The sequence below is a fragment of the Micromonospora sp. AMSO31t genome, assembly GCF_008868175.1.
Classification (GTDB): Bacteria; Actinomycetota; Actinomycetes; order Mycobacteriales; family Micromonosporaceae; genus Micromonospora.
On the sequence record NZ_WBKT01000033.1, the window covers coordinates 1 to 45,336 of the forward strand.

50 protein-coding genes and 1 pseudogene are annotated in these 45,336 nt (G+C 75.3%); 26 read left to right on the forward strand and 25 right to left on the reverse strand.

Annotated elements, in window-relative coordinates:
- The coding region (locus F8274_RS10555) for an ATP-binding protein (protein WP_151462110.1) at positions 1-486 on the forward strand (486 nt) is incomplete at its 5' end.
- Here F8274_RS10555 and F8274_RS10560 read toward each other — a convergent pair.
- From F8274_RS10560 to F8274_RS10570, 3 genes are all read right to left on the reverse strand, one after another.
- Entirely contained in the window at positions 436-1,731 is a 1,296-nt protein-coding gene (locus F8274_RS10560; protein WP_151462111.1) for a sodium:proton antiporter, read from the reverse strand. The genes F8274_RS10555 and F8274_RS10560 overlap by 51 nt on opposite strands.
- A 65-nt stretch (positions 1,732-1,796) precedes the next feature.
- The gene (locus F8274_RS10565; protein ID WP_151462112.1) at positions 1,797-2,558 is read right to left on the reverse strand and encodes an HAD family hydrolase; all 762 of its coding nucleotides are present in this window, start codon (positions 2,556-2,558) and stop codon (positions 1,797-1,799) included.
- A gap of 40 nt (positions 2,559-2,598) precedes the next feature.
- Complete coding sequence (locus F8274_RS10570) at positions 2,599-4,737, reverse strand: SpoIIE family protein phosphatase (protein WP_151462113.1); 2,139 nt, start codon at positions 4,735-4,737, stop codon at positions 2,599-2,601.
- Positions 4,738-4,937: 200 nt separating this feature from the next.
- Between F8274_RS10570 and F8274_RS10575 the strand changes: the two genes are divergently transcribed.
- Positions 4,938-5,801 (forward strand): hypothetical protein, encoded by an 864-nt coding sequence (locus F8274_RS10575; protein ID WP_151462114.1) that lies wholly within the window; start codon positions 4,938-4,940, stop codon positions 5,799-5,801.
- 58 nt (positions 5,802-5,859) lie between these two features.
- Here the strand turns inward: F8274_RS10575 and F8274_RS10580 are convergent, their stop codons facing one another.
- The gene (locus F8274_RS10580; protein WP_151462115.1) at positions 5,860-6,222 is read right to left on the reverse strand and encodes a DUF6401 family natural product biosynthesis protein; all 363 of its coding nucleotides are present in this window, start codon (positions 6,220-6,222) and stop codon (positions 5,860-5,862) included.
- Positions 6,223-6,386: 164 nt separating this feature from the next.
- Between F8274_RS10580 and F8274_RS10585 the strand changes: the two genes are divergently transcribed.
- A complete protein-coding gene (locus tag F8274_RS10585; protein ID WP_151462116.1) occupies positions 6,387-6,833 on the forward strand; it encodes a hypothetical protein in 447 nt (148 codons plus the stop codon).
- Here F8274_RS10585 and F8274_RS10590 read toward each other — a convergent pair whose 3' ends face one another.
- Positions 6,834-7,043 (reverse strand): hypothetical protein, encoded by a 210-nt coding sequence (locus F8274_RS10590; protein WP_151462117.1) that lies wholly within the window; start codon positions 7,041-7,043, stop codon positions 6,834-6,836.
- A gap of 178 nt (positions 7,044-7,221) precedes the next feature.
- Between F8274_RS10590 and F8274_RS31880 the strand changes: the two are divergent.
- Both F8274_RS31880 and F8274_RS31885 read left to right on the forward strand, forming a co-directional pair.
- Positions 7,222-8,010, forward strand: a pseudogene (locus tag F8274_RS31880) (sugar MFS transporter); the annotation flags it as partial.
- Positions 8,011-8,077: 67 nt separating this feature from the next.
- Complete coding sequence (locus F8274_RS31885; protein ID WP_225853716.1) at positions 8,078-8,464, forward strand: hypothetical protein; 387 nt, start codon at positions 8,078-8,080, stop codon at positions 8,462-8,464.
- Positions 8,465-8,499: 35 nt separating this feature from the next.
- Here the strand turns inward: F8274_RS31885 and F8274_RS10600 are convergent, their stop codons facing one another.
- From F8274_RS10600 to F8274_RS10615, 4 genes are all read right to left on the reverse strand, one after another.
- Positions 8,500-8,763: a hypothetical protein gene (locus tag F8274_RS10600; RefSeq protein WP_151462118.1), complete on the reverse strand. Its 264-nt coding sequence runs from the start codon at positions 8,761-8,763 to the stop codon at positions 8,500-8,502.
- Between the two features lie 99 nt (positions 8,764-8,862).
- A complete protein-coding gene (locus F8274_RS10605; protein ID WP_151462119.1) occupies positions 8,863-9,324 on the reverse strand; it encodes an SRPBCC family protein in 462 nt (153 codons plus the stop codon).
- 55 nt (positions 9,325-9,379) lie between these two features.
- Positions 9,380-9,796: a DUF2795 domain-containing protein gene (locus F8274_RS10610; RefSeq protein ID WP_151462120.1), complete on the reverse strand. Its 417-nt coding sequence runs from the start codon at positions 9,794-9,796 to the stop codon at positions 9,380-9,382.
- Between the two features lie 86 nt (positions 9,797-9,882).
- Positions 9,883-10,860 carry a YihY/virulence factor BrkB family protein gene (locus F8274_RS10615; protein ID WP_151462121.1) on the reverse strand — a complete coding sequence of 326 codons (978 nt, stop codon included), beginning with the start codon at positions 10,858-10,860 and terminating at the stop codon, positions 9,883-9,885.
- Between the two features lie 142 nt (positions 10,861-11,002).
- Here F8274_RS10615 and F8274_RS10620 point away from each other — a divergent pair, with 142 nt between their 5' ends.
- Positions 11,003-11,407 carry a ChaB family protein gene (locus F8274_RS10620; protein ID WP_151462122.1) on the forward strand — a complete coding sequence of 135 codons (405 nt, stop codon included), beginning with the start codon at positions 11,003-11,005 and terminating at the stop codon, positions 11,405-11,407.
- A gap of 58 nt (positions 11,408-11,465) precedes the next feature.
- Here F8274_RS10620 and F8274_RS10625 read toward each other — a convergent pair whose 3' ends face one another.
- A complete protein-coding gene (locus tag F8274_RS10625; protein WP_151462123.1) occupies positions 11,466-12,899 on the reverse strand; it encodes an aldehyde dehydrogenase in 1,434 nt (477 codons plus the stop codon).
- Positions 12,900-12,971: 72 nt separating this feature from the next.
- On the opposite strand from F8274_RS10625, the gene F8274_RS10630 reads away from it, so the two are divergent.
- Positions 12,972-14,564: an NAD(P)/FAD-dependent oxidoreductase gene (locus tag F8274_RS10630; RefSeq protein ID WP_151462124.1), complete on the forward strand. Its 1,593-nt coding sequence runs from the start codon at positions 12,972-12,974 to the stop codon at positions 14,562-14,564.
- Positions 14,565-14,853: 289 nt separating this feature from the next.
- Here F8274_RS10630 and F8274_RS10635 read toward each other — a convergent pair whose 3' ends face one another.
- The 3 genes from F8274_RS10635 to F8274_RS10645 all read right to left on the reverse strand — a co-directional run bounded on the left by F8274_RS10635 (position 14,854) and on the right by F8274_RS10645 (position 17,171).
- Positions 14,854-15,621: a polyprenol monophosphomannose synthase gene (locus tag F8274_RS10635; protein WP_151462125.1), complete on the reverse strand. Its 768-nt coding sequence runs from the start codon at positions 15,619-15,621 to the stop codon at positions 14,854-14,856.
- A gap of 114 nt (positions 15,622-15,735) precedes the next feature.
- Positions 15,736-16,737 (reverse strand): SDR family oxidoreductase, encoded by a 1,002-nt coding sequence (locus F8274_RS10640; protein ID WP_151462126.1) that lies wholly within the window; start codon positions 16,735-16,737, stop codon positions 15,736-15,738.
- Positions 16,734-17,171 (reverse strand): SRPBCC family protein, encoded by a 438-nt coding sequence (locus tag F8274_RS10645; RefSeq protein WP_370518218.1) that lies wholly within the window; start codon positions 17,169-17,171, stop codon positions 16,734-16,736. Before F8274_RS10645 ends, F8274_RS10640 begins: the two co-directional genes overlap by 4 nt.
- Before the next feature lie 154 nt (positions 17,172-17,325).
- Here F8274_RS10645 and F8274_RS10650 point away from each other — a divergent pair, with 154 nt between their 5' ends.
- From F8274_RS10650 to F8274_RS10685, 8 genes are read left to right on the forward strand one after another with little or no spacing between them, the layout of a single operon-like run.
- Positions 17,326-19,038: an HAD-IIIA family hydrolase gene (locus tag F8274_RS10650; protein WP_192579782.1), complete on the forward strand. Its 1,713-nt coding sequence runs from the start codon at positions 17,326-17,328 to the stop codon at positions 19,036-19,038.
- Positions 19,035-20,009, forward strand: a complete 975-nt coding sequence (locus F8274_RS10655; RefSeq protein WP_151462129.1) for a glycosyltransferase — start codon at positions 19,035-19,037, stop codon at positions 20,007-20,009. Before F8274_RS10650 ends, F8274_RS10655 begins: the two co-directional genes overlap by 4 nt.
- Positions 19,994-21,211: a glycosyltransferase gene (locus F8274_RS10660; protein WP_151462130.1), complete on the forward strand. Its 1,218-nt coding sequence runs from the start codon at positions 19,994-19,996 to the stop codon at positions 21,209-21,211. The genes F8274_RS10655 and F8274_RS10660 overlap by 16 nt, the downstream gene beginning before the upstream one ends.
- The gene (locus F8274_RS10665) at positions 21,211-21,903 is read left to right on the forward strand and encodes an SIS domain-containing protein (RefSeq protein ID WP_151462131.1); all 693 of its coding nucleotides are present in this window, start codon (positions 21,211-21,213) and stop codon (positions 21,901-21,903) included. The genes F8274_RS10660 and F8274_RS10665 overlap by 1 nt, the downstream gene beginning before the upstream one ends.
- 11 nt (positions 21,904-21,914) lie before the next feature.
- Positions 21,915-23,390: a PfkB family carbohydrate kinase gene (locus F8274_RS10670; RefSeq protein ID WP_151462132.1), complete on the forward strand. Its 1,476-nt coding sequence runs from the start codon at positions 21,915-21,917 to the stop codon at positions 23,388-23,390.
- Positions 23,387-24,088 (forward strand): SDR family oxidoreductase, encoded by a 702-nt coding sequence (locus tag F8274_RS10675; RefSeq protein ID WP_151462133.1) that lies wholly within the window; start codon positions 23,387-23,389, stop codon positions 24,086-24,088. The genes F8274_RS10670 and F8274_RS10675 overlap by 4 nt, the downstream gene beginning before the upstream one ends.
- On the forward strand, positions 24,085-25,056 hold the full coding sequence (locus F8274_RS10680) for a glycosyltransferase family 9 protein (RefSeq protein ID WP_151462134.1): 972 nt from the start codon (positions 24,085-24,087) through the stop codon (positions 25,054-25,056). The genes F8274_RS10675 and F8274_RS10680 overlap by 4 nt, the downstream gene beginning before the upstream one ends.
- Entirely contained in the window at positions 25,040-26,029 is a 990-nt protein-coding gene (locus tag F8274_RS10685; RefSeq protein ID WP_151462135.1) for a DNA topoisomerase IB, read from the forward strand. Before F8274_RS10680 ends, F8274_RS10685 begins: the two co-directional genes overlap by 17 nt.
- Positions 26,030-26,191: 162 nt before the next feature.
- Here F8274_RS10685 and F8274_RS10690 read toward each other — a convergent pair whose 3' ends face one another.
- The 5 genes from F8274_RS10690 to F8274_RS32345 form a co-directional block, all read right to left on the reverse strand.
- On the reverse strand, positions 26,192-27,232 hold the full coding sequence (locus F8274_RS10690; protein ID WP_151462136.1) for a helix-turn-helix domain-containing protein: 1,041 nt from the start codon (positions 27,230-27,232) through the stop codon (positions 26,192-26,194).
- A gap of 124 nt (positions 27,233-27,356) precedes the next feature.
- The gene (locus F8274_RS10695) at positions 27,357-27,860 is read right to left on the reverse strand and encodes a hypothetical protein (RefSeq protein WP_151462137.1); all 504 of its coding nucleotides are present in this window, start codon (positions 27,858-27,860) and stop codon (positions 27,357-27,359) included.
- A gap of 65 nt (positions 27,861-27,925) precedes the next feature.
- Entirely contained in the window at positions 27,926-29,557 is a 1,632-nt protein-coding gene (locus F8274_RS10700; RefSeq protein WP_151462138.1) for an ATP-dependent DNA helicase RecQ, read from the reverse strand.
- A gap of 126 nt (positions 29,558-29,683) precedes the next feature.
- Complete coding sequence (locus F8274_RS10705; RefSeq protein WP_151462139.1) at positions 29,684-30,634, reverse strand: TIGR03557 family F420-dependent LLM class oxidoreductase; 951 nt, start codon at positions 30,632-30,634, stop codon at positions 29,684-29,686.
- Between the two features lie 85 nt (positions 30,635-30,719).
- On the reverse strand, positions 30,720-30,842 hold the full coding sequence (locus F8274_RS32345; protein ID WP_255474570.1) for a hypothetical protein: 123 nt from the start codon (positions 30,840-30,842) through the stop codon (positions 30,720-30,722).
- A 135-nt stretch (positions 30,843-30,977) separates the two neighbouring features.
- Here F8274_RS32345 and F8274_RS10710 point away from each other — a divergent pair, with 135 nt between their 5' ends.
- Positions 30,978-32,480, forward strand: a complete 1,503-nt coding sequence (locus F8274_RS10710; RefSeq protein WP_151462140.1) for a glycoside hydrolase family 3 protein — start codon at positions 30,978-30,980, stop codon at positions 32,478-32,480.
- 32 nt (positions 32,481-32,512) lie between these two features.
- On the opposite strand, the gene F8274_RS10715 is transcribed toward F8274_RS10710, so the two are convergent.
- Together F8274_RS10715 and F8274_RS10720 are read right to left on the reverse strand one after the other, a co-directional pair.
- The gene (locus F8274_RS10715; RefSeq protein ID WP_151462141.1) at positions 32,513-32,800 is read right to left on the reverse strand and encodes a GNAT family N-acetyltransferase; all 288 of its coding nucleotides are present in this window, start codon (positions 32,798-32,800) and stop codon (positions 32,513-32,515) included.
- Positions 32,797-34,023, reverse strand: a complete 1,227-nt coding sequence (locus F8274_RS10720; protein ID WP_151462142.1) for a cysteine desulfurase-like protein — start codon at positions 34,021-34,023, stop codon at positions 32,797-32,799. The genes F8274_RS10715 and F8274_RS10720 overlap by 4 nt, the downstream gene beginning before the upstream one ends.
- 74 nt (positions 34,024-34,097) lie before the next feature.
- Between F8274_RS10720 and F8274_RS10725 the strand changes: the two genes are divergently transcribed.
- From F8274_RS10725 to F8274_RS10755, 7 genes are all read left to right on the forward strand, one after another.
- Positions 34,098-34,463, forward strand: a complete 366-nt coding sequence (locus F8274_RS10725) for a hypothetical protein (RefSeq protein WP_151462143.1) — start codon at positions 34,098-34,100, stop codon at positions 34,461-34,463.
- Between the two features lie 65 nt (positions 34,464-34,528).
- Positions 34,529-35,350, forward strand: coding sequence for a DUF1206 domain-containing protein (locus F8274_RS10730; RefSeq protein ID WP_151462144.1), 822 nt, complete (start codon positions 34,529-34,531; stop codon positions 35,348-35,350).
- 76 nt (positions 35,351-35,426) lie between these two features.
- Entirely contained in the window at positions 35,427-36,623 is a 1,197-nt protein-coding gene (locus F8274_RS10735) for a mechanosensitive ion channel family protein (protein ID WP_151462145.1), read from the forward strand.
- Positions 36,624-36,934: 311 nt separating this feature from the next.
- Positions 36,935-37,369: a phage holin family protein gene (locus F8274_RS10740; protein WP_151462146.1), complete on the forward strand. Its 435-nt coding sequence runs from the start codon at positions 36,935-36,937 to the stop codon at positions 37,367-37,369.
- On the forward strand, positions 37,366-37,707 hold the full coding sequence (locus F8274_RS10745; RefSeq protein WP_151462147.1) for a DUF3618 domain-containing protein: 342 nt from the start codon (positions 37,366-37,368) through the stop codon (positions 37,705-37,707). Before F8274_RS10740 ends, F8274_RS10745 begins: the two co-directional genes overlap by 4 nt.
- Positions 37,704-37,976: a DUF4235 domain-containing protein gene (locus F8274_RS10750; RefSeq protein ID WP_151462148.1), complete on the forward strand. Its 273-nt coding sequence runs from the start codon at positions 37,704-37,706 to the stop codon at positions 37,974-37,976. The genes F8274_RS10745 and F8274_RS10750 overlap by 4 nt, the downstream gene beginning before the upstream one ends.
- A gap of 289 nt (positions 37,977-38,265) precedes the next feature.
- A complete protein-coding gene (locus F8274_RS10755; protein ID WP_091424054.1) occupies positions 38,266-38,469 on the forward strand; it encodes a cold-shock protein in 204 nt (67 codons plus the stop codon).
- Positions 38,470-38,561: 92 nt separating this feature from the next.
- On the opposite strand, the gene F8274_RS10760 is transcribed toward F8274_RS10755, so the two are convergent.
- Together F8274_RS10760 and F8274_RS10765 are read right to left on the reverse strand one after the other, a co-directional pair.
- On the reverse strand, positions 38,562-38,759 hold the full coding sequence (locus F8274_RS10760) for a hypothetical protein (protein ID WP_151462149.1): 198 nt from the start codon (positions 38,757-38,759) through the stop codon (positions 38,562-38,564).
- An 88-nt stretch (positions 38,760-38,847) separates the two neighbouring features.
- The gene (locus F8274_RS10765; protein ID WP_151462150.1) at positions 38,848-39,831 is read right to left on the reverse strand and encodes an aldo/keto reductase; all 984 of its coding nucleotides are present in this window, start codon (positions 39,829-39,831) and stop codon (positions 38,848-38,850) included.
- Between the two features lie 84 nt (positions 39,832-39,915).
- Here F8274_RS10765 and F8274_RS10770 point away from each other — a divergent pair, with 84 nt between their 5' ends.
- Complete coding sequence (locus F8274_RS10770) at positions 39,916-40,743, forward strand: trans-aconitate 2-methyltransferase (protein ID WP_151462151.1); 828 nt, start codon at positions 39,916-39,918, stop codon at positions 40,741-40,743.
- Complete coding sequence (locus F8274_RS10775) at positions 40,740-41,765, forward strand: adenosine deaminase (RefSeq protein ID WP_151462152.1); 1,026 nt, start codon at positions 40,740-40,742, stop codon at positions 41,763-41,765. Before F8274_RS10770 ends, F8274_RS10775 begins: the two co-directional genes overlap by 4 nt.
- Here the strand turns inward: F8274_RS10775 and F8274_RS10780 are convergent.
- From F8274_RS10780 to F8274_RS10790, 3 genes are all read right to left on the reverse strand, one after another.
- Positions 41,722-41,997, reverse strand: coding sequence for a hypothetical protein (locus F8274_RS10780; RefSeq protein ID WP_151462153.1), 276 nt, complete (start codon positions 41,995-41,997; stop codon positions 41,722-41,724). The two genes, F8274_RS10775 and F8274_RS10780, sit on opposite strands and share 44 nt — an antisense overlap.
- Before the next feature lie 239 nt (positions 41,998-42,236).
- On the reverse strand, positions 42,237-43,625 hold the full coding sequence (locus tag F8274_RS10785) for a HAMP domain-containing sensor histidine kinase (protein WP_192579783.1): 1,389 nt from the start codon (positions 43,623-43,625) through the stop codon (positions 42,237-42,239).
- Between the two features lie 29 nt (positions 43,626-43,654).
- Entirely contained in the window at positions 43,655-44,344 is a 690-nt protein-coding gene (locus F8274_RS10790; RefSeq protein WP_089155714.1) for a response regulator transcription factor, read from the reverse strand.
- A 73-nt stretch (positions 44,345-44,417) separates the two neighbouring features.
- On the opposite strand from F8274_RS10790, the gene F8274_RS10795 reads away from it, so the two are divergent.
- On the forward strand, positions 44,418-45,336 hold a 919-nt coding region (locus F8274_RS10795; protein WP_151462154.1), incomplete at its 3' end, for an ADP-ribosylglycohydrolase family protein.

Here is a 45,336-nt window from a genome sequence, read left to right on the forward strand (position 1 = left end):
GATGCGCAGGTCGTCGACCCGCTCCGCGGCGAGCCCGGCGTGCGCGTCGAGCCGGTCCGGCCGGAGGGCCTCGGGGCGCTGCGCGCGGCGGTGGCCACGGTCGCCGAGGCCGCCGGGCTCGCCGCGGAACGGGTCGACGACCTGCGCATCGCCGTCACCGAGCTGGCCTCCAACGCGCTCACCCACGGCGCCGGGCCGGCCATCGCGCGGTGCTGGGCCGCCGCCGGCGACCTCGTCTGCGAGGTGAGCGGCCCGGGCGAGCTGGCCGATCCGCTGGCCGGCCGGATCCCGCCGCCGGTGACCGGCGTGCGCGGCCGGGGGCTGCTGCTCGTGCACCGGCTCTGCGACCTGGTGGACGTGCACGTCGCCGACGGGGTGACCACCGTGCGGCTGCACCTGGAGCTGCCGGCCCCCCGGCCGGTGCCGGCGCCCCGGTCAGCCCCGGACGCCGTCCAGGGCGGGTTCGTCCGCCCGGCCCCCATCTGAGGCGTCCCGGGTCCGCTCGCCGGCCCGGTCCAGCAGCTGCATGACCGGCGTGGCCGCGATCCCGTGCACCACGACGGAGACCACCACCACCAGGCCGACCGTGGCCCAGACCAGCTCGGCCTGCGGAAACTCCGTCTTGCTGGTGGCGTACGCCAGGTAGTAGAACGAGCCCACACCGCGGATGCCGAACAGCGAGATCACCCAGTGCTCCGCCGGGCGGCCCGGCGCGCCGCGCAGCGACAGCCAGCCGGCCAGCGGCCGGATCACGAACACGAGGGCCAGCCCGACCAGGGCCGCCGGCCAGGTCAGCGGGGCGAGCAGCCCGCCGATCACCGCGCCGCCGAAGAGCAGCAGCAACAGCACGGTGAGCAGCCGCTCGACCTGCTCGGCGAAGTCGTGCAGCACGGAGTGGAACTCGTGGGTGCGTTCCGCCGCGCGGATCGCCCGGGCGGCCACGAAGACGGCCAGGAAGCCGTACCCGCCGACCACCTCGACCAGCCCGTACGCCAGGAAGGTCGCGGCGAGGGCGAGGAAACCCTCGGCGTGCCGGGCCAGCCGCAGGTGGCTCGGGGCCCGGAAGAAGAGCTTGCCGAGCAGCCAGCCGACGAGCAGCCCGCCGCCCACCCCGACGGCGAGCTTGTAGAGCACGTCGACGGCGAGCCAGTGGGCCAGCCAGTCCGCCGGGGCGAGGCTGGTGGTGGCGATCGCGATGGCCGCGTAGACGAAGGGGAAGGCCAGGCCGTCGTTCAGCCCCGCCTCCGAGGTGAGCGCGAAGCGCACCTCGTCCTCCGAGTCCTCCACGTCGGTCGGCTCGCCCACCTGCACGTCGGAGGCGAGCACCGGGTCGGTCGGGGCGAGCGCGGCCCCCAGCAGCAGCGCCGCGGCCGGCACCAGGCCGGCCCACCACCAGCCGAGCACCGCCACGGCGGCGATGCACAGCGGCATGGCGACGGCCAGCAGCCGCCAGGTCGACGACCAGCGCGCCCAGCTCAACGGCCGGTCGATCTTGAGGCCGGCGCCCATCAGCGCGACGATCACGCCGACCTCGGTGAGGTGCGTCGTCAGCTCCGGCCAGCGCAGCGGGTCCGGGGTCGGCAGCCCGGTGGGCAGCACGAAGACCAGCATGCCGAGGCCGAGGAACGCGATCGGCATCGACAGCGGCCGGCGCTCCAGCACCCGGGGCAGGATTCCTGCCAGCAGCGCACCGACGCCCAGCAGGGCGAACGCGACATCGACCGGTTCCACGGCATCCACCCTTCCGCCGCCCACGGTGCGGGCAGGTGGTCACCAGTGCCCCGAAGCGGTCCCCGCTATACCTCCGTGTCCGTCTTCTCACCGGTGGGCCCGGTCACCGTGTCACCGGCGCGGCGCGGGGCGCGAACCGACCTCGCCGGATCGGTGAGGGCGGCGATCGCGCTGTCGGCGAGGCCGTCCAGCAGCGCGGCCGGGTCGTCGTAGACGGCTACCGCGCCCGAGCCCGCCAGCTCGCCGCGGCTGGTGCCCCCGCAGGTCAGACCGATGCAGGGCACGTCCAGCTTGCCGGCGGCGGCGACGTCCCAGACCGAGTCGCCGACGAACACGACCCGCTCGGCGGCCAGCCCCGACTGGGCCAGTGCGGCCTCCAGGATGTCCGGCGCCGGCTTGCTCTCCTGCGCGTCCGCCGAGGAGGTCACCGCGTCGATCACGTCGTCGGCGTCGAGGGCGGCCCGCAGGGCGGCCACCTCGTGCTCGGCCGCCGAGGTGGCCAGCACCACCCGCAGCCCGCGGGCCGCGCAGGCACGCAGCAGGTCCACCGCCCGGGGCAGCGGCACGAGCCGCTCCCAGTACTCGGCGTACAGGGCGTCGTGCGTGTCGCGCAGCTTGCCGTCCGCGTCCCGGTCCCGCTCCGCGCCGAGCAGGTGGTCGAGGAGCTTGTCCGAACCCATCCCGATGGCCCGGTGGATCCGCGCCATCGGCACCCGGTGATCGCCCTGGCGGAGTGCCTCCCACCAGCTCACCGTGTGCAGGTACGTGGTGTCGACCAGGGTGCCGTCCACGTCGAAGAGGACGCCGCAGCGGTTGTCGTCAGGCATGGCACTCTCCTACCCGTCCGGGTCGCCCCCGACGCGCGACTCACCCGGCCGGGATGAGGATTTCGAACCAGACCGTCGAACCGCGCACCGTGGGGTCGGTGCCCCAGGCGTCGCTCAGCTCCTCGATCAGCCCCAGGCCGCGGCCCCGGCTGCTCAGCGTGTCGGTCTGCGCCCGGGTCACCTGCCCGCGGGTGCCCGAGTCGGCGACCGAGACCAGCAGGCGCTCCGGGCTCAGGTCGATCTCGACCCGGGCGGCGGTGCCGGCGTGCAGCAGGGCGTTGGTGGTCAGCTCGCTGGTGCAGAGCACCGCCGCGCCGACCACCGCCTCGGGCACCTGCCAGTCGGTGAGCTGGGCGGTCAGCCAGTGCCGGACCCGGCTCGGCGCGGTCGGCTCGGCCGGCACCTCCATGCCGGCCGACCGGCTCGGCTTGACCGCGTGCTCCACGGCCAGCACGGCCACGTCGTCCTCGGTGGCACCCGGAACGGCGGCGGTCGCCACCGCGCAGAGCGCCCGCGGGTCGCCGCTGCTCGCGGCGGTCACCGCGGCGCCCAGCCCGGTCAGGCCGGCGGTGAGGTCCTGCCAGCGCCGCTCGACCACCCCGTCGCTGAACAGCAGCAGGGTGTCGCCGGGGCGGAACGGCACGGTGACCGTCCGCGGCCGGCCGCCCAGACCCAGCGGCGGCGCGGGCGGCACCTCGACGTACTCGGCGACCGGGTCGCCCTCAGCGGGGCAGCGCCGGATCAGCGGCGCGGGATGGCCCGCGCTGGCCAGGGTGACCCGCTCGCGATCGGCCTCGATGACCCCGAACACCACGGTCACGAAGAGCTCGTGGGTGCCCCCCTCGGTGCCCAGGCTGGCGACCAGCCGGTCCAGGCCGCCGAGCACCGCGTCCGGCCGGGGATCGGAGAGGGCCAGCGCGCGCAGCGCCGCGCGGACCTGGCCCATCCGGGCGGCGGCCTGCACGTCGTGCCCGGCCACGTCACCCAGCACCACACCCAGCGCGCCGGTGGGCAGCACGAACGCGTCGTAGAAGTCGCCACCGGCGGCGTTGCCGTCGACGCCCGGGTCGTAGCGGGCGGCGATCCGCAGCCGGGGCAGGTCGGGCAGCTGCTCCGGAAGCATGCTGCGCTGCAGCAGCTGGGCGGTGCCGTGCTGGGTCTCGAAGCGGCGGGCCCGCTCGGCGGCCTGGCCGACCAGCTCCGCCGAGGCGGCGAGCAGCGCCCGTTCCGCCGGCGACCAGGGGTGCGTGGCCTGGTAGCCGACGGTCAGCGCGCCGCGGATGACGGTCGAACGCAGCGGCAGCGAGGCGATCGCCCGAATCTTCTGGTCGTGCCGGTCCGCCGCGCTGTCCCGCAGCGGCTGGCCGTCGGTGACGAAGGACGACACGCCGCTGCGCGCGGTCACCGCGATCGGGACGGCCGAGTCGGCGGGGAGCCGCCGCCACAGCGGCGGCAGCCGCTCGTCGGCCTCGTCCAGCAGCTCGCCCCGGACCCGGCGGACCATCCGCCAGGCGGGGCCCTCGTCGACCACGAACGAGACCCGGTCGGCGTCGAAGGAGTGCAGGCAGTAGCGCAGCGTGACCCGGGCGACGTCGTCCAGCGTGAGGGTCCCGGAGAGCGCCGCCGCGAAGTCGCTCAGGCTCTGCAACTGCTGGGTCACCTGGGTCGTCTGGGCCGCCACGGTGAGCACGCCGATGATCCGCCCGGTGGAGTCGCGGACCGGGGAGTAGCCGCGGGTGAACACCGCCGGCTCGGCGGGACCGGCATGGTGCCGGTCGACCGGCAGCACCGCCTCCCGCTCCAGGTAGGGCTCGCCCCGCCGGTAGACCCGGGTGATTACCTCCCCGGCGCCGGGGTCGTGCCAGAGGTCGGCGAACACCTCCGCCGCCGGCCGGCCGAGCGCCGCCGGGTGCCGGTCGCCGATCAGCTCCGCGTACCCGTCGTTGTAGAGCAGGACCAGGTCCTCGCCGTAGAGCAGGGCCATCGGCACCGGGGAGGCCAGCACCAGGTCGACCACGGCGCGGACGGCCGGATCCCAGCCGTCCGGCGGGCCGAGTGGCGTGTCCGCCCACGGGTGGGCCAGGGCGGTGGCCGCGCCGGATCCGGTCGCGCCCGGTCCGGCGCCCGCTCCCGGGGTGGGGGCTGATGGCGTGGGGACCCGCCCGACGGTGCCTGGCATGACCGCAGCCTAACCGGAGCCTGGCGGTCAGGTTTCGATCACGCGCGCGCGTCGGCCGCCGACTGGCCCGATCCCGGGTGTTAGTGCAGGTCAGGGATGGTTCGGCCGGTCATGTCGGGAAATTGCCCCGGGTTGGCCCGGCGTGCTGCCGACGCGACCGGGTATGCGGGCGGCGCAGTTCACGCGACAGGAGGGACAACATGCCGAAAACCCTCGCGGTCGGGCAGGCCGACATCGGTGACGCCCTGACCGATTTCTGGAGGTCGGTGCTGCTCTTCATCCCGAGGGCCATCGCGTTCATCGCGATCCTCGTGGTGGGCTGGCTCATCGCCCGAGCCGTCCTCAAAATCGTGGACGCGGCACTGGAACGGGTGGGATTCGACCGAGCCGTCGAACGCGGCGGCATCAAACGCGCGCTCGAACGCACGAGGTACGACGCCAGCGACATCCTGGCCAAACTGGCCTACTACGCGGTCCTGCTGTTCACCCTGCAGTTCGCCTTCGGGGTGTGGGGACCCAACGCGATCAGTGACCTGATCCGCGGCGTGGTCTCGTGGCTGCCACGGGCCTTCGTGGCGATCGTCATCGTGGTCATCGCCGCCGCCATCGCCAACGCGGTGCGGGACCTGGTCTCGGGCGCCCTTGGTGGGCTCTCGTACGGCCGGGTGCTGGCCGACCTGACGGCGGTCTTCATCCTGGCGCTCGGCGTGATCGCCGCGCTGAACCAGGTGGGCATCGCCACGACGGTCACCACGCCGGTGCTCATCGCGTTCCTCGGCACCATCGCCGGCATCCTGATCATCGGCGTGGGCGGTGGTCTGGTGAAGCCCATGCAGAACCGCTGGGAGGGGTGGCTCAACCGGGCCGCCGAGGAGTCCCGGGCGTTCCAGCAGCAGCGCCAGGCGCAGGGCGCCGGTCGCAGCGACTACGAGCGGCAGATGGCCGACCGGGGCGGCCAGCCCAGCCCGGCCACGCCGCAGTCGTCGATGTCCGGGGCGCAGGGCACGTACCAGTCCGGCAACGTGGGTGACGAGACCCAGCAGTTCCGCCGGCCGAACGGCTGAGCGACAACGGGGCGACGAGGGTGTCCGCGGGGCGATCGCGGGCACCCTCCGCCGTGTCTCAGGCCAGGTCGCGGGGGTCCAGCGCGCGGGTCAGCAGGCAGACCGCGAGCAGGCGGGTGAGCAGCCAGTCCGGCTCGGACCAGTCGACCGGCTCGACCGGCGGCTCCCAGCCGTGCTCCCGGGCCGCGTCCCGCACACCCTCGGCGTACCCGGCGAGCGTCGCCACGGTCAGCGGGCGGCGGTCGCCGTGCAGGCTGTCGCGGACGGCGGCGGCGTGCTGGTCGACCGCGGCGAGCAGGCCGGGGTTGGCGGCGGCCGCGGCGAGGCCGGCGGTGCCGACGGCAGCGGTGAGCGTGGTGAGGCTGGACCTGGCGGCCACCGCCGCGGAACGGGTCGCCACCCGCTTGTTCGGCACACGCATGGTGACCGAGGCTAGCCCCGCCGGGAGCGGGGCGGCCTCGGCTGACCGGCCGATGCCCGGGTCGTCCGGGCGATGGGCGGCCTCGCCCGGCGGGATTGAGCCGCGCGCCGCGGGGCAGAAGGGATACCGCGCAGACCGCGCAGGGGACCCCGCGGAGGAACGGAATGGGACAGCAGGTGGACGGACCGGACCAGGCGCACCGCCGGCCGGCCGGCGTGAGCGACGCCACGGTCGAGGCCCTGGGCAAGCTCAGCGAGGCCCTGGAGTGCGTCGAGCGGGCCCGGGGGCACCTCTACTCGCTGCACCAGCTCATCGGGCACGCCGACCTGATGCTCGACGACGCCGTGGAGCTGTTCCGCTCCGCCGGGCACCCTGAGCTGGCCGCGCGGGTCGAGGAGGACCTGCTGGGCCGCAACGTCATCGCGGGACGCTGGACCTTCCAGATCGTCGAGGACTTCGACGACGGGTACTACGCGCTCTTCCGGGAGCTGGACCGGCAGGCCCGCGACGAGTTGGTCGGCGGCCGGCGGCACCTCTACGAGGCGGAGATGAAGGAACGCCGCCGCAGCCCGGGGCGGCCGGGGCACGAGGCGCGCCCCGCCGAGGGCTGATCAGTCGGAGGAGCGGGCCTGCGCCGTGCGGCGTACGCCGTCGTCGGCGACGATCACGGTCGCCACCATGAGCGCCACCACGAGGCTGAACAGCCAGGAGCTGTCGTCGACCAGCTTGGCGGCGACGGGAGCCTGGATCGCGGCGAGCAGGAAGCCGAGCCACGCCAGGCGGCGCTGACGCTGGGAGAGGAAACCGGAGCCCTGTTGCATCCCGAAAGTCTTACGCGGGGCAGGGGCATCGCCGTCAGCCGTTCGGCCGATTCTGGATGGGCTGTCCGTTTTCCCGACCGTCCGTATCTTACTTTTTGTCGTTTCGGGTGAGCGTGACGTCACGGGCGGCCCGCCCCGGTGGGCCGGGGCCGGCGTCGGCTGGGCAGGATGGGCCCTCGTGTCCCAGGCCCCCGCTCCGCCCCGCCCGGCCCTGCTGCTCCTGGCCTACCTGGCCTTCGTCAGCCTCGGGCTGCCCGACGGTCTGATCGGGGTCGGCTGGCCCTCCATCCGGCTGGACCTGGGCGTGCCAACCGAGGCGGTCGGGGTCGTGCTCACCGCCGGCACGGTGGCCTACCTGACCTCCAGCGTGCTCGCCGGCTTCACCCTGGCCCGGCTCGGCGTCGGCTGGCTGCTCGCCGGCAGCACCCTGCTGGCCGGCGTCGCCCTGACCGGGTACGCGTCCACGCCCGCGCTCGCCGTCATGGTCGGCTTCGCGCTGGTGCTCGGGCTCGGCTCCGGGGCGATCGACGCCGGGCTCAACGCGTACGCGGCCGCCGCCTTCGGACCCCGGCACATGAACTGGATGCACGCGTTCTTCGGGCTCGGCGTGGCGATCGGGCCGCTGATCATGACCGCGGTGCTCGGCGCCGGCCTGAGCTGGCGCTGGGGGTACGCCCTGGTGGCCGCCGCCCAGCTCGCCCTGGCCGCGGCCTTCGCGCTCACGGTGCGGCTCTGGCGCGCCGGCCCGCCGGCCGGCGCGGCCCTGCCGCCGGACCCCATCGCACCGCAGGTGGTGCCCGGGGAGCCCACCGGCGCCGGACCGGCGCGGCGGACCTCGATCGGCGCGACCCTGCGGCTGCCGGCCGTGTGGCTCGGCGGCGCCGCCTTCGCCGTCTACGTGGCCATCGAGGTGTCCACGGGGCTGTGGGCGTTCCTGCTGCTCACCGAGGGGCGAGGGCTCTCCGCGGCGGTGGCCGGGCTCTGCGTCTCCGGCTACTGGGGAAGCCTCTTCGTGGGGCGGGTGGTGCAGGGTGGTGGCGGAGCGGCTGGGCAGCGCCCGGGTGCTGCGCGGCAGCCTGCTCGGCATGGCCGGGGGAGCGGTGCTCGTCGCGCTGCCCGCCCCGGGCTGGGTGGCCGTCGCCGGCCTGCTGGTGGTGGGCTTCGCGGCGGCTCCGGTGTTCCCGCTGCTCACCCTGAGCACGCCGGAACGGGTGGGCCGCGACCACGCGGACCGGGCCATCGGCCTGCAGATCGGCGCGGCCGGCCTCGGCGCCGCCCTGGTGCCGGCGGCGGTGGGGGTGCTGCTGGCCCGGGTCTCGGTCGAGGCGCTCGGGCCGACGATGGTGGCGCTCGCGGTGGCGCTCGTCGGCCTGCACGCCGCTGGCGCCCGCCAGGCCGTCCCGGGGTCCCGGGCCGGCTGAACCCCGGGGCGCACACTCCGGCGCCCCGGGGCGGGTCACATGGTGTCCGGGCCGGTCCGACCGGTGGTCGACGGCCGGTACGCCCGGTCTGCGTCGGTCATCTCCCGCCGCTCGGCCTCCGGGCCGGCGCCCCGGTCCACCGCCTCCGGCCCGTGGCCGAACGCGGACTCCTCGCCGGCGTCGTTGCCCGTGACGTCGTCCGCCTGCCCGTCGAGGCTCGACCCGGCGAGCGCGCGGTCCAGCTCGCGCAGGGGAGTGCGTTCCTCGTCGCGCCACACGTGGCTGTCGTTGTCGGTCATTCCCCTGCGGTACCCGGGCCGGATGATCGCAAACGGCACCGGACGCGGCGATGGCCGCCGGAGCACCGGCGGCCATCGGGGTTCGCGTACGGGGGGCGATCAGGGGGTCGGCCGGTCGACCGAGCCGCGCCAGGCGCCGGTCTCCTGACCGCGCCGCTCGATGAACTGCTTGAACCGCGCCAGGTCGCCCTTGGTCCGGCGGTCGACCACGCCCAGCTTGTCGCCGGCCTTCTCGACCACGCCGTGCGGCTCGAACTCCATCTGCAGCGTGACCCGGGTGTGCCCCTCGTCCAGGCGGTGGAAGGTCACCACACCGGCCTGCTGGGTGCCCTCGGTGGAGCGCCAGGCCACCCGCTCGTCGGGCAACTGCTCGGTGATCTCGGCGTCGAACTCGCGCTTCACGCCGGCGATCTCCACGGTCCAGTGGGTCATCGTGTCGGAGACCTGTCGGACCTCCTGCACACCCTCCATGAAGTGCGGAAACTCCTCGAACTGCGTCCACTGGTCGTAGGCGGTGCGGATCGGGACGGACACGTCCACATGTTCCATGACGCCGCTCATGTCAGTGTTCCTCCTGTCCCGCCGGTGTCTGCTCGCGGACCGTGGGCCGGTCCGCTCACCAGCGCGTCGTCTCGTTCTTGTTCCCGAGGGCGGCCCACACCTCGGACACCGTCTGGTACCGGGTGCCCTCGGGCAGGCCCTGCAGCGCCGCCACGATGTCGTCCGGCGCATCGTTCTCCCGGGCGTTGGCCACCAGCGCCTCCCGGTCGCCCGGGAGGGCGGACATCGTGATGAAGCGGCCGAGGCGGCTGCGGGCCTCCACGTCCTCCGAACTCATCCCCTTCGGGGCGCCGGTGCGCAGCTCGCCCGCCGGGGCCGTGGTGGCCTCGGGCTGGTCCTCCCCGGCCGGTTCCGGCACGCGGTGCTCCTCCACCCGGGAGCCGCCGGTGCCCGGCCCCTGGACGAGGCCGTTCACCTCGCTGCTCATCTGCTCGTCGAGCCTGGGTGAGTGCTTGCTGCTGCCACGTTCCATGCCGACAGACATGCCCGAGGGGGCCGCCGGTAAACCGGCGGCGGCCGGTGGAGCCGGTCACCGGCCCCCGAACCAGGCGAAGCCGGTCAGGAGTCGGCCGGGGCGCGCGGCGGCAGGACCGGCTCGCTCGGGTCCTCGACGCCGGCCTGCATCACCCGGCCCCGCTGGAGCTCGGCGTTGACCTGGACGCCGAGCATGAGCGCGCAGTTGGACAGGTAGAGCCACACCAGGAAGGCGATGACCGCGCCCAGGCTGCCGTAGGTCACGTCGTACGAGCCGAAGTTGGCCACGTAGAGGCCGAAGCCGAACGAGGCCAGCACCCACGCCAGCAGGGCCAGCGCGCCGCCCGGGGTGAGCCAGCGGAACCGGGGCTGCCGCACGTTCGGGGCGATCCAGAACAGCAGGGACAGCAGGGTCATCGCCACCAGCGCGAGGACCGGCCACTTCGCCACCGTCCACACCTGGCGGGTGAGCCCGCCGGCGTGCAGCCGGTCACCCACGAAGTCGGTGACCGGGCCGCTGACGATCAGCGCCAGGGCCACCACGGCGAACAGCACCAGCGTCACCGCGGCGAGCCCGATCTGCATCGGCCGCAGCCGGTAGAAGGGCCGCCCCTCCTCGACGCCGTAGATCGCGTTGGAGGCCCGGGTGAACGCGCCGATGAAGCCGGAGGCCGACCAGAGGGCGCCGAGCAGACCGAAGCTGAGCAGCACCTTCGCCGGGCCCTGCTGCTCCACGACGCCGCGCACCACGCTGACGAACGCGTCGTTGCCGACCACCGAGCCGGCGCCGATCTCCCGGGCCAGGTCGATCACGGTGTCCACGGTGCGCGGCCCGTCCGAGACCAGCCCGACCAGGGCGACCACCACGATGGTGGAGGGGAACAGCGCCAGCACCCCGTAGTAGGTGAGCGCGGCGGCCCAGTCGGCGCAGTTGTCCTTGACGAAGTTGCGCCCGGCGCGGAACAGCACCCCGCGCCAGGTGGCCCAGCTCAACTGGCGCACGCGGCGGGGGATCCGGGCCCGCTGCCGGCCACCGGCCGCCGCATCCGTCGTCGCCGTCATGACCGCCTCCTCCACCGCCGGGCGCACCTCCGGCAGGTGGCCCGGGCGGTACCCGGTGGGCGAACTCGAGAAACCGGCGCCGGTTTGCCCCGGACGGGTGGGGGAATCGGTAGAGGATCCCACGGAGACGGAGGAGGACGAGATGCCCGGGCGCGAGGTACTGCCCAGCACGCTGAAGCGCTCTCCGGACAAGGCGCAGCGGACCTGGGAGAAGACACACGACTCGGCGGTCGACACGTACGGCGAGGGGGAGCGGGCGCACCGCACCGCCTTCGCCGCCGTGAAGCACGAGTTCGAGAAGGTCGGCGACCACTGGGAGCCGAAGGGGCGCAAGGGCCCGAGCGACCGGCAGGCGGCCGGTGGCGGCCCGGCCCGGCGGGCCCCCACGGCCGGCGGGGTGGACGCCAACGCCAAGAAGGAGCACCTCATGGAGGTGGCGAAGAAGCTCGACGTGCCGGGCCGGTCCCGGATGACCAAGCCGGAGCTGGTCAAGGCGATCGAGAAGAGCAACAACAACGCCACCCGCAAGGCCCGCGGCGGCCGCTGACCGGCCGCCCACGACACGGGAGCCCGGGACCGGCAGGTCCCGGGCTCCCGTCGTGGGCTCACCAGTGGCCGCCGCCCGGCGCCTCGATGTGCACCGCCTTCACGGTGCTGAACTCGTCGAGCAGCTCCGGGCCGTACCCGAAGCCCTGGCCGCTGCCGCGGCGCGGCTGCGCGGCGCCGCCCGGCGCGCCCCCGAACACCGCGTTGACCTTGACGGTGCCCACCGGCAGCTCCCGCCAGGCCCGGTGGGCGTGGCTCATCGAGCCGGTCAGCACCGTGGCGGCCAGCCCGTACGGGGAGTCGGCCGCGCAGCGCAGCCCCTCGCTGAACGAGTCGACCACGACCACCGGGGCGACCGGCCCGAAGGTTTCCTCACGGACCAGCGCCATCTCGTGCCGGCAGTCGCTGACCACCGTCGCCGGGTAGAACGCCCCCGGCCCGTCCGGCACGCCGCCGCCGGTGCGCAGCCGCGCCCCCTCGGCCACCGCCGCGGTGACCTGCCCGTGCACGTGGTCCCGGTGCCGCCGGTCGACCAGCGGCCCGAGCTGGGTCGCCGGGTCCCGGCCGGGGCCCACGGCGAGCGCCTCGGCCCGCTCCACCAGCGCGTCGACGAAGTCCTCGGCCACGTCCCGGTGCACGTAGATCCGCTCCACCGCGACGCAGATCTGCCCGGCGTTGGCGAAGCAGCCCAGCGCGGCCTGCTCGGCCGCCCAGACCGGGTCGACGTCCGCGTCCACCACGAGGGGGTCGCTGCCGCCGTTCTCCAGCAGCACCTTCGCGCCGGTGCGCGCGCCGGCGGCGGCGATCGCCCGGCCGGTGGCGGTGGAACCGACGTGGGCGACCACGTCCACCTCCTGGGCGGCCAGCGCCGCGCCCACCTCGGGGCCGCCGGTGAGCAGCGACAGCACCCCGGCCGGCAGCGCCGAGTCCAGGGCCCGGGCCAGCAGCCAGCCGGTCGCCGGAGTGCGCTCGCTGGGCTTGTGGAGCACCACGTTGCCGGTGACCAGGGCCGCGCCGAGCAGGCCGCAGGAGACCGCCACCGGGTCGTTCCACGGGGTGATCGCGGCGACCACGCCGCGCGGCTCGGGGGCCATGAAGTCCAGCGCGGAGGGGGCGCCGTGCAGGGTCCGGCCGCCGCGCACCGGGCCGAGTTCGGCGTACTGTCGCAGCGTGCCGATGCCCGCCGCCACGCCACCGCGCGCGTCGTCCAGCGGCTTGCCCATCTCCGCCGTGGTGGCCTGCGCCAGCTCGTCGGCGACGGCCTCGACCGCGTCCGCCGCGCGGTACAGCGCCGCCGCCCGTTCCGCCGGTGCGGTCGCCGCCCACTCCGCCGTGGCACCCCGGGCCGCCTCGACGGCCTTGGCCACCTCGTCCGCCGTCGACACCGGCACGGTGGTCACCGGGGAACCGTCGGCCGGATCGTGTACGACCAGCTCGCCCCCCGAACCCCCGGCACCCCAGACTCCACCTATGAGCTGCGCAACCGTGTACATGCGGCAGTGGATGCCCCGACCCGGGCGAGGCAAACGCGTTTCGCCCGGTAACCGGCCGGGTAGGCGGATCGGATGATTTCCACCGCGGACGCCGTCGTCATCGGGGCCGGGCACAACGGTCTGGTGGCCGCGAACCTGCTGGCCGATGCGGGCTGGGACGTGCTGGTGCTGGAGGCGACCCAGGTCCCCGGCGGGGCGGTGCGCTCCGCCGAGGTGACCGCCCCCGGCTACCTCAGCGACCTCTACAGCTCCTTCTATCCCCTCGGCTACGCCTCGCCGGTGCTCGCCGGCCTGGGCCTGGAGCGCCACGGGCTGACCTGGACCCACGCCCCGGACGTGCTGGCCCACCTGCTGCCCGACGGGCGCGCGGCCGTGGTCAACCGGGACCTGGACGCCACCGCCGCATCCCTGGAGACGTTCGCCCCCGGCGACGGCGACCGGTGGCGGCACGCGTACGCCGACTGGTGCCAGGTGGCCGAGCCGATGCTGGACACCATCACGAGTCCGTTCCCGCCCGTGCGCGGCGGGCTGACCCTCCTGCGCCGGCTCCGGATCTCCGGCGCGCTGCGGCTCGCCCGCCGGCTCGTGGTGCCGGTGCGCAAGCTCGGCGACGAACTCTTCGCCGGCGAGGGCGGGCCCGCGCTGCTGGCCGGCTGCGCCCTGCACACCGACCTGTCACCGGAGGAGGCCGGGTCCGGCGTGTACGGCTGGCTGCTCGCCATGCTCGGCCAGCAGGTGGGCTGGCCGGTGCCGGTGGGCGGCGCGCAGCGGATCACCGACGCGCTTGTCGCCCGGCTGGTCGAGCGGGGCGGCCGCATCGAGTACGGCGCCCGGGTCGACCGGGTGCTCACCGCCCGGGGCCGGGCCATGGGTGTGCGCACCGCCGGCGGCACCGACTGGCGGGCGCGGCGGGCGGTGCTCGCCGACGTCCCCGCCCCGGCGCTCTACCTGGACCTGGTCGGCCCGGCGGCGCTGCCGCCCCGGCTGGTCGAGGACCTGGCGCACTTCCGGTGGGACGGCTCCACGCTCAAGGTGGACTGGGCGCTCTCGGCGCCGGTGCCGTGGAAGAACCGGGCCGTCGCCGGCGCGGGCACCGTGCACCTGGGCGCCGACCTGGACGGGCTCACCGCCTACGCGGGGGCGCTGGCCCGCGGCGAGGTGCCCCGGGACCCGTTCCTGCTGGTGGGGCAGATGTCGGTGGCCGACCCGAGCCACTCCCCGCCGGGCACCGAGTCGCTGTGGTCGTACACCCACCTGCCGTTCCGCCGGCACTGGCGGGCCGAGGACGTCATCGGACACGTGGAGCGGATGGAGGAGGTGCTGGAGGAGGCCGCCCCGGGCTTCCGCTCGCTGATCGTCGGCCGGCACGTGGCCGGTCCGGCCGACCTGGAGGCCGCCGAGCCGAGCCTGGTCGGCGGCGCGTTGGGCGGCGGCACCGCGGCCGCGTACCAGCAGTTGTTCCTGCGGCCGATCCCCGGCCTGGGCCGCGCGGACACCCCGGTGGACCGGCTCTACCTGGCCAGCGCCTCGGCGCACCCCGGCGGTGGGGTGCACGGCGCGCCCGGCGCGAACGCCGCCCGGGCCGCCCTGGCCCGCGACCGCCTGCTCACCGGCGACCTGTACGCGGGCGTGATCGGCGCCGCGCACCGCAGCGTCTACCGCTGACCAGGGCGCATTCTTCGCTTCCGGTCACCGATGGTGACCGACACCCGCCGGCCAGCATCTCTCCCACACCGCCTTTGCTCTGCAGCCGCATACGCAGCGGTTTCGCAGGGTGTCGGCCGGCGGCCGGCGCGGCGGCCGGGCGGTTCCCCGCCGCGCAGGTGGGAAGGGTGCTGCGGTCATGGCTGCAGAGCAAAGGCGGTGTGAGATCGCGGTGGCCGACGACAAAGCCTCACGCTGCGTCATATTGACGCAGCGTGAGGCCAGTGTCCGTGCGAACGGCGAGCGCCGGTCAGGTGTCCAGGTTGCGGTGCCGGGTGCGCAGCTTGAACGGCATCAGCGCGCTCTCGATCTTGGTGGCGGTGGTCATCTTCGAGGCGCCCTCGCGGCGCTCCTCGAAGCGGATCGGCACCTCCAGGATCGTGTGCCCCAGCTTGGTGGCCAGGTAGTGCATCTCCACCTGGAAGCTGTAGCCGTTGGACTGCACCCGCTCCAGGCCGATGGCGCGCAACGCGTCGGCCCGCCAGATCTTGAAGCCGGCGGTCAGGTCGCGGATCCGCACCCGCAGCAGGGTGTGCACGTAGAGGTTGGCCCAGCCGCTGAGCGCACGCCGGTAGAGCGGCCAGTTCTCGTCCAGTTCGCCCCCGGGCACGTAGCGCGAGCCGATGACCACGCCGGCCTGGGTGGAGAGCAGTGCGCCGAGCATGCCGGGCAGCGCCTCCGGCGGGTGCGACAGGTCGGCGTCCATCTGCGCCACGTACTCGGCGCCGTCGTCGAGCGCCCGCCCCATGCCGTCCACGTACGCCCGGCCGAGGCCCTCCTTGCCCGGACGGTGCACCACGAGCACCCGGTCCGGGTGCTCGATGGCCAACTTGTCGGCGACCTCCCCGGTGCCGTCCGGGGAGTTGTCGTCCGCGACGAGCACCTTCAACCCGGGCAGCGGCAGCGCGAGGAGGCGCTCGACCAGCACTGGGAGGTTGCCCGCCTCGTTGTAGGTCGGAACGACGACGGTCAGGCGTGCGTCGCGCCACGGGGAGGGCAACTGCACGGGTTCGATCATCACGGACATCCTCGGTCGGCCGACAGGTTCACCTGAGAGGGTAGCCAGTACCCTCCGCGCGGTCCGCACAGACGCCCGCCCGGAGGATTCCGGAGGGGTCGCCCGCGTGGTCGGTCAGCGTAACCGGCGGGCCAAGCCGCCGGCCGCCGTGAGCAGCCCGCCGATCGCCAGCACGGACACCGCAGGCTTGTGCGTGCTCACCCAGAGTGCGGCCGAGCGCCGGCGGGCCGAGTCGGTGAAGACACCCTCGGCGCCCCGGTCCCGCTCGTCGTCGCCCGGCCGGTCCAGGTTGTCACGCCAGGTCGCCGGGTCGATCGGCGCGTCGGTCTGCTGGCTGTCGTAGCCGTCCCGCGCCAGCTTCCGGTCCAGCAGCCCGGGGAAGAGGACGTTGCCCAGCCGGGCCCGCCACGTCGGGCCGCCCACATTCAGCTCGCGCGGCCCGCGGTCGGCGGCCCAGACGACCGCCCGCGCGGCCACCTCGGGCGCGAAGATCGGCGGCACCGGCTGCGGGTGCCGGGGCAGCCGGGTGCGTACCCAGGAGAACTGGGGGGTGTTGACGGCCGGGAGCTGCACCATGGACAGCTTCACGCCGGGGCAGTCGTGCAGCAGTTCGGCCCGGAGCGAGTCGTTGAAGCCCTGCACCGCGTGCTTGCTCGCGCAGTACGCCGACTGCAGCGGGATGCCCCGGTAGGCCAGCGCCGAGCCCACCTGCACGATCGCCCCGCGGCCCTGGGCGCGCATGTGGCGCAGCGCGGCCAGCGTGCCGTGCACGGTGCCCAGGTAGTTGACCTCGGTGACCCGGCGGAACTCGGCGGCGGTGATCTCCCAGGCCGGCGCGAACACCGACACCATCGCGTCGTTGATCCAGACGTCCAGCCCGTCGTAGTGGTGCACCACGTCGTCGGCGGCGCCCTGCACCGCGCCCGCGTCGGCGACGTCCACCCGGTAGGTGCGCACGTCGGCGGCGCCCAGCCGGCGGCAGTCCCGCTCGGCGGCGGCCAGTCCGGCCGCGCCCCGCGCGAGCAGGGCCAGCCGCGCGCCGCGGGCCGCGTACGCCCGGGCCACCGCGCGCCCCACGCCCGCGCTCGCCCCGGTGACCACCACCCGCTGGGTCACCGGTCCGCCTTCTGCCGGGTGGCGATGTCGGAGAGCCGGGTCAACGTCTCCTTGTTCCGCTGGTGCAGCACCAGGTCGTTGAGCTTGTTCCGGATCCAGCGCAGCGGCCCGGCGGCGAAGTCCTCGCCGATGGTGACCCGCGTCCGGCCGTCGGGCAGCGGTTCGAGCCGGAACACCACGATCGCCTCACCGGCCGGCCAGAGCCCGGCCCGCACCACGAACTTGTGCGGGGCGTCGCACTCCAGCACGGTGGAGGTGTCCTGGAGCGAGAACGGCCACGGGCCGGCCTTGTGGTGCAGCTTGCTGCCCACCCGGGGCCAGGTGTCGTCCACGTTCCGGACGTGCACCGTGCCCACCACCCAGTCGCTGTACGTCCACCCGTCGGCGAGCACGTCGAAGACCTGCTGCGGGGGCGCGTCGATCACTTTCTCCACAATCGCCACCGCAACCCCATACCCCCGCCCGGACCTCCGCTAACGACCGGCCGGGTTAGCTTCTCGGGGGCGGCGGGTAACGCCGGACCGGGCCGGCGGCAGCGCGGGGCGCGCCGGCCGTACGGCACCGGCGGAGGCTGCTCCGCCGAAGTTGATGTTTACTCCTCGGGGGGTCGGGAACCCGCCGCCCGTGCGACGGGACCACGAGCGGGATCAGTGCAGGTCAGCCCGGGTTGACCCGGGTGCTGACCGGTTCCCGTCCGGCCTGTACGACGCGGTGCTGCTGGACCGGGACGGCACGCTGATCGAGGACGTGCCCTACAACGGCGACCCGGAGAAGGTCCGGCCGGTGCCCGGCGCCCGGGAGGCGCTGGACCGGCTGCGCGCGGCCGGGCTGCGGCTGGCGGTCGTCAGCAACCAGTCCGGCCTGGCCCGGGGCTGCTTCACCCCGGACGACCTGCGCCGGGTCAACGCCCGGGTGGAGGAGCTGCTCGGCCCCTTCGACTGCTGGCAGATCTGCCCGCACGGCGAGCCGGACCGCTGCGCCTGCCGCAAGCCGGCCCCCGGGCTGGTGCACGCGGCCGCCCGGGCGCTCGGCACCACGCCGGCCCGCTGCGTCCTGGTCGGCGACATCGGCGCCGACATGGCCGCCGCCGCGGCGGCCGGGGCCGCCGGCATCCTGGTGCCCACCCCGGCCACGCGGGCCGCCGAGGTGGCGGCCGCGTCGGCCGTCGCCGCCGACCTGCCGGACGCCGTGAGCACCATCCTCGGCCGCATGCGGCTGGTGGCCGCGCCGGAGCCGGCGCCCCACCGGGGCACCGTGCTGGTGGCGCGCAGCGACGCCGCCGGCGACGTGCTGGTCACCGGCCCCGGGATCCGCGCGGTGGCGGCCGGGGCGGAACGGGTGGTGCTGCTCTGCGGGCCACGCGGCCGGGCGGCGGCGGAGCTGCTGCCCGGCGTCGACGAGATCATCGAGTGCCCGTTGCCCTGGATCGACGCTCCGGCCCCGCCGGTCGACCCGGCCGGGCTGCGCGCCCTGGTCGACCGGCTCGCGGCGGTCGGCGCGGAGGAGGCCGTCGTCTTCACCTCCTTCCACCAGTCGGCGCTGCCCCTGGCGCTGCTGCTCCGGATGGCCGGGGTGCCGCGGATCAGCGCGATCAGCGACGACTACCCGGGCGCCCTGCTCGACGTGCGACACCGGGTGCCCGTCGGGGTGCCCGAGCCGGAGCGGGCCCTGTCGCTGGCCGCGGCGGCCGGCTTCGCGCTGCCCGCCGGCGACGAGCCGGGGCTGCGGCTGCGCCCCGACCGGCTGCCGCCCGCGCCGGCCGCCGGCGAGCCGGGCTACGTGGTGCTGCACCCGGGCTCCTCCGTGGAGACCCGGGCCTGCCCCTTCGAGCTGGCCACCCGGATCGTCCGGGTGCTCAGCGCCGCCGGCTACCGGGTGGTCGTCACCGGCGGGCCCGACGAGCGGGAGCTGACCGCGCAGGTGGCCGCCGCGGGCGGTCTCGACCTGGGCGGGCGCACCGGCCTCGGTGAACTGGCCGCGGTGGTCGCCCGGGCCGGCGCGCTGGTGGTCGGCAACACCGGGCCGGCGCACCTGGCGGCGGCGCTCGGCGTGCCGGTGGTCAGCCTCTTCGCCCCGACCGTCCCGTTCGGGCAGTGGGGGCCCTACCGGGTGCCCACGGTCCGGCTCGGCGACGCCGGTGCGGCCTGCCGGGACACCCGGGCCACGCGCTGCCCGGTCCCCGGCCACCCCTGCCTCTCGGCCGTCGAGCCGGGCCGGGTGCTGGAGGCGCTGCGGCTGCTCGGGGTGCCCGCCGACGCGCCGGAGCCGCTGGTCACCGTGCCCGGCGGGGTGGTCGGATGAACGTCCTGGTCTGGCACGTGCACGGCTCCTGGACCACGTCGTTCGTGCACGGCAAACACCGCTACCTGGTGCCGGTCACCCCGGACCGCGGCGCGTACGGGCTGGGCCGGGCGCGGACCTACCCGTGGCCGGACAGCGCCGTCGAGGTGACCCCGGCGGAGCTGCGCCGCGCCGACGTGGACGTGGTGCTGCTCCAGCGGCCCGAGGAGTTCGACCTGGCCTGCGAGTGGCTGGGCCGGCGGGTCGGCCGGGACGTGCCGGCGATCTACGTGGAGCACAACACGCCGAAGGGCGACGTGCCGAACAGCCGGCACCCGATGGCCGACCGGGACGACCTGCTGCTCACCCACGTGACCCACTTCAACGAGCTGTTCTGGGACAACGGCGGCACCCGGACGGCGGTGGTCGAGCACGGGGTGGTCGCCCCGGCCGTCGAGTGGACCGGGGAGCTGGACCGCCTCGCCGTGGTCATCAACGAGCCGGTGCGCCGCTGGCGGGTCACCGGCACCGACCTGTTGGCCCGGTTCGCCGAACTCGCCCCGCTGGACGTCTACGGCATGAGGGTGGCCGGGCTGGCCGAGCACCTGGGCCTGCCACCGGACCGGCTGACCAGCCACGACGACGTGCCCCAGCACGCCATGCACGCCGAGCTGGCGAAGCGGCGGGCGTACCTGCACCTGTGCCGGTGGACCTCGCTCGGGCTGAGCCTCGTCGAGGCCATGACCATGGGCATGCCGGTGGTCGCGCTGGCCACCACCGAGGCCGTGGAGGCGGTCCCGCCGTCCGCCGGCGCCCTCTCCACCCGGGTCGACGTGCTGGTCGACGCGGCCCGGGGGTTGCTGGACGATCCTGCGGCGGCCCGCCGGGCGGGCGCCGCGGCCCGGACCGCCGCCCGCGACCGCTACGGCCTGGAGCGTTTCCTCGCCGACTGGGACCGGCTGCTGGAGGAGGAAGTATGCGCATCGCGATGATCTCGGAACACGCCAGCCCGCTCGCCGTCCTCGGCGGGGAGGACGCCGGCGGCCAGAACACGCATGTCGCGGAGCTCTCCGCCGCGCTCGTGGCCGCCGGTCACGACGTCCGGGTGTACACCCGGCTCGACGCGGTGGACCTGCCGGTGACGGTCCGCGCCCCGGACGGGTACGAGGTGGTGCACGTGCCCGCCGGGCCGGCCGAGCCGGTGGCGAAGGACGACCTGCTGCCGTACATGCCGGCGTTCGGGGAGTGGCTGGCCGAGCGGTGGCGCACCGGCGACTGGCAGCCCGAGGTGGTGCACGCGCACTTCTGGATGAGCGGCCTGGCCGGGCTGGCCGCCGCGCGGCGCACCGGGGTGCCGGTGGTCCAGACGTACCACGCGCTCGGCACGGTCAAGCGGCGGCACCAGGGCGCGCAGGACACCAGCCCACCGGGCCGGGTCGCGCACGAGCGCCGGCTGGGTCGCGCGGTCGACCGGGTGGTCGCCCAGTGCCAGGACGAGGTCGCCGAGCTGGTCCGCATGGGGGTGCCCCGGTCCCGGATGACCGTCGTGCCGTCCGGGGTGAACCTGTCCACCTTCGCGCCGCTCGGGCCGGTCGCCGACCGGGACGGGACCCGGCCCCGGATCCTCACCGTCGGGCGGCTGGTCGAACGCAAGGGCTTCCAGGACGTCATCCGGGCCGCCGCCCTGGTGCCGGACGCCGAGTGCGTGGTGGTCGGCGGCCCGCCGGCCGGGCTGCTGGAGACCGACCCGTACGCGGTGCGGCTGCGCGCGCTCGCCGCGTCCCGGGGAATCGCCGACCGGGTGAAGCTCATCGGGGCGGTGCCCCGGGAGGAGATGGGGCGCTGGTACCGGTCGGCGGACGTGCTGGTGGCCGCCCCCTGGTACGAGCCGTTCGGGCTCACCCCGCTGGAGGCGATGGCGTGCGGCGTACCGGTGATCGGCACCGCCGTCGGCGGGCTGATCGACACGGTGGTGCCCGGCCGGACCGGTGACCTGGTGCCCGCCCGCGACCCGGCGGCCCTCGGCGCGGCGATCCGCGGGCTGCTCGGCGACCGGATCCGCCGGTTCGCCTACGCCACCGCGGCCCTGGAACGGGCCCGCACCCGCTACTCCTGGTCCACCACGGCCGATCGCCTCGGCGGGCTGTACGCCGAGGTGGCCACCGTGCGCCGGCCCACCCGGGTGGTCGCCTGATGGCGGCGCCCACGCCGGCCGTCGGGGGGACGGTCCTGGAGGACCACCTGACCCGGCTGGCCGCCGCGCTGCTGCCGCTGCGCGACGCGGAGCTGCTGCTGGCCCGCTGGGGCGGGGAGCTGGCGCACCGGCTGGCCACCGGCGGACGGCTGCTGGTGGCCGGCAACGGCGGCAGCGCCGCCGAGGCCCAACACCTCACCGCCGAACTCGTCGGCAAACTCCGCGACGACCGCGAACCGCTGTCCGCCATCGCCCTGCACGCCGAAACCTCCGCCCTCACCGCCATCGGCAACGACTACGGCTACGACGAGATCTTCGCCCGCCAGGTCCGCGCCCACGGCCGACCCGACGACATCCTCCTGCTCCTGTCCACCAGCGGCACCAGCACCAACCTCCTCACCGCCGCCCGCGCCGCACACCACACCGGCCTCCGCTGCTGGGCCTTCACCGGCCCCACCCCCAACCCCCTCGCCGGCGAGTGCCACGAGACGCTCGCCATCGACTCGCCGGACAGCCAGGTGGTGCAGGAGCTGCACCTGGTCGCCACCCACGTCCTCTGCGAGTACGTCGACCGGGCGCTGCCGGCGGCGCTCGCCGCCCGGGGGGCGGAGACGACGCCCGCCGACACGGTGCGCACCGGCGTCGAGGTGGTGCTCGGCGACGGCTCGGACGGGGAGGTGCACGCCCGATGAGGAGGTCGAGCATGACGGGACCCGTGGTGGTGCTCGGTGACACCCTGCTGGACCGGGACGTGGAGGGGGTGGTGAACCGGCTCTGCCCGGACTCCCCGGTGCCGGTGCTCGAGGAGACCACGCACGTCGACCGCCCCGGCGGCGCCGGCCTCGCCGCCGTCTTCGCCGCCGCGCAGGGCGCCGAGGTCGCGCTGGTCACCGCGGTCGCCGACGACGCGGGCGGGGCGCGGCTGGGCACCCTGCTCGCCGCGGCCGGCGTGCAGTTGTACGCGCTGCCGCTGGCCGGGGCCACCCCGGAGAAGATCCGGCTGCGGGCGCGCGGCCGGGTGCTGCTGCGCCACGACCGGGGCGGGCCGGCCGGCGAGCCGGGCGAGCCGAGCGAGGCCGTGCTGCGCCTGCTCGCCACCGCCTCCGCCGTGCTGGTCAGCGACTACGGCCGGGGAGTCGCCCGGCACCCTGCCCTGCGTGCCGCGCTCGCCGCGACCCGGGCGCCGGTGGTCTGGGACCCGCACCCGCGCGGCCCGGCCGCGGTGCCCGGCGTCAGCCTCGCCACGCCGAACGAGTCCGAGGCACGCGAGCTGGCCAAGGCGCCGCCGGGCGCGTCCCGGCTGGTCACCGCGTCCCGGGGCGCGCAGGCGCTGCGCCGGCGCTGGCAGGCCGGCGCGGTGGCGGTGACCCTGGGCGGGGACGGGGCGTTGCTCTGCCACGCCGGCTCCACCCCGCTGGTGGTGCCCGCCCCGGCCGCCGAGGGGGACACCTGCGGCGCGGGCGACCGGTTCGCCGCGGCGGCCACCCTGGCCCTGGCCGGGGGCGCGCTGGTCTCCGAGGCGGTGCAGGAGGCGGTGGCCGAGGCGTCCGCGTACGTGGCCGGCGGGGGAGTGGCCACCGCGCTGCCCGCCCCGGTCCGGGCCGCCGCCCCGGCGGTGGTCGTGGGCGGCGGGGACCGGATCGGCGCCGCCGCGGCCGGCGAGGTGGTGTCCCGGGTACGCGCGGCCGGCGGCACGGTGGTGGCCACCGGTGGCTGTTTCGACCTGCTGCACGCCGGGCACGTGGCGACCCTCCAGGCGGCCCGGCAGCTCGGCGACTGCCTCGTGGTCTGCCTCAACTCCGACGCCAGCGTGGCCGGGCTGAAGGGGCCGGAGCGGCCGGTCGTCCCGCAGGGTGACCGGGGCCGGCTGCTCGCCGCGCTGGGCTGCGTCGACGCCGTCCTGATCTTCGACGAGCCCACCCCGCGCGCGGCGCTGTCCTGGCTGCGCCCGGACATCTGGGTGAAGGGCGGCGACTACGCCAGCGGCGGCGGCGCGGAGACCCTCCCCGAGGCGGAGATCCTCGCCCGCTGGGGCGGGCACACGGTGGTCGTGCCGTACCTCGACGGGCGGTCCACCACCGACATGATCGCGGCGGCCCGGGCCGGGCGCGGCACGGCGGGCTGGCCCGCGGGGGCCGTCCCGGCGGTCGTCAGATCCACGGCGGAGGGAGCGGCATGAGCAGCAGCCCACCCGGGGCGGGTCCCACCGTCCTGGTCACCGGCGGGTCGAGCGGGCTCGGCGGGGCGGTGGTCGCCGCGGTGGCCCGGGCGGGCGGCCGTCCCCTGGTGCTGGACCGGCAGCGGCCCGCCGACGGGGTGCCCTGGGTCGAGTGCGACCTGGCCGACACCCGGGCCGCCGAGGCCGCCACCCGGGACCTCGCGGAACGTTCCGGCGGGCTGGACGCGGTGGTGACCGCGGCCGGCATGGACGTGCCGGGGAAGCTCATCGACGTGCCGGCGGAGACCTGGGAGCGGATCGTCACGGTGGACCTGCTCGCCACCGCCGCGGTCATCCGGGCCGCGCTGCCCTACCTGGAGGCGTCGCGGGGCAACATCGTCACGGTCGCCTCCACGCTCGGGGTGAAGGCGGTCAGCGACGCGACCGCGTACTGCGCGGCGAAGTTCGGGGTGGTCGGCTTCACCCGGGCGCTCGCCGCCGAGCTGGCCGGCGCGGTCGGGGTCACGCTGCTCATTCCCGGCGGCATGCGCACCGCCTTCTTCGACGAGCGGGACGCCCAGTACCGCCCGGGGCCGGACGCGGTCCTCAACGAGCCGGCCGACACCGCCGCCGCGGTCATGTTCGCCCTCGCCCAGCCGGCCGGCTGCGCCGTACGCGAGCTGGTGGTCTGCGCCGAGCAGGAGTCGTCGTACCCGTGATCCTCGTGCTGCGGGCGCTCGGGGTCGGCGACCTGGCCACCGCCGTCCCGGCGCTGCGCGGCCTGCGGGCCGGCTTCCCGGGGCGGGAGCTGGTGCTGGCCGCGCCGGCCTGGCTGGCGCCACTGGCCGAGCTGACCGGGGCGGTCGACCGGGTGCTGCCGACCGCCGGGCTGGCCGACCGGCCGGCGTGGCCCGGCCCGCCGCCCGAAGTGGCGGTCAACCTGCACGGGCGGGGTCCGGCCTCGCACCGGATGCTCACCGCGGCCCGGCCGGGCCGGCTGCTCGCCCACCGCAACACCGAGGCCGGGCACCTGGCCGGGCCGGCCTGGGACGACGAGGAGCACGAGGTGCGGCGCTGGTGCCGGCTGCTGCACTGGTACGGCCTCCCGGCCGACCCCGGCGACCTGGCGCTGCGCCGCCCGGCCGCCGCCGCGGACCCGACCGGCGTCACCGTGCTGCACCCCGGCAGCAAGGTTCCCGCGAAGCGCTGGCCGGCCGGCCGCTTCGCCACGCTGGCCCGGATCCTCACCGCCCGGGGACACCGGGTGGTGCTCACCGGCTCGACCGACGAGCGGGACCTGGCCGCCCGGGTGGCCCGGGACGCGGGGCTGCCCCCGGACGCGGTGCTCGCCGGCCGGACCGGGCTGGCCGAGCTGGCCGCGCTGGTGGCCGACGCCCGGCTGGTGGTCAGCGGGGACACCGGCGTCGCGCACCTGGCCACCGGCTACGGCACCGCCTCGGTGGTGCTCTTCGGGCCGGTGCCGCCGGCGCACTGGGGCCCGCCGCCCGACCGGCCCCGGCACCGGGTGCTCGGGGTCACGCCCCGCGACGGGATCGACCGGGATTGGGCCGGTTCCGGTGGGGTAGGAACCCACCCGACGTTGGCGGCCATCCGGGTCGACGAGGTGGTGGCCGCCGTGGACGAGGCGGAACGGGCGGTGCGGGTCTCCGGTGCGATTGCGGCGTAGTGATCCGGGCAGGCCGGGGTACGGACGCCGGCGGCGCGGCAAGGGCTGGCTCTTCGTCGACGCGAAGGGCGAGGCGGTGCGCGACCCCGACGAGCTGGCCCGGCTGCGCGAGCTCGTCATCCCGCCGGCCTGGCAGGACGTGTGGATCTCGCCGCACGCGAACGGGCACATCCAGGCCACCGGGATCGACGCGGCCGGGCGCAAGCAGTACCTCTACCACCCGAAGTGGCGGGAGAAGCGGGACGAGGCCAAGTTCGACCACGTGCTGCAGGTGGCCCACCGCCTGCCCGGGCTGCGCGACCGGGTGGAGCACGACCTGGCGCTGCGCGGCCTGCGGCGGGAGCGGATCCTGGCCACCGTCGCCCGGCTGCTGGACATGGGCATGTTCCGGGTCGGCAGCGACCAGTACGCCACCGGCGAGGACGCCACCTTCGGCGTCTCCACCCTGCGTCCCGAGCACGCCCGCTCGCGCGGCGGTTGCGTGGTCTTCGAGTTCCCGGCGAAGGGCGGCATCGAGCAGGTCCGCCGGATCGAGGACCCGGAGCTGTGCCGGGTGCTGACCAACCTGCGCCGGCGGCGGCGGGCCGAGGAGCGGCTGTTCGGCTACTGGGACGGCCAGACCTGGCGGGACGTGCGCAGCGACGAGGTCAACGACTACCTGCGCGAGGCCAGCGGCGGCGAGATGACCGCCAAGGACTTCCGCACCTGGCACGCCACCGTGCTGGCCGCCACCGAGCTGGCCACGGTCGGCCCGCAGCGCTCCACGACGGCCCGCCGGCGGGCGGTGGCAACGGTGATGCGCTCGGTCGCCGAGCTGCTCGGCAACACCCCCACCGTGGCCCGGACGTCCTACGTGGACCCGCGGGTGGTCGACCTCTACCACGACGGCGTGCTGGCACCGGTGCAGCCGGACATGCCGCGCGAGGCCGTGGAGAAGGCCGTCCTGGTGCTGCTGGAGGAGGAGGCGGGCTGACCGGCCCCGCCGTCGGTCCTGGGGGGAAGCACGGCAGGGCCGGAAACCGGTGCGGCCCCTCGAAGGGCCACCGGGCGGCCGCCCGCGACGGAACCGCCGCGGGCGCCTCGCCGCGGCCCCCCGATACCAGTGGGCCGCGCCGGTCGCCCGGCCGGCCCGCACTCAGTATGTCCCGCCGGAGTTGACTCCGGACGCCGCCGTGTTGACGATCCGTGCCGGTTCCCGATGGCGCGCCCGGTACGCCTGCGGCGTCTCCGCGTACGCGGCCCGGAACGCCCGGCTGAAGTGGGCCTTGTCCCGGAAGCCCCAGCGGCCGGCGACGAGCTGGATCGGCAGGTCGCCGAGCGCCGGGTCGGCGAGGTCCCGCCGGCACCGCGCCAGCCGCTCGTCCCGGATGTACGCGGCGACCGTGGTCTCCTCGGCCTCGAACAGCCGGTGCAGCGACCGGACCGAGATGTGGTGGGCGTCGGCGATCGACTGCGGGCTCAACGCTGCGTCGCCGAGGTACTGGCGGACGTGCGAACGCACCTGGGCGAGCAGGGCCCGCCGCCGCACCTCGGTGGGCACCGCGTCCTCGGAGACGAGGTGCCGGCCCAGCAGCGTGGACACCAGGTCCAGCCCGACCGCGCCCAGCCGCTCCGCGTCCGCCGCGTGGTACTGCTCGGGGTGGTTGGTGAGCCGGATGAGGTAGTCGGCGAGCAGGGCCCCGATCCCCTCGGTGCCGGACATCCGCCCGGCGAACAGGGGAGCGAGCCGGCGATTGGCCAGCGGCACCGCCCCGTACGGGATGAAGGCCACGATCGATCGGAGGGGCTGGTCCCCGTCCTCGCCGCGGTGGCTCAGCTCCTGCGGGCGGGCGCAGTCGTAGAAGGTGAAGTCGCCGGGGCGGCAGACCCCGCGCTGCCCGTCCTGGCCCGCGATGCCGGTGCCGGCCAGGGTCAGCGCGAGCACGTAGTAGTCCGCGTCGGAGCGCTGGATCAGCTTCCGGGTCCGGATCCCGTCCAGCGAGGGGTAGCGGTGGCGGACGAGCTGCATGGGACCCAGGTCGAGGAACTCCGAGCGGGCCACGAAGTTGTCGGCGTGCTCGGTGCGTACCCGCATGAGCCCGGGCGTGCTGGCGAGCATGTCCAGCCACAGCCCGAAGCGGTCGGCGGCGGGCACCTGCTCCGTGTCGAAGACCTGCCGCTTCAGTTCCGTGTCCATGCCCGACCCCCGTCGATTCGGTGACCCTCCACAAGCAGGACGCCCCACGAGGCCGGGAGTTGGCACTCGTGGGGCGTGACATATCCGTCATTGACGGACGTGGAAGTGTCTGTTAACAGTCCGTTCAGTCGTTGAGCACGTGCGCGAGCCGGTCGCGGAAGCGCCGCTCCGAGTCGCTCACCACGTCGCCGCCGAGGCCCAGGATGCCGCCCGTGGCCGCGGCCCCCACCACCTGCTCGGCGATCTCCACGAGCCAGTGCCGGTAGGCGCCCGCCTGACCCTCGTCGATCCTGCCGGACAGCAGCGCCGACGCCTGCCGGGCCCGGCCCAGCACGTCCTCGATCATCGCCTGCGGATCGTCGGGGCTGAGGACCGGCAGCTCCGCGCCGGCCTCCGGGTCGCCCACCCGGGAGACGACCTCCCCGGCGACGGCGGCCACCAGCGGGCTGGCCGACTCGCGGCCCGCGGCGATCATCTCCAGCCCGGCGGCGTTCTCGGCCATGGTGCGCCGCGTGCCGTCGGACTCGGCCGCGGCCGCCGCCGCGAGGACCGACTGCGGCAGACCGACCAGCAGCCCCCACTCCTCGTCGGAGAAACCGAACCCGGTGTACGCCGGCTGCTCGATCACGATCAAGCCCCTTTCGCCGTGTCGTCGTTGTCGACGGGCGCCGCCACCGCGGCGCCCGGGTCAGGCTAGTCCAGCTCCAGCAGGCCCTGTTCGGACACCACGCGGACGGACAGCGTCTTGTAGCCCACCTCGTCGAAGAGCACCGTCATCCGGTCCTCCTCGTAGCTGAGCACCAGGCCGGCGCCCCACTCCGGGTGGCGCACCTGGCTGTGCACGGGGAACGGCCCCACAGCGCCGTCGGAAGGGACGCTGGTGCCGGCGTGGCAGTTGTCGCAGTGCCCGCAGACCTCGCTCATCTGCTCACCGAAGTACGCCAGCAGCGCCTGCCCCCGGCAGCCGGTGGTCTCCGCGAACGCGCGCATCATGTCGGTCCGGGACCGGGTCACGGTCTGCTGCCGCTCCGCCTCGGCCAGCGCCGCCCGGCCGGACTCGGCGGCCGCCGGGGCGTACCGGGGGGCGGCGATCCGCTGCCGGGTCCGGGGTTCCGCGGCGCCCACCTGCTCCAGCAGGGAGAGGTACTGGCCGAGCTTGCGCGGCCCGAGGCCGGTCAGCTCGCGCAGCTCCTTCTTGGTCCGGGCCTGCTTGCGCAGCACGGCGGCGAGTTCCGCCAGCTCGTTCTCGTCGGGCAGGCCGCCGCTGAAGTAGCGCTGGAGACCGACGTCCTCGGCGCGCCACAGCAGCAGCACCCGGGCGGGCGCGCCGTCCCGGCCGGCCCGGCCGATCTCCTGGAAGTAGCTGTCCGGCGAGTCGGGCAGCGCCATGTGCACCACCCAGGCGATGTTCGGCTTGTCGATGCCCATGCCGAACGCCGAGGTGGCCACCATGATCGGCACCTGGTCGGCGAGGAACGCCTCGTGCAGCTCGTTGCGCGCGCCGGTCGGCATCCCGCCGTGGTAGAACTGCGCCGGGAAGCCGGCGTCGGTGAGGCGCTGGGCCAGTTCCTCGGCCGCCCGCCGGGTCGGCACGTAGATGATGCCGGGCCGCTCGTCGTCGCGGAGCAGCGCGAGCAGCCGCCGCCACCGGTAGTCGTCGGTGGGGCAGTGCGCCACCTCCAGGAAGAGGTTGGGCCGGTCCAGCCCGGACACCACCACCTCGGGGTCGCGCAGCCGCAGCCGGGCCACGATGTCGTCGCGGACCGGCGGGGAGGCGGTGGCGGTCAGCGCCACCACCGGTGGCCGGCCGATGCCCTCGATCAGGTGGCCGAGCGCCAGGTAGTCCGGGCGGAAGTCGTGCCCCCAGGCGGAGATGCAGTGCGCCTCGTCGATCGCCACCAGCGCCGGCTTGAGCGCGCGGACCTCGGCGAGCCGCTCCGGGTTGCTCAGCGCCTCCGGGGTGATGAACAGGAACTCCGCCCGGCCCGCCCGGATCTCCTCGATGGCCTCGGCCTGCTGGGTCGCGGTCTCGTCGGAGCTGATCCGGACCGCCCGCAGCTCGGGCCGCTGCCGCTCGTTGAGCGCGGCGATCTGGTCCTGCTGGAGGGCGAGCAGCGGGGAGATGACCACCGTGGGGCCGGGGATCAGGCTGGCCGGGATCTGGTAGATCGCCGACTTGCCGGCGCCGGTGGGCAGCACCACCAGGGCGTCGCGGCGCTTCATGACCGCCCGCATGGCGGCCAGCTGGTTGGGCCGGAGGGCGGTCCAGCCGAAGAGGCTCTTGGCCGCGCGGCGCAGGGTCGTGGAGTGCGTGGTCAGTCTCATCAGTGGCCGCAGGTACCCCTGGCGATCACCGCCGAAACCGGGCGGGGCGGACCGTCACATCCGCGCCCCCGGGCGGCGAGCCGGAGCCCGGCCGGAGCACCGGCTCACCGCTCCCGGGCGCGGGCCTCAGCGCAGGCGGGGGAGAACCTCGCGCTGGTAGAGGTCGAACAGGCCCTGCCAGTTCGGGCCGGTGTTGGCCACGTAGATCTCGTCGAAGCCGGCCTTGGCGTACTTGTCGATCATCTCCAGGTGGGCGTCGGCGTCCCTGCCGCAGACGAACGCCTCCTTCATCATCTCGGGCTTGACCAGCTGCGCGGCCTGCTCGAAGTGGCGCGGTGAGGGGAGCACCTGGGACAGCTCCCCCGGCACGCCGGCGTTGGGCCACCGCTCGTACGCGATCCGCACGCCCTCGTCCTCGCTGTCGGCGTACGCGGCCTTGAACCCGGCCTGGCAGGGCTTGTCGCCGCCGCCGGAGTCGCGGAAGCGGCGCACCATGTCGGCGTCGGGCATGGTGCTCACGTAGCCGTCGCCGATCCGGGCGGCCAGCTCGATCGACTTCGCCCCGAAGCCCGAGACGTAGATCGGCGGGGGAGTGTCGGGGCGGGTGTAGATCCGGGCGTGCTCCACCGTGTAGTGCTTGCCGTGGTGGTTGACGAAGTCCCCCGTCCACAGCTTGCGGATCACCTCGATCGACTCCTCCAGCATCTCCAGCCGGACGTCGGCCTGCGGCCACGGGTCGCCGAAGATGTGTTCGTTCAGCGCCTCGCCGCTGCCCACCCCGAGCACGAACCGCCCCTCGTGCAGCACCGCGCTGGTGGCCGCGGCCTGGGCGATCACCGCGGGGTGGATGCGGACGGTCGGGCAGGTGACCGCGGTGGTCACCGGCAGCCGGCAGACCTGGCTGAGGGCGCCGATGGTCGACCAGACGAAGGGGCTCTGGCCCTGCGCGTCGACCCAGGGGTGGTAGTGGTCGGAGATCCACAGTGCCTCGAAGCCGGCGCGTTCGGCGCCGCGCGCCTGTTCCAGCAGCTCCGCCGGGGTGTACTCCTCGCTGGACAGAAAGTAGCCGATCTTCATGGTTCCCCCTCGCCGGTCCGCGTGCCGAGCGCACGCACGGACAACGACAGCCCTACCCCGGGGAGACGGGATCCGAACGGGCGGGTCAGCGGCGGAACATCGCCCGGATGGCGATCAGCAGGAACAGGCCGCCGACCACCAGGCCGAGCAGGCGTACGCCGGGGATGTCCGCGGCGCTGGTGGCGTCGGCGAGCAGGGCGGGAGGCATGTTCGCACTCTCCCACGGGCCGCCCGACGGTGCCAGCCGCTAACAGTAAGGATTGTTGACTATTTCGGGACGCGGTGTGACCATGGCAGCACCGCCGGGCGGCGGGCCGTGGGGAAGACGGGGGTACGACAGCGCATGAGTGAGCGGACCGTGGGAGCGACCGGAGACCTGGCGGCCCTGGCGGCCGCCGTCCTGCAACCGGGGTTCGTCGGCACCACACCGCCGCCGTGGGTCTGCCGCTGGCTCGCCGAGGGGCTCGGGTCGGTGGTCCTCTTCGCCCGCAACGTCGTCGACCACGAGCAGGTCGCCGCGCTGACCGCGACCCTGCGCGCCGAGCGGCCCGACGTCATCGTGGCCATCGACGAGGAGGCCGGCGACGTCACCCGGATCGAGTCGGTCCGCGGCAGCTCCCGGCCCGGCAACCTCGCCCTCGGCGCGGTCGACGACCCGGCCCTCACCGAGGAGGTCGCCCGCGACCTGGGCGCCGAGCTGGCCGCGGTCGGCGTCACGCTCAACTACGCGCCGGACGCCGACGTCAACTCCAACCCGGAGAACCCGGTGATCGGGGTCCGCTCGTTCGGCGCCGACCCGGCCCTGGTCGCCCGGCACACCGCCGCCTGGGTCCGCGGCCTGCAGGCCGGCGGCGTCGCGGCCTGCGCCAAGCACTTCCCCGGGCACGGCGACACCCGGGTCGACTCCCACCACGACCTGCCCCGCATCGGCGGCGACCGGGCCCGGCTGGACGCCGTCGAGCTGGCCCCGTTCCGGGCCGCCGTGACGGCCGGGGTGCAGGCGGTGATGACCGGGCACCTGCTGGTGCCCGCGCTGGACCCCGAGCTGCCGGCCACCCTCAGCCCGCGCATCCTGGGCCGCCTGCTCCGCGAGGAGCTGGGCTTCGGCGGGGTGGTGGTCACCGACGCGGTGGAGATGCGGGCCGTCGCCGACCGGTACGGCTTCGCGGGGGCGGCGGTCCGCGCGCTCGCCGCCGGGGCGGACGCGATCTGCGTGGGCGGGGAGCGGGCCACCGAGGCCGACGCCCGCGAGCTGCGGGACGCCGTCGTGGCCGCGGTCGTCGCCGGCGAGCTGCCCGAGGAGCGGCTGGCCGAGGCGGCGAAGCGGGTCGGGCAGCTCGCCGCCTGGACGGTCGCCGCGCGGGCCGGCCGGTCCGGCGCCCGGCCCGGCGACGCCGGCTCGGCGATCGGCCTGGCCGCCGCCCGCCGGGCCCTGCGGGTGGTCACCGCCGCGGGCGGGCTGCTGCCGCTGGCCGGCCCGGCGCACGTGGTGGAGTTCGCCCCGCCCCGCAACATCGCCATCGGCGAGGAGACCCCGTGGGGGATCGCGGCGCCCCTGACCGACCTGGCGCCCGGCACCACGACCGCCCGGTACGCCCGGGACGAGGTCCCCGCCGACCCGGCCGCCGGCGCGGCCGGCCGCCCGCTGGTGCTCGTGGTGCGGGACCTGCACCGGCACGACTGGATGCGGGACGCCGTGTCCCGCGCCCTGGCCGCCCGCCCGGACACGGTGGTGGTCGAGCTGGGCGTGCCCGAGCTGGTCACCGGCGCCGTGCACGTGGCCACCCACGGCGCGACCCGCGCCTCCGCCCGCGCCGCCGCCGAACTGCTCGCCGGCGCCCGCTGAGCCGACCCGACCCCGGCCGGGCCGGCGCCCGGTCAGGGCTCGGGGACCACCAGGTCGGCGTATTCGGGGTGGCGCTGGATGAACTTGGCCATGAACTCGCACTGCGTCACGACGCGGCCGCCGCGCTCGCGGATCTGGTCGAGCGTGCCCCCGATCAGCGCCGAGCCCACCCCCATGTTCTGGTAGCGCTCGTCCACCTGGGTGTGCGTGAAGACCAGCACCTCGCCGCGCGGCACGTACGCGGTGAACCCGGCCAGCGCGTCGTCGACCAGGATCTCGAAGCGGCGCTGCGCGGGGTTCTCCTCGACCAGGAAGCTCACCCGGCCATTCTCTCCCCGGCGGCGGCCAGCCGGTCGAGTTCGGCCAGCAAGCGGTCCACCTCCTCGACCGTGTTGTAGTGGTAGACGCTCGCCCGGACCGCGCCGCCGCTGTCCCGCAGGCCCATCGTCCGGAAGCACTCGTAGGCGTAGTAGTCGCCGGAGGAGAGGCAGACACCGGCCGCGCCCAGCGCCGCCGCGGTGTCCGCCGGGGTCCACCCGGCCACCCGGAACGACACCGTCGGGCAGCGCCGGGCCGGCGAGCCGTGGACGGTGACGAAGGGGCGGGCGGCCAGCCCGGCGAGCAGCCGCTCGAAGACGGCCTCCTCGTGCGCCTGTGCGGCGGCCAGCCCGGCCCGCAGCCGGTCCCGGCGGCCGCCGGTCGCGTCCCCGTCGAGGGTGGCCAGGTGATCCACCGCCGCGACCACCCCGGCCAGCAGCGGGAAGCTCGGGGTGCCGTACTCGAACCGGTCGGGGACCGCGTCGGAGGACGGCAGCAGCTTCGCCGGGCGCAGCGACGCCCAGCGGGCCGGGTCGGCGGCCATCGCGGCCAGGTGCGGCCCGGACCACTTGTAGGCGCTGGTCACCAGGAAGTCCGCGCCGAGCGACGCCAGGTCGGTGGGGCCGTGCGGCACCGCGTGGACCCCGTCCACGCAGACCAGCGCGCCGGCCGCGTGCGCGGTCTTGGCGATCGCCGCCACGTCCGGCACGGTGCCGATCGCGTTGCTGCCGGCGGTCACCGCCACCAGCCGGGTGCGCTCGGTGACCAGGTCGGCGTACTGGCCGGCGGGCAGTTCCCCCGTCGCCGGGTCGAACTCGGCCCAGCGCACCGTCGCCCCGGCGGCCTCGGCCGCCTGCACCCACGGCCGAACGTTGGCGTCGTGGTCCAGCCGGGAGACCACCACCTCGTCGCCCGGGCGCCAGCCCGCGCCGAGGGTCCGGGCCAGGGTGTACGTGAGCGCCGTGGCGCTCGGGCCCAGCACCACGCCGTCCGGCTCCCCGCCGAGCAGGTCGGCCACCGCGGCGCGGGCCGCGGCCACCAGGTCCAGCGACCGCCGACCGGGCACGAACGCGGTGCTCCGGTTGCCGGTGGCGGTGGTCATGGCGGCGGCGACCGCCTCGATCACCGGCCGGGCGGTCTGGGTGCCGCCGGCGCCGTCGAAGTGGGCGAAGCCCTCGGTCAGGGCGGGATAGGCGGCCCGGGTGCGGGCGATGTCGAAGGGCATGCCGGGACCCTAGCCCCCGCCGGGGCGATCACCGGTGGGTGGCGGTGTGGCCGTCGTCTCGTACCCTTGGCGAGGTGACGAACCGACGCGTTTCCCCCTCGCTGACCCCCACCCGCCGGGCCGCCGGCCTGCTGGCCGGCCTTGCGCTCGGCGCCGCGCTGCTGGCCGGTTGCAGTTCGGAGAACGCCTCCACCGACTGCGGCCTGGACGCCTGCACCGTCACCTTCGAGCGTGGCGTCGACGCCAGCGCCACCGTCCTCGGCGTCGAGGCGAAGCTCGTCGGGGCCGAGGGCGACCAGGTCACCGTCGAGGTGGCCGGGGAGCAGCTCTCGCTCACCGTGGGCCAGCAGGCCGCCCAGGCCGGCGGCTTCTCGGTGACCCTCGACAGCGTCACCGACCAGCAGGTCGTCGTCCGGGTGGCCCGCGACCCCAACGGCTGAGCGCCGGGCCGGGCGGCGGCGGCGGCCGACGTTTGGAAATCTTCGCACGGGGAGATTGAGGCGCCATGTCTCTCACCCGGAACGCCGGAGCCACCGCCGCCCAGGCCGCGAACAGCAGGTGGCTCGAACTGTTGACCCGGGCCGGTTTCATCGGCTACGGGATCGTGCACCTCCTCTTCGCCTGGCTGGCCCTTCAGATCGCGTTCGGCAGGTCGGGGGAGGAGGGCAACCAGAACGGCGCGCTGCGCACCCTCGGCGCCCAACCGCTGGGCAAGTTCCTCCTGGTCGCCGTCGCGGTCGGGCTCTTCGCCATGGCGATCTGGCAGGCGTTCGAGGCGGTCATCGGCCACCGCTTCCGGCGCGGCAAGGAGAAGCTCTTCGAGCGGATCGCCTCCGTCGTCCGCGTGATCGTCTTCGTCTGGCTGGGCTGGACCGCCGTCAAGGTCTTTCAGGACGCCAGCAGCAACGCGGCCGACCAGCAGCAGCAGTTCACCGAGAAGCTGATGGCCTCCGAGGGCGGCCGGTGGCTGGTCGGGCTGGCCGGCCTCGTGCTCGCCGCGGTCGGCATCGGCATGGTGATCTACGGGCTGAAGAAGAAGTTCGAGCGCAACCTCAAGACCGGCGAGATGAGCCCGAAGACGCGCACCCTGACCCGCCGCCTCGGCATGGCCGGGTACGCCGCCCGGGGCGCGGTGTTCGCCATCGCCGGCCTGCTCATCGTGACGGCCGCCGTGAAGTACGACCCGGAGAAGGCCCGCGGCCTGGACGCCGCCCTGCGCACCCTCCGCGACCAGTCGTACGGGCCGGTGCTGCTGGCGCTCATGGCGCTCGGCATCGCCGCCTTCGGCGTCTACTGCTTCCTCCAGTCGCGCTACCGCCGGGTGTGATCCTGGTCGATACGCAATAGTCCGGGCACCATTGGGCCTTTGCCCGATTCCGCCCGGCCGGAGGGAGACCGAGAACGTGCAGACCTACCTCGTGACCGCCGTCGCCGCGCTCGCCGCGGCGGCGGTCGCGCTGTTGCTGGTCGAGGTGGTGCACCGGGCCACCCGCCGGCTGGGCCGGCGCTCGCTGCTGATGACCGAGCTGACCGAGCACTCGCACCGCTCGTTCCAGGTGGCCGCGACCGTGCTCGCCGTGCAACTCGCCGTGCGCTTCACCACCCTGTACGCGGTGGGGAGCCCGTGGCGGCAGCTCGTCCTGCACGTCCTGGTGCTCGCCCTGATCGCCGCCGCCGCCTGGCTGGTGGCCTCGCTGCTGGTGGTGGCGGAGGACACCGCGCTGGCCCGGTTCCGGGTGGACGTGCCGAACAACCGGCACGCCCGGCGGGTGCGTACGCAGGTGGTGCTGTTGCGCCGGCTCACCATCGCGGTGATCGTGGTGCTCGCCCTCGGCGTGATGCTGATGACCTTCCCCGCCGTCCGCGGCATCGGCGCCGGCGTGCTGACCAGCGCCGGTGTGGTCGGTGTGGTCGCGGCGCTGGCCGCGCAGAGCCTGCTGGGCAACGTCTTCGCCGGCCTCCAGCTCGCCTTCAGCGACGCCGTGCGCCTCGACGACGTGGTGGTGGTCGAGGGGGAGTGGGGCCGGGTCGAGGAGCTGACCCTCAGCTACGTGGTGGTGCAGATCTGGGACGACCGCCGGCTCATCCTGCCCACCTCCTACTTCACCAGCACCCCGTTCCAGAACTGGACGCGCACCGAGGCGGCGGTGCTCGGCACCGCCGAGTTCGACCTGGACTGGGCCATCCCGGTGCAGGCCATGCGGGAGGAGCTGCGGCGGCTCTGCGAGAGCACCGAGCTGTGGGACGGCCGGGTCTGCGTGCTCCAGGTCACCGACGCCACCGGCGGTATGGTCAAGGTCCGGGCCCTGGTCAGCGCGGCCGACGCCGGCAGCCTGTGGGACCTGCGCTGCCTGGTGCGCGAGCACCTCGTCGCCTGGGTCCGCGACCAGCGCCCGACCGCCCTGCCCCGGCTGCGCGCCGAGGTGGGCGACACCGCGGGCCCGCTGCCCTGGCAGGCGGTGCAGCCGCGCCGGCCGGCCCGCCGGCTGCCCGACACCGAGGTCCCCGACGACGCGCGGGTCTTCGGCGGCAGCGACGACGGCGAGGCCCGCAGCGAGGCGTTCGTCGGCCGGGAGGACCACGCCGACGCCCGCCGCTGATCCCGCACGCCTCCGGAGCCCCCGGCAGCCGCCCCCGCGGCGCCGGGGGCTCCGCGCGTCGGCGCCCGCTCGTGACCTCGGCCCCGGCCCGCCCGTTGCATCTGCCGGATGCCGGTGGAGCCGCGGCCGGTGGGGCCGGCCGCGTTTGATCGGCGCATTCCGGGGGACCTGCTGCGCACGCCCCGGATCCGGCCGCCGCACGGCGGCCGGGCGAGGACATGGTGTGCGGCCGGGTCGACCGGCCGCTCCGCGCAGGATTGACGGGCGGCGACTCCGGGCATACAGCGCGGTGATGATGAAAGGAGGACAGCATGGCTGACGTCGCGAGTCGCAGCGCGTCCCGGACCGGGCAGGAGCCGTCCACCGCCGAACTGGTGCAGCGGGCCACCGAACAGGTCACCCGCCTGGTGCGGGACGAGCTGGCGCTGGCCCGGGCGGAACTGACCCAGAAGGGCAAGCACGCCGGGATCGGGATCGGTCTGTTCGGCGGCGGCGGGGTGATGGCCCTCTACGGTGCCGGCGCGCTGGTCGCCACCGTGATCCTGCTGCTGGATCTGGTCATGCCGGCGTGGCTGGCCGCGCTGATCGTGGCGGTGGCGCTCTTCGTGCTCGCCGGCATCCTGGCGCTGGTCGGCAAGAAGCAGGTCAGCCGTGCCGTCCCGCCGGTGCCGGAGGCGACGGTCCGCAGCGTCCGGGCGGACCTGGACACCGTCACCGCCGCGGTGAAGGACGGGAGGCGGGCATGACCGGCAACGGAACCGGGGACGTGGCGGCGCTCCGGGAGGAGATCCGCCGGACCCGGGTGGAGCTGGGTGAGACGATGGAGCTGCTGGCCGCCAGGGCCGACGTGAAGGCCCTGGTGCGGCACTCCGCCGAGCAGGCGAAGGTGCGGGTGCGCGAGCAGGCGGCGCTGACCGTGGCCCGGGTGCGCGGGCAGGCGGCGGAGAAGGCCCGGCTGGTCCGGGCGCAGGCCTATGAGAAGGGTGGGGCGGTCGGGCGCAACCCGGTGCCGTGGGCGGCCGTCGCGGCCGGCGCCGTGGCCACCGCGGTGGTGCTGCTGATCGTCCGTGGGAGGCGCAGGTGAGCAAGGGCATCGGCAGGGTTGTCTACAAGCCGGTCGGGGTGCTGATGGGTCTGGCCGCCGGCACCGTCGCCGGGGTCATCTTCCGGCAGGTCTGGAAGATGACGGCCGGCGACGGCGAGGCGCCCAGCGCCACCGACGAGGACCGCCGCTGGGGCGAGATCCTCGCCGCCGCGGCGTTGCAGGGTGCCATCTTCGCGGTCGTGCGGGCCGCCGTGGACCGGGGCGGGGCGGTCGGCGTGCGCCGGCTCACCGGTAGCTGGCCCGACTGATTCCATACGCACGAAAGGCCCCTTTCCACCTCGGTGGACAGGGGCCTTTCGCATGGCCTCGACCGGCCCGCCCAGTGGATCTGCGGCCGCCGTCAGGTCACATGTCGGAGAATTTCGTCGGGTAGGCTGTGCGAAGTTTTTGCGTACGTGGTTTGCTGTCTCACGCTGTTGAGAGACGCGTGGGTTGAGAGAAGTCTCCTTCACCGGGGGCCGCCTCAGGCGCCGCTGCTCGAAAACGGCCAATCGGCCGCACGGCGTGCTCGGCCGCCAGTTTTAGAAGGAGATACACATGGCGCAGGGAACCGTGAAGTGGTTCAACGCTGACAAGGGCTTCGGCTTCATCACCGTCGACGGCGGGGGTGCTGACGTGTTCGTCCACTTCTCGGCCATCCAGTCCAGCGGCTACCGCACGCTGGAGGAGAACCAGCGGGTGGAGTTCGAGATCGCCCAGGGTCAGAAGGGTCCGCAGGCCGAGCAGGTCCGCCCCATCTGAGCTGTCGGAGCACCGGCCGCGCCGGCCGGTGCGCAGAAGCCCCGCGTCCCTTCCGGGAGGCGGGGCTTTTCCGCACTGTGGACTCCCGGTGCTCAGCCGCGCCGGCGCCGGGCCCGCATCCCGAACCACAGCGCGACGAGTCCGATGAGGACGAGCACCGGGCCGGCGACCGCCCAGATCCGGTGGTCGGTCAGGACGCTGCCCTCGACGTAGCCCAGGCCGGCCACGGTCCACAGGGCACCGAGCACCACGGCCAGCAGCCCCACGGTGAGCCGGAACCAGCCCCTCATCGTTCCCCCTCCGACGCGCGCCCGGCTCCAGCATGCCCGCGGGCGCCGGCCCGCGATGACGGCGCGCCGACGGGCCGCCGGTCCGGGGTCACCACCGGTCGTGCACCTGCGGCCGGATCAGCTCGTCGTAGGTGGCGCGGACGGCGGCCAGCTCCACCTCGGTCAGCGGCGGCAGGCCGGCCGCGGCGGCGTTGCGCCGGGCCTGCTCGGCGTTGCGGGCGCCCGGGATGACCACGGTGACGCCGGGCTGGTCGAGGATCCAGCGCAGCGCGAACTGGGCCATCGTGCGGCCGTCGCCGACCAGCGGCGCGAGCCGGCGCACGGCGGACAGGCCGAGGTCGTAGTCGACGCCGGAGAAGGTCTCGCCGACGTCGAAGGACTCGCCGTGCCGGTTGAAGGTGCGGTGGTCGTCCGGCGGGAAGGTGGTGTGTTCGTCGTACCGGCCGGAGAGCAGGCCGCTGGCCAGCGGCACCCGGGCGATGATGCCGACCCCGGCCTTCGCGGCCTCGGGCAGCACCCGCTCCAGGGGCTTGTGCCGCACCGCGTTGAGGATGATCTGCACGCTGGCCACACCCGGGCGGGCGATCGCGGTGAGCGCCTGGTCGCTGGTCTCGACGCTGACCCCGTACCCGGCGATCCGCTCCTCGGCGACCAGGGTGTCCAGGGCGTCGAAGACCCGGTCGTCGGCGAAGACCGCGGTGGGCGGGCAGTGCAGCTGCACCAGGTCGAGGGTGTCCACGCCGAGGTTGGCCCGGGACCGGTCGGTCCAGGCCCGGAAGTTGTCCAGGGTGTACGCCTCCGGCACCTGCGGCACCCGCCGGCCCATCTTGGTGGCGACGGTCAGCCCGTGTCCGGGGCGCGCGCGCAGGAACCGGCCGATCAGCTGCTCGCTGCGGCCGTCGCCGTACACGTCGGCGGTGTCCAGGAAGGTGACGCCGGCGTCGACGGCGGCGCCCAGCACGTCGAGGGCCGTGCTCTCGCTGACCTCGCCCCAGTCCGCGCCGAGCTGCCAGGCGCCGAGTCCGATGATGCCGACGTGCCGGCTGAGCCGGTCGAAGCTGCGCTGTTCCACCCGGTCGAGCCTAGTGAGCCGCTTGCCGAGACGCCCGCGGGGCCGTACGGTTCAACAAGACGTACGTACGGTTTGGAGGCTGTCATGTGGGACCCGAGCACCTACCTGCGCTACGGCGACGAACGCTCCCGCCCCTTCCACGACCTGCTGGCCCGGGTACCGGCGGAGCGGCCCCGCGCGGTCGTCGACCTCGGCTGCGGCCCGGGCACCCTGACCACGACCCTCGCCGGCCGCTGGCCGGACAGCCGGATCGCCGGCCTGGACTCCTCCGCCGAGATGATCGCGCGGGCCCGCGCCCTGGGACGGGTCCGCAGCCTGGCCGGGGCCGGCGTCCTGGCCGAACCGGTCTCGTTCTCGGTCGCGGACGTGCGCTCCTGGCGTCCGGAGCCCGACGTCGACGTGGTCGTCTGCAACGCGGTGCTCCAGTGGGTGCCCGGCCATCAGGAACTGCTCACCCGCTGGGCCGCCGCGCTGCCCGCCGGCGCCTGGCTGGCGTTCCAGGTGCCGGGGAACTTCGCCGCCCCCTCGCACCGGGCGCTGCGCGAGGTGGCCGGGCGGGACCGGTGGCGGGACACCCTCGCCCCGCTGCTGCGCGAGGCGCCCGTCGAGGACCCCGTCGACTACGCCGCGCTGCTGGTCGGTGCCGGCTGCGCCGTGGACGCCTGGGAGACTACCTACGTGCACCTGCTCCCGGCCGCCGGCGCCGACCACCCGGTGCTGGCGTGGATGGAGGGTACGGCGCTGCGCCCGGTCCGCGCCGCGCTCGACGCCGCCGGCTGGGCCGACTTCCGCGCCGAGCTGGGGGTACGCCTCGCCGAGGCGTACCCGGTGCGGCAGGGTCAGGTGTACTTCCCGTTCCGCCGGATCTTCGTGGTGGCCCGCACCGGCGCCCGCGCAGAGGAGAACCTGTGACCGACCTGCCCACCTTCATCGCCGGACTGCCCAAGGTGGAGCTGCACGTGCACCACGTCGGCTCCGCCTCGCCCCGGATCGTGGCCGAGCTGGCCGCCCGGCACGAGGGGCGCAGCCCCGTCCCGGCCGACCCGGAGGCGCTCGCCGACTACTTCGCGTTCCGCGACTTCGCCCACTTCATCGAGGTCTACCTGAGCGTGGTGGACCTGATCCGCGACGCCGACGACGTCTGGCTGCTCACCCACGAGGTGGCCCGGGAACTGGCCCGCCAGCAGGTCCGGTACGCCGAGCTGACCGTCACGCCGTACTCCCACGTGCACCGCGGGATCCCGGCGCCGGCATTCTGCGAGGCGATCGAGGACGCCCGCAAGCGGGCCGAGGCCGACTTCGGCATCGCGCTGCGCTGGTGCTTCGACATCCCCGGCGAGGCCGGGCTGCCGGCCGCCGAGCAGACCCTGCGGATCGCCCTCGACGAGCGGCCGGACGGGCTGATCAGCTTCGGCCTGGGCGGCCCCGAGATCGGGGTGCCGCGACCGCAGTTCAAGCCGTACTTCGACGAGGCCCGCGCGGCCGGCCTGCGGTCGGTGCCGCACGCCGGCGAGACCACCGGCCCGGAGACCGTCTGGGACGCGCTGCGGGAGCTGGGCGCCGAGCGCATCGGGCACGGCATCTCCGCCGCCCTCGACCCCGCGCTGCTCGCCCACCTGGCCGAGCGGCGGATCCCGCTGGAGGTGTGCCCCACCTCCAACGTGCGGACCCGGGCGGTGGCGACCGTCGAGGAGCACCCGCTGCCGCAGCTCGTCGAGGCCGGCGTGCTGGTCACCGTCAACTCCGACGACCCGCCGATGTTCGGCACCACGCTCAACGACGAGTACGCGGTGGCCGCCCGGCTGCTGCGCCTCGACCCGGCCGGGGTGGCCGCGCTGGCCCGCGACGCGGTCACCGCGGCGTTCCTGGAGCCGGGGGAGCAGGCCCGGATCAGCGGCGAGATCGACGCGTACCTGGCGGCCGCGACGCGCTGAGCGGACGGGACGGCACCGGCCGCCGGGACACCCGCAGCGGCCGGCGCCGGCCCGCCAGGGCCAGCCCGAACCCGAGCGCGGCGGCCACGGCGACGGCGGCACCGGGCAGGTCGTCGGCGGAGCGGCCGGGGCCGTCCGCGTGCACCGGGTCCTGCCAGGCGGCGAGCGTGAGGGCAACGCCGACGCCGATCACGGCGACCCAGCGGAGCAGGCGGCTGACGGTCGGCGTCATCACGGTCACCTCGCGCCCGGGGTGCGGCTCGACGGGAAGAAAGCGGCGCGCGGCGGGAGCGAGGTGTGGGGGGACCGAACTCCCGCCGCGCGCACTGCTCCGCCGACCGGAGGTGTTACGGGGCGTCCCCGGGCGGCGGAACTGATGGGTTCGGTCCTGATCCTGACAGCCCGTCCGGGCGCCGTGGCCGTCGTTAACCGACTCCTAAGGAAGACTTGCGGCGGCCCACAGCCACCGGCTCAGCGCGGGCGCAGCCAGCGCCGGCCGGCCCGCGGCTCCCGGGCGTCGCGCGCCATCCGGCCGACCAGGCCGAAGCGGTTGACCTGCCGGGGCGTTGCCTCCGGGTCGGCCAGCAGCATCACCACGCTGGCCCCGCCCAGCCGGGCCCGGTCGATGCTCACCGAGCCGTTGGCCTGCAACGCGACCCGCTTGGCGATATCGAGCCCCAGGCCGGTGGAGCCCTGGTCGCTGGCGCCCCGGCGCAGCGCCCGGTCCGGGTCGGTGATTCCCGAGCCCGCGTCGTCGATCCGGATCGCCACCCAGCCGTCCCGCCGGCTCACCGCCACCTCGAAGGCGGTGCCCTGCGGGGTGTAGCGGAAGACGTTGCCGATCACCGCGTCCAGCGCGGCGGCCAGCTCGGCCCGGGGCACCGGCGCCGGGATCCGCAGCTGCGCGCCGACCACCCGGTGCGGCCGGTTCTGGTCCCCGGCGAGGGCCGACCAGAAGACCATCCGGTCCCGGACCACCTCGCTGACGTCGCACGTCGCCGGCCCGGTCTCCTGGCTGACCGCCTTGCGCGTGGTCGTGATCAACTGGTCGACCTCGCCCTCCAGCGTCACGATGGCCTGCCGGATCCGCCGGATGCCCCGGCGGCGGTCCAGCTCCGCCTCGCTGAACGTGCCGATGCTGGTGTCGTCGGACTCCAGCGCCTCGGCGTCCAGGCGCAGCGCGGTCAGCGGCGTCCGCAGCCGGTGCGACAGGTCGGCGACGAGTTCCCGCTCGTCGGCGCGGAGCGCGACCAGCCGTTCCGCCATCCGGTTGAACGCGTGCCCGGCCTCGGCCAGCTCCCGCGGCCCGGTCGGCTCGATCCGGACGCCCAGCTCGCCGTCGCCGACCGCGAGGGCCGCCTTCACCAGCTCGCCGGTCGCGTCGACGGCCCGCGCGGCCACCCGGTCCACCACGATCACCGCGGCGCCGACCAGCGCCAGCGCCACGGCGAGCAGCAGCAGCCACCGCCCGCCGCCGCCGGCGTCGAGCACCTCGTCGGGAACGAAGACCTCCACCACCGCGACCCGGTCGCCGAGCACCACCGGGTCCAGCCGGAGGACGCCGCCGGGCACGTCGGTGACCACCGAGCGCCGCTCGGCGGCGGCCCGGTCCAGCGCCGCCGCGTCGGCGCGGCCCGCGCCCTCGTCGACCCCGATCCCGTGGACGACGGGCCGCAGCGCCGGGTCGTCGCCGCTGGCCGCCACGGCCCGCCGGACGATCTCCGGGTCGGTGCTGACCGCGAGCGCCCCGGTGACCAGCGCGCTGCGCCGGGCCGCGTCGGCCAGCTTCTCCTCCCGCGCCTGGTCGGACAGGGTGATCCCGAGCGGGATGAGGAAGGCGAGCGCGACGAGGCTGCACATGCCGGCCGTGAGCCAGGCCAGCGCGGGCCTCAGTCCGGCGCCACCAGCCGGAAGCCGACCCCCCGCACGGTGCGCAGGTAGCGCGGCTTCGCCGCGGACTCGCCCATTTTGCGGCGGAGCCAGTAGAGGTGCACGTCGATGGTCTGGTCCTCGCCGACCGAGGGCTGCCGCCATACCTCCTCCAAGAGTTCCCGCCGGGACACTACCCGGCCGGGACGTGCGGCGAGATACGCCAGCAGGTCGAATTCCTTGCGGGTCAGGGCCAGGGGCTCGCCGTCCAGCACCGCGCTGCGCTCGCCCACGTCCACCCGCAGGCCGCCGACCGTGTGCACGGCCGGCTGGACGGTACGGCTGGCCCGGCCGGCCCGGCGCAGCACGGTGGTGATCCGGGCGTCCAGGTGGGCGCCCGTGAACGGCTTGACCATGTAGTCGTCGGCGCCCGCGCGGAGCAGCCGGACCACCGACTGCTCGTCGTCCCGGGCGGTCGCGATGATGATCGGCACGTCGGTGATGCCGCGCAGCATCCGCAGCGCGTCGGAGCCGTCCAGGTCGGGCAGGCCGAGGTCGAGCACCACCAGATCGGGGGTCTCGGCGGCCACCCGGCGCAGCGCGTCCAACGCCGTGCCGACGGCGTGCACCGCGTGTCCCCGGTCGGTGAGGGACCGCAGCATCGCACCGCGTACGACGTGGTCGTCTTCGACCAGGAGGACGGTTGCCACGTCAGCACCGTACTCGGCGTGGCAAGTTGATCGCGTTGCGGCGCTCCTGCCAACCGGGCAAGCTGGGACGACGATGACGTTCACTCTCTTCCCCGACACCCGCCTCACGCTGGCGCGCGACTCGCTGGCCGGTCTCTCGGTCGGCGACGCCCTCGGCGCGCGGTTCTTCGTACCGGGCAGCGCGGCCGCCGGGTGGGCCGACGCCCTCCCGCCCGGCCCGTGGCCGTGGAGCGACGACACCGAGATGGCCTGCTCGGTGCTCACCGTGCTGGCCGCGCACGGCCGGGTGGACCGGGACGCCCTCGCGCTCGCCTTCGCGGCGCACTACGATCCGGCCCGCCGTTACGGCGCCGGGGCCGTGGAACTGCTCGAACTGATCCGCGCCGGCACACCCTGGCCGGTCGCCGCCGCGTCCGCGTTCGACGGGCAGGGTTCCTGCGGCAACGGCGCGGCCATGCGGGTGGCCCCGCTCGGCGCCTGGTACGCCGACTCCACCCGGCGGGCCGCCGACCAGGCCCGCGCCTCGGCCGAGGTGACCCACGCCCACCCGGAGGGGATCGCCGGGGCGGTCGCCGTGGCGGTGGCCGCCTCGCTGGCGGCCCGGGCCCGGCTGGACGGGGACCGGCCCGAGCCGGCCCGGCTGCTCACCGTGGTGGCCGGCGCCCTCGACCCGGCCGGTGAGGTGCACCGGGGCGTACGCCGGGCCGCCGCGCTGCTGGGCCACCCGGCCGGCGAGGTCGCCGAGGCGCTGGGCAACGGCTCCCGGGTGACCGCGCAGGACACCGTTCCCTTCACGCTCTGGGTCGCCGCCACCCACCTGCACGACTATCCGGCGGCGATCCGCGCCTGCGTCGAGGCGGGCGGGGACGTGGACACCACGGCGGCGATCGTCGGCGGCGTGGTGGCCGCCCACACCGGCGTCGGCACGCCGGGCGGTGTCCCGGACGGCTGGCTCGCCGCCCGCGAACCCCTCCCGTCCTGGCTCGCCACCA

What these genes read in the sequence shown, in the direction of transcription:
- F8274_RS10700 (WP_151462138.1), bottom strand. Translation starts at nt 29,557, where the DNA reads ATGAGACTGACCACGCACTCCACGACCCTGCGCCGCGCGGCCAAGAGC.
- F8274_RS10780 (WP_151462153.1), bottom strand. Translation starts at nt 41,997, where the DNA reads ATGACGCCGACCGTCAGCCGCCTGCTCCGCTGGGTCGCCGTGATCGGC.
- F8274_RS10610 (WP_151462120.1), bottom strand. Translation starts at nt 9,796, where the DNA reads ATGGAACGTGGCAGCAGCAAGCACTCACCCAGGCTCGACGAGCAGATG.
- F8274_RS10730 (WP_151462144.1), top strand. Translation starts at nt 34,529, where the DNA reads ATGTCTCTCACCCGGAACGCCGGAGCCACCGCCGCCCAGGCCGCGAAC.
- F8274_RS10705 (WP_151462139.1), bottom strand. Translation starts at nt 30,634, where the DNA reads ATGAAGATCGGCTACTTTCTGTCCAGCGAGGAGTACACCCCGGCGGAG.
- F8274_RS10605 (WP_151462119.1), bottom strand. Translation starts at nt 9,324, where the DNA reads ATGAGCGGCGTCATGGAACATGTGGACGTGTCCGTCCCGATCCGCACC.
- F8274_RS10720 (WP_151462142.1), bottom strand. Translation starts at nt 34,023, where the DNA reads ATGCCCTTCGACATCGCCCGCACCCGGGCCGCCTATCCCGCCCTGACC.
- F8274_RS10565 (WP_151462112.1), bottom strand. Translation starts at nt 2,558, where the DNA reads ATGCCTGACGACAACCGCTGCGGCGTCCTCTTCGACGTGGACGGCACC.
- F8274_RS10575 (WP_151462114.1), top strand. Translation starts at nt 4,938, where the DNA reads ATGCCGAAAACCCTCGCGGTCGGGCAGGCCGACATCGGTGACGCCCTG.
- F8274_RS10655 (WP_151462129.1), top strand. Translation starts at nt 19,035, where the DNA reads ATGAACGTCCTGGTCTGGCACGTGCACGGCTCCTGGACCACGTCGTTC.
- F8274_RS10600 (WP_151462118.1), bottom strand. Translation starts at nt 8,763, where the DNA reads ATGACCGACAACGACAGCCACGTGTGGCGCGACGAGGAACGCACTCCC.
- F8274_RS10620 (WP_151462122.1), top strand. Translation starts at nt 11,003, where the DNA reads ATGCCCGGGCGCGAGGTACTGCCCAGCACGCTGAAGCGCTCTCCGGAC.
- F8274_RS32345 (WP_255474570.1), bottom strand. Translation starts at nt 30,842, where the DNA reads ATGCCTCCCGCCCTGCTCGCCGACGCCACCAGCGCCGCGGACATCCCC.
- F8274_RS10785 (WP_192579783.1), bottom strand. Translation starts at nt 43,625, where the DNA reads ATGTGCAGCCTCGTCGCGCTCGCCTTCCTCATCCCGCTCGGGATCACC.
- F8274_RS10570 (WP_151462113.1), bottom strand. Translation starts at nt 4,737, where the DNA reads ATGCCAGGCACCGTCGGGCGGGTCCCCACGCCATCAGCCCCCACCCCG.
- F8274_RS10585 (WP_151462116.1), top strand. Translation starts at nt 6,387, where the DNA reads ATGGGACAGCAGGTGGACGGACCGGACCAGGCGCACCGCCGGCCGGCC.
- F8274_RS10745 (WP_151462147.1), top strand. Translation starts at nt 37,366, where the DNA reads ATGACCGGCAACGGAACCGGGGACGTGGCGGCGCTCCGGGAGGAGATC.
- F8274_RS10760 (WP_151462149.1), bottom strand. Translation starts at nt 38,759, where the DNA reads ATGAGGGGCTGGTTCCGGCTCACCGTGGGGCTGCTGGCCGTGGTGCTC.
- F8274_RS10580 (WP_151462115.1), bottom strand. Translation starts at nt 6,222, where the DNA reads ATGCGTGTGCCGAACAAGCGGGTGGCGACCCGTTCCGCGGCGGTGGCC.
- F8274_RS10590 (WP_151462117.1), bottom strand. Translation starts at nt 7,043, where the DNA reads ATGCAACAGGGCTCCGGTTTCCTCTCCCAGCGTCAGCGCCGCCTGGCG.
- F8274_RS10740 (WP_151462146.1), top strand. Translation starts at nt 36,935, where the DNA reads ATGGCTGACGTCGCGAGTCGCAGCGCGTCCCGGACCGGGCAGGAGCCG.
- F8274_RS10690 (WP_151462136.1), bottom strand. Translation starts at nt 27,232, where the DNA reads ATGGACACGGAACTGAAGCGGCAGGTCTTCGACACGGAGCAGGTGCCC.
- F8274_RS10635 (WP_151462125.1), bottom strand. Translation starts at nt 15,621, where the DNA reads ATGATCGAACCCGTGCAGTTGCCCTCCCCGTGGCGCGACGCACGCCTG.
- F8274_RS10770 (WP_151462151.1), top strand. Translation starts at nt 39,916, where the DNA reads ATGTGGGACCCGAGCACCTACCTGCGCTACGGCGACGAACGCTCCCGC.
- F8274_RS10625 (WP_151462123.1), bottom strand. Translation starts at nt 12,899, where the DNA reads ATGTACACGGTTGCGCAGCTCATAGGTGGAGTCTGGGGTGCCGGGGGT.
- F8274_RS10755 (WP_091424054.1), top strand. Translation starts at nt 38,266, where the DNA reads ATGGCGCAGGGAACCGTGAAGTGGTTCAACGCTGACAAGGGCTTCGGC.
- F8274_RS10660 (WP_151462130.1), top strand. Translation starts at nt 19,994, where the DNA reads ATGCGCATCGCGATGATCTCGGAACACGCCAGCCCGCTCGCCGTCCTC.
- F8274_RS10665 (WP_151462131.1), top strand. Translation starts at nt 21,211, where the DNA reads ATGGCGGCGCCCACGCCGGCCGTCGGGGGGACGGTCCTGGAGGACCAC.
- F8274_RS10615 (WP_151462121.1), bottom strand. Translation starts at nt 10,860, where the DNA reads ATGACGGCGACGACGGATGCGGCGGCCGGTGGCCGGCAGCGGGCCCGG.
- F8274_RS10630 (WP_151462124.1), top strand. Translation starts at nt 12,972, where the DNA reads ATGATTTCCACCGCGGACGCCGTCGTCATCGGGGCCGGGCACAACGGT.
- F8274_RS10650 (WP_192579782.1), top strand. Translation starts at nt 17,326, where the DNA reads ATGTTTACTCCTCGGGGGGTCGGGAACCCGCCGCCCGTGCGACGGGAC.
- F8274_RS10710 (WP_151462140.1), top strand. Translation starts at nt 30,978, where the DNA reads ATGAGTGAGCGGACCGTGGGAGCGACCGGAGACCTGGCGGCCCTGGCG.
- F8274_RS10670 (WP_151462132.1), top strand. Translation starts at nt 21,915, where the DNA reads ATGACGGGACCCGTGGTGGTGCTCGGTGACACCCTGCTGGACCGGGAC.
- F8274_RS10675 (WP_151462133.1), top strand. Translation starts at nt 23,387, where the DNA reads ATGAGCAGCAGCCCACCCGGGGCGGGTCCCACCGTCCTGGTCACCGGC.